Source organism: Thermosinus carboxydivorans Nor1 (assembly GCF_000169155.1).
In the GTDB taxonomy this organism is placed as follows: Bacteria; Bacillota; Negativicutes; order Sporomusales; family Thermosinaceae; genus Thermosinus; species Thermosinus carboxydivorans.
The window spans coordinates 172,682-222,500 of sequence record NZ_AAWL01000002.1 but is presented as its reverse complement, the minus strand read 5'-3'; the positions used below and the strand labels follow the sequence as shown (position 1 = coordinate 222,500).

The window sequence follows — 49,819 nt, the reverse complement described above, 5'->3', positions numbered from 1 at the left end:
TCCGACCCGCACGAAAGGTGTAACGACTTGGGCACTGTCTCAACGAGGGACCCGGTGAAATTGAAATACCTGTGAAGATGCAGGTTACCCGCGACTGGACAGAAAGACCCCATGGAGCTTTACTGCAACCTGACATTGGATTTTGGTAAAGCATGTACAGGATAGGTGGGAGACTAAGAAGCATGGGCGCAAGCTCGTGTGGAGTCGACGTTGGGATACCACCCTTGGTTTACTGGAGTTCTAACTGGAGGAGTAACGAACCTCAGGACAGTGTCAGGCGGGCAGTTTGACTGGGGCGGTCGCCTCCGAAAGAGTAACGGAGGCGCCCAAAGGTTCCCTCAGCGCGGATGGAAATCGCGCGGAGAGTGTAAAGGCAGAAGGGAGCTTGACTGCGAGACGGACAGGTCGAGCAGGGACGAAAGTCGGGCTTAGTGATCCGGTGGTACCGAGTGGAAGGGCCATCGCTCAACGGATAAAAGCTACCCTGGGGATAACAGGCTAATCTCCCCCAAGAGTCCATATCGACGGGGAGGTTTGGCACCTCGATGTCGGCTCATCACATCCTGGGGCTGAAGTAGGTCCCAAGGGTTGGGCTGTTCGCCCATTAAAGTGGTACGTGAGCTGGGTTCAGAACGTCGTGAGACAGTTCGGTCCCTATCCATCGCGGGCGTAAGAGACTTGAGAGGAGCTGCTCCTAGTACGAGAGGACCGGAGTGGACGGACCAATGGTGTACCAGTTATACCGCCAGGTGTACAGCTGGGTAGCTACGTCCGGAACGGATAAACGCTGAAAGCATCTAAGCGTGAAACCGGCCTTAAGATGAGGTCTCTCACAACGGAAGTTTGGTAAGGCCCCTTGCAGAAGACAAGGTAGATAGGCCAGGAGTGTAAGGCGGGCAACCGCTTGAGCGGACTGGTACTAATCGGCCGAGGGCTTGACCTAAACAAGGCAAAATACGAAAATGCGTGAAAATCTTCTGTGCAGTTTTGAGGGAAAGTGGAAAACGGAAAGTGGAAAGTGGAAAGTGGAAAGTGGTACTTAGAAAGTGGAGAACGCCAGTTACCGCTTACCACGTCCTGTTACTTTCCACTTACCACTTATTACTTTCCCCAAATAAAATATCCGGTGTCGATAGCTACGGGGATCCACCTGTTCCCATACCGAACACAGAAGTTAAGCCCGTAAACGCCGAAAGTACTTGGCTGGAGACGGCCTGGGAGGATAGGTAGACGCCGGTTACACCAAAAGAGCACCTTGCACGAGGTGCTCTTTACTTTTTGCAATTTTGTCTATACTTATTCCGACAAAGTACATTCTTTACGTCCGGACACAACGATAGACTTTTTAAATACATAAAGTTTTATCGACATACTGTATGCCTGCTGTCGAAAGGGTAATTCGACCGGATGTCAAGTTGGTTATCGTCTGACATAAAGAAGTTTCCCTATTTTTTTCAACTAACACATGAAGCGTTACCTGTTCGGCGAAATCTTTCTTTTTTATGATATAGTTATTACTATGCAGATAGTTTTCAACTATCCCAAATAAATCGTAGTTAGTTTTAAGTATGATATGAGTATGGGGAATTCTTTCCAAGATTCCCGCTGCCTGCAGTCCTAATGCGGCTACTTTTCCGTAAGCCCTGATTAGTCCACCTGCGCCTAACTTTATTCCGCCGTAATAGCGGGTAACGACAATTACAGCATCTGTTATTTTATTTTTCTTTAGAGTTTCGAGAATGGGGATACCTGCCGTTCCTGCAGGTTCACCATCATCGTCGGCCTTTTGGTGTTCTCCGCGTGGACCTATGATGAAAGCAGAACAGTTATGGGTAGCATCCCGATGTTTCTTTTTGACAATTTCAATGAAATCAATGGCATCTTTGGCGGAGATTGCCCGGTTGACTTGGACAATAAATTTGGACTTACTTATTTCTAACCCTGTTTCTCCATAACCTATCACTGTCCGATAACTTTCCATGTATTCCTCCCGTGCTAATATTTCTTGGAAATAAATGTAAGTCAATGCTGGCATACTGAACAAAAAAAGCATTTCTTCCGCCTACACGTTTAGTTTGAATGGGAGTGCCGCAGACATAGCAGGGTTCGCCTGTCCGGTAAGCTACTTGCAGATGAGGTGTATACCACCGGTAATGGTATCGTCACTCGAAAATTTTTCTTCATAGACGCCGCCGTAACTAATAGCTTCCCTTAGAATTCTACGCATGCACTGGTAGAGATTTTGCTTTTCTTCTCTGAAAGGGTACTACTTTTACGCGTAGGAAGGATACGGCTGCAAAAAAGAACTTCATTAGAGTATACATTCCCAATGCCGGCAATAAACTTTTGGTCTATCCGCAAGGGCTTTATCATTCCTTTGCGCTGTTGCAGAAAGCTGTTAAAGATATCATAAGTGAAGTCGGGTGATGAGGGCTTGTTGAAATAATTCGGGAGATGTATTAAGGGTTTGCGGATGGAAAACTTCTACTTCTGTGATTTTTTTACCTTTTACGCTTTGAGCCAAATGTCTGCGCATAGTCTCAATTTCAGGAATTTCCGACATTAAGATCAGTCCTTTCACGAACTATCGGTCTAGGCTTTTGCAGTTTGGAAAGCAGTCTGGAAAATAGTGTACTAAATAACTAGGGCGTTTACCCGAGTATCGGGAAAGATTAACCGCCAGGCCAAAAGGGTCGGTCTGGCGGTGTTCGTTAATTACCGTTGGGAGCGATGACAGCTTTTATTACACGGCAGTACTCGACGTCATCTAAAGCTTGATTAATATCGGCAAGACTATAGTGGCGGCTGATAAGGCGTTCCCAGGCAAAGCGTTGATGGTATTTAGCCATGATTTGGATAGAACGGTAAAAATGACTTAAATCAATTCCCCAAACGCCCTTTAGTGTCATGTGTTTTTTATTAAGGTCGAGGTGAGGATTAAAGTTAACTTCACCATTATCAGTATATTGGCCGACGATAACATAAGTACCAGCATCTCGTACCATAGCCATGCCTTCTTTTATAGCAGCCGGAACACCTGTTGCCTCAATTACTACGTCAGCGCCGCGACCGCCAGTAAGTTCCTTTACTGCTGAAATTCTATCCGCTGCGTCCATATTTTCAATGTTAATGACGGCGTCAACTCCAAAATCTTTGGCTAAATTGAGCCGTAGAGCAGGACCGCCAACAACGATGACTTGTAGTGCACCGGCAAGTTGTGCTAGGATAGCAGCGTTAAGGCCTACAGGGCCACAACCTTGGATTACAACGTTGTCCCCTAACTTTATCCCTGCTTGTTCTACAGCATGAAAAGCGGTAGGAAGGCCACAGCCGCCGCCAATAAAGGCTTCCGGTTTTACCTGCTCTGGTAATTTAACAATCTTTACGCCGGGTTTCAAGTATATTTTTTCACTCCAACCACCTAAAATTCCATCCTGCACGCCATAGGTAATTCCATAAACTTTACGGTGGGGACAGCGGGTCGATGCTTTTGCAACCAGGCAATACCAGCAATTATGGCAGGTTTCATGAACATCCAAAAAAGTTACCACATCGCCAGAATGAAGCAGGTTACCGTCCACATCATAGACAGGCCCGTTGGTTTGCATGATGCGCCCGACATTTATGTGTCCAGGAATAATTGGATAGGGGACACCGGCAAGGCGTCCATGGAACAAGTGAACGTCAGTACCACATACTTCACTATAAATTGTTTCAAGTAAAGCAGCTCCGGTTTCCAGTTTAGGCTCCGGTAAATCAACAATACGCACCTTAGCAAGTGGTTTTTCCATGAGTGCTGCTCTAACCATAGCCGTACTCCTTTCGTGGGCTTGATTATTTAAAATATTTTGCAGGAGGTATAAATTTCCTGCTAAATTAGAATATTGGTAAGTAAATAGCAAATAAGACAAAAAAATTCAAAGGCAACAGGAAATCCATATTTTTTACAGAATTAATACATAATAACAAACTAATGTTCCGCAAAATGAAACATCTTTGCATAAATAAACTAAACCAAGGTTATTTTAAACCAAATTCAAAAAGGTGGGACATATGACCGAGAGCAGTTTACTCCAGTCATTTGTAATGGTAGCAAAATATATTCCACAACTAATAACCAGTAAAGTTGGTATGGTCGTTAGTGACCGGGAAAAGTGGCTTGTATCTTATTCAATTCCTGAACTGGCAAAACAAGTAGTGGTTGGCGAGCGTATCAAACCCGGCTCGGCCGTATACCAGGCCATGCAGAAACGGCAGCGAGTAGTTGTGGAGGTAGCTAAGGAGGTTTACGGCATCCCTTATATTGCCGTAAGTATGCCGATCATTGAGAACGGTGAAGTTGTAGGAGCTGTCGCCATCCATGAATCGTTGGAGAGAAAAGAAACGTTATTAATGGCTGCGCAGCAGCTTTCCAATTCTGCTACTGAGTTAGCTTCTTCCATCCAATCTATCCTGGCTCAAGCGGAAGAGTTGGCCGCAAGTGGAAAATTCTTAAAAGATCTCGCGCTTCAGGCTAATCAGCAGGTAAGCGAAACCGACACCGTTGTCCGGTTCATTCATGATGTGGCTAGTCAGACAAACTTATTAGGCCTAAACGCTGCCATTGAAGCTGCCCGGGTCGGGGAACACGGACGCGGATTTGGTGTAGTAGCCGACGAGGTTCGCAAGCTGGCTATCAACAGCGCTAGTTCGGCCAGCCAAATTAATGCTATTCTTAGTCGTATCAATCAATCTATCCAAAAGATTGCGGCAGAGATTACGCAAATCGATGCCGTAACCGAACATCAGGCAAATACGATCCAAAAACTAACGGCCCATAGTCAGGAATTAATGGCTATGTCGGAACAGCTGACGAAGCTGGCCTCTCATCTTAATACAGATAATAAACAATGATCTTTAAATTAAATCCCTCGCCGGTTTTGCCTGCGGGGGATTTCTTCAGGTTTTATATATTCAGTGTGTTATTCTACTAATTCGAGTCGGGGATTGGGGCGGTAGTTGCGGCCAACTTTAGCGCAAGGGCGCCCATCAACCATGACAACATCAGCTGTAAAATTAATATTATTGTTAAAAAGACTGCTACCTACGGCATAGATGTCGACTGGTACCTTTTCTGCCTCGAACTGGGCAATCCGTTCGGCCGTAAAACCACCCGATACCATAATGCGAACATGACCAAACCCGGCTTCGTCCAGTGCTTTACGCACATTGAATACTAACTGGGGGCAAACTCCGGTTGGCTTAAAAGTTCCCATATAGGGGATAACAGACTGATCAACTAGGTTATCAGCCGTATCTAGGCGGACCGCCCAAAGTTTTTCGCCCAGTTCTCTGGCTACTGCTAATGCTGTACCGACACAGTCGTTGTTGAAATCAACTAGTGCCACGCGATGAACAGCAGGGTCGATGTGCCGGTCAAACGCACAAGTGGCTTTTACGGTGTCTCCACCATACGCGGCAATTAAGGCATGCGGAATAGTACCTAGCGCTTGGGCATGCCAATAAATTCCGTTGGCGGGAGTCGAAACACCGTGTATGCCGCCAATGTGGGCGGCATAGCCGTCGCTTAGCTGAGTAGAATAGTGGTCGAAACGGGATGGAAAGAAAAGAACGGGTTTACCGTTTGCGGCTTTGACAGCTTGGTGGACGTTGGTGGCAATCTTGGTTTGTCGGGAAAGAACGCCGAGATAAACTGTTTCGAGATGTGCGAAATCGGCCAAGTCTCCTTCAATTGTCATCACTGTTTCCCAGGGTTCGATCATGTCCCCGTCATGGAGGGCGTGAATAGTAAGCTTTTCAGGATTAAAGGCACATTTTTTTATAATGGCAATTGCTTCGTCAATACCGCATAACATGGCATGCTGCCGTTGAAACACCTGCATCAGAACGCGGGGGTGTTGATTATCTTTTGTCAATATTTCTTGGGTACGGAGAAAATAGCTGTCACTATAAAAGCCGCTTTTGATTTCGTCGATAGGTATCCGAAAAACGTCTGGCGCCAAACGTTTTTTCATTCTAAATCCTCCTACGTACTTCGTCTTTGGTGCTAATTTTTACATTATTAGTTATTATTCTACATATTATCTATGATACAATAAGATATATTTCACTGCAATATAGGAGGCTGCCTTATGAGTTTCAATCCCCGCATTATACAAATAGATAACGAACAGCAAGCCCGGGAAATCCTAGCCCGCCTAGGCTGTGATCCGGCAGGTATCAAGATAATGGCGGGAAAGGCGGTTTTTAAAACTGTTATGTTGGAGAATGTTCCGAGCAAAGCAGCCAATCTCCTCAAACAGACTTTTCTTGCCAAAGGTGCTGAAGTGGCGGTGGCGCGCGGGACGGCTGACCTCAGTGTGGAGACGACCGATGTTGTTGTTTGTGCAACTTTAAAGCAATACAGGCTCGCACTATCCCAACTGAAAGCTCAGCCTTGGGGACTGCCGAAAGTAGCTGAGGAACTGGAAATGGTTTTGGCCGCAAGCGAAAACTTTCCTGTCCGTCATTTTTCCTGGACTGACCGGCAGCTCAGCCTAAGTCCGGAGCGGACGATTATCATGGGAATTTTAAATGTAACACCTGATTCCTTTTCTGATGGCGGAAGGTATAATAATCTGGACGCTGCTCTGAAACAAGCGGAAAAAATGGTTAGAGACGGTGCCGATATTATCGATATCGGCGCTGAGTCAACCCGACCTTACGGAGCTACTAAAATTTCGGCCGAAGAGGAAATGGAACGGCTGCTTCCTATCTTAGAAAAATTAGTGTCCACCGTCCCGGTGCCAATCTCAGTAGATACTTATAAAGCCGTCGTTGCTGAAGAAGCCCTGAAACTTGGCGTACATATTATCAACGACGTCTGGGGCCTGCAAGGCGATCCTCGTATGGCTAAAGTGGTAGCTAAATATCAGGTGCCAGTAGTAGTAATGCATAATAAGACAGAGGCCGTTTACGAGCGTGATATTATGGCAGAAATATGTGCCTTCCTGCGACATAGTCTGGAAATCGGCATGGCCGCCGGCATTCATCCTGGGCATTTTATTGTGGATCCGGGCATTGGCTTTGGTAAAACGCCTGACCAGAATCTAACCGTTATGGCGCGCCTCGACGAACTTAGGTCCTTAGGATGTCCCATATTGCTCGGTACGTCGCGCAAGCGGTTTATTGGCGAAGTGCTTAACTTGCCTGTTGACGACCGGATAGAAGGCACAGGCGCAACGGTAGCCTTGGGAATTGTCAAAGGGGTCAGCATTGTGCGCGTACACGACGTAAAGCAAATCACACGTATTGCCCGTATGAGTGATGCCATGGTAAGGAGGCGGGGATGATGAGCGACCGGATTTTATTGCAAAACATGGTATTTTATGGCTATCATGGCGTGCATGAACATGAACAGGAACATGGCCAGCGGTTTTATATAGACTTGGAAATGGAGGCCGACCTCGGTTTAGCGGGTAAGACGGATAACCTGGTAGATACCGTGGATTATACCTTGATTTACCGCATTGTCAAAGATATTGTGGAAACGCGCCGTTTCCGGTTATTGGAGACCTTGGCCGACCACATTGCTACCGCTGTCCTTAATGCAGGTTCTTTGGTTAGTGCCGTTACCGTCAGGGTGCGAAAACCGGCTGTACCTATTCCGGGTTCGCTTGACTATGTGCAAATTGAGGTTACTCGGAGGCTAGGGACATGATAATTCTAGGGTTCGGTTCAAATATAGGCGACCGGGAAGAAAATATCCGCTTGGCTATACAGTTTCTGGGTGAAGACCCATTGATTGAGGTGCTACGTGTTTCGTCCTTATATGAAACGGAACCTGTTGGCAAGAAGGATCAGCCGGCTTTTCTTAACGCGGTTGCAAGTATCGTGACGGCTTATGGCCCTGAGCAGCTCTTGGCAACCTGCCTGAGAGTGGAAAGGACATTGGGCAGGGTTCGTACCTTGCGGTGGGGACCAAGGACCATTGATATTGATATCTTAGTTTATAACGATGTCTGTATGAAAACGGATACACTCACCTTGCCTCATCCCCGAATTTTAGAACGAAGATTTGTATTGGTTCCTTTGCAGGAAATCGCTGGCGACCTGCCCGTTTATGGCGATCTAACCGCCGCTGAATTACTGGCACGCACTGCCGATAACAGCAAGGTGGAATGGTACGGAACCCTTTGAGAAGAGGAGTTTACCATGAATCATAAGGTTCGCGTTCTTTTTATCACTGCCCCGATTGGAGCGGGTCATGTTCGCGCGGCGCAGGCCGTAAGCAAGGCGCTTCAGGACTTTCAACCCGGCGTGGAAACAGCCATTGCCAATGTTTTTGATTTTTTTCCCGCTGTCATCGGCAAATCGATACTGAAGATATATCTTGCCATTTTGGATTTGATTCCTGGTGCGTATGGCGCCATGTATGGCTGGGGGAATAAAAGTCCGTTGGCCGTAACAGGGCGGGAATTAATAAGCAAATACCTTGCTCGTCAGATGAGACATTATATTTTCCAGTATCAGCCTTCTGCCGTCGTTTGTACTCATGCCACTCCGGCCGGACTTATCGCCCACTTAGCTAAAACGACTGACTTTGATATTCCTACCTTTGCTGTTATTACTGATTTTGTCGTGCATCGCTTATGGGTGTATCCGGAAATTGGTCATTATTTTGTTGCCAATGAAACCATGCGTAACTATCTCATCGAACATGGCTTAGACTCAGCACGTATTTCTGTTATCGGCATACCAATAGATAGTGCCTTCGCTGTACCCAGCTTCCCCAGCATATTGTCAAAGCTAGGCCTTGATCCAGAGCGGCGGACGGTCCTGGTCATGGGGGGCGGAGCAGGCGTATTGCCTATGGACAAAATTATTGATATATGCGATGAGCTTGACGTTTCGCTACAGCTCATAGTTGTTACCGGCAACAATAACAAAATGTATGATAAAGTACTTCGCCGGGCCAAGGACGCTAGGCATCCGGTGCGGGTGTTTGGCTTCGTCCACAATGTGCATGAACTAATGACTGTCGCCAGCCTGCTTATATCCAAACCCGGCGGCATGACGTCAGCAGAAGCTCTGGCGAAAGGCCTACCGCTTTTAATTTATCGTCCCATACCCGGTCAAGAAGAAGTCAATACTCAATATCTATTAACTCAAGGAGTCGCTGTTCAGGCCAATCAGTTGCAAGAACTGAAAACACAGTTGACGCGCCTGCTTATTGACCAACCGGCAGAGCTTGGTGTAATGCGGCGAAAAGCTTTCGCTTTGGGACGGCCACTCGCCGCTTATGATGCTGCTCGGATCATAACTGATAAAATATCTCAATTTATGCCTTGACCAGAATTTTCATACCAGCTATAATAATCCCCAGCAGTTGCCTTTATAGGCAACTTTTTTCAAGGCGGTGCACTGATAAATGGAGAGAATATATGCGGCAGCTTTGCAAATGGCGCCGGGAATCGGCCCTTCGCGGCTCAGGAGCTTAATTGCTTTTTTTGGTAGCGCCCAGCAAGCCTGGCAGGCTAATAGGGGCGATTTATTTTTGTGTCGTTGTCTTGATGAGACCAGTTGTAATAATTTACTTGTATACCGGGAAAAGATAGATATACATCGTTTAGCGGAACGGTGGCGGCAAGCTGGGATTTGCATTTGTATGTTTACCGACCATGAATACCCGCCGCTGCTACGTGAAATTTTTAATCCGCCTTACGTTTTATTTTACCGAGGCAGGCTTCCTCGACCAAAGGAACTTCTAATTGCGATTGTTGGCGCTAGGCGGGCATCGTCATACGGACGGAATGTTGCCCAAATGCTAGGCGCCGGGTTGGCAGCCGCCGGTATCGGTGTGGTCAGCGGCGCAGCAAGGGGCATTGATACGGCGGCGCATAAGGGGGCGCTGCAAAAAGGCCAAACCTATGCTGTATTAGGATGTGGCGTGGATGTCTGTTATCCCCCGGAAAACGCCAAAATACTGGCCGAAATTGCCGAGACAGGTGGCATTATATCGGAATACGCTCCGGGCACGCCGCCACACGCCGGTCATTTTCCGGCGCGTAACCGTATTATAAATGGGATGTGCCGTGGCGTTGTCGTTGTGGAGGCAGGGGAAAGAAGCGGCGCTTTGATTACAGCCGACTATGCTTTGGAAGAGGGTAGGGATGTATTTGCCGTTCCCGGAAGCATATTTTCCGAAGGCAGTAAAGGCGTTCACCGTCTGCTTAAACAGGGCGCAAAGCTCGTTACCGAAGTTCAGGACATACTAGAAGAATATGATGTGCGGCCAGTGTCTCATTATGCGGCTCCGGAACTATTGCCTGATGAAGCTGCCGTTTATGGAAGTCTTGATTATGAACATCCTCTCAGCGTTGACGAAATTGTCATAAAAACGAATCTTTCCGCATCTAAAGTAACATATGCACTCCTACAGCTTGAATTACGCGGCCTGATAGGCGAAGACGGCGCCAAGCGTTATATTCGCACGGCTAGGGAGGGAGACAGGTGAGTAAAGCGCTCGTTGTCGTGGAGTCGCCAGCTAAGGCTAAGACAATTGAAAAGTTTTTGGGTAGAAATTATATCGTCCGTGCTTCGATGGGGCATTTGCGCGACCTGCCGAAAAGTCAATTTGGCGTTGATATCGAACAGGACTTTACTCCCAAATATATCAATATCCGCGGCAAGGGAGAAATTATAAAAAGCCTGAAAGAAGAGGCCAAAAAAGCTGATACAGTATATCTTGCCACCGACCCGGACCGGGAAGGTGAAGCCATCGCTTGGCATTTGGCTCATATTCTGAATATACCGGCCGATAAAGCATGTAGGATTGAATTTAATGAGATTACTAAGACTGCCATTCAGCAGGCAATTAAAAGGCCGCGGCCGATTAACAAATACAGGGTAGATGCTCAACAGGCCCGACGCATTTTGGACCGCATTGTCGGCTACAAGCTTAGTCCGCTGCTGTGGCGTAAAGTGCGCAAAGGACTCAGTGCCGGGCGGGTGCAATCGGTGGCAGTGCGGCTGATTTGCGACCGCGAAAAAGAAATTCAGGCATTTGTTCCGACAGAATATTGGACGCTTACGGCCAAACTACGGGAGAAAGTCCGGGCGGCTTTATTTGAAGCGGAAGTAATCACCGTAGATGGCGAAAAAATCGAAATTGCCAATGAAACGCAGGCGGAAGCTTTTAAAAGCGAGCTTGAACAGGCAGAGTTTACTGTTGCCGAAATTAAACGCAAGGAACGGCGTCGCAATCCAGCGCCGCCTTTTACTACCAGCAGTCTCCAGCAGGAGGCGGCGCGCAAGCTCGGATTTACATCTCGCAAAACCATGATGCTGGCTCAGCAACTTTATGAAGGATTGGATATCGGCAGCAAAGGCCCGGTAGGTCTTGTCACCTATATTCGTACCGATTCAACGCGTGTTGCGGAGACTGCTCAACAAGAAGCGCGAAAATACATTGCGGACAAGTACGGCAGTGCTTATTTACCAGAACGTCCACCTGTCTATGCTAATAAAAAAGCCCAAGATGCGCATGAGGCGATAAGGCCGACCAGTATTGAACTGGAGCCGCAAAGTTTGGTTAATTTTCTTACCCGTGATCAACTTAAACTGTATACACTTATTTGGGAACGGTTTCTTGCCAGTCAAATGGCAGCCGCTATTTATGACACTCTATCGGTAGACATTACGGCTGGTCGTTTTGGCCTTAAGGCTACAGGATCTCAGCTTAAGTTCCAGGGTTTCATGGCAGTGTACACCGAAGCAAAAGATGAGGAAGAAAAAGAAAAGGATATTCAACTGCCTGAGCTTATGGCCGGTCAGACGCTGAAATTGGCCAAAATTGTTCCCAAGCAGCATTTCACACAGCCACCGCCCCGCTATACCGAGGCTTCACTGGTAAAAACACTGGAAGAAAAAGGGATTGGCCGCCCCAGTACCTATGCTCCCATAATTCAGACGATTATTGAGCGTGGGTATGTGCAGCGTGTAGACAAAAAGTTTCAACCAACTGAATTAGGTTTTGTAGTTGTCGATCTACTAAAGCGCCATTTTCCCGATATCGTGGACGTAGAGTTTACCGCGAGCATGGAAGATCGTCTTGATGATATCGCCGAAGGTGAAATTTCCCATGTTGAGGTGCTCAGGAATTTTTACCAGCCTTTTGCTGAAACGTTAAGCAAAGCTGAGAAAGAAATTCTCCAGGTAGAGCTTCCCGTTGAAGTATCGGACGTGAAGTGCGAAAACTGCGGTCGTTTGATGGTAGTTAAACACGGACGTTACGGCAATTTTTTAGCCTGCCCGGGTTTTCCGGAATGTCGCAATACCAAGCCAATTTTAAAAACAACAGGGGTACGGTGTCCCAAGTGCCAGGGCGAAATTGTAGAACGGCGGACGAAACGAGGTAAAGTTTTTTATGGTTGTGAGAACTATCCGGCATGTGACTTTGTAACTTGGGATCGGCCTTTGCAGGAAACGTGCAAAACTTGTGGTTCGTTTATGGTTCGCCATAGCTTCAAAAAAGGGAGTTCGAAAGTAGTTTGCGCTAATCCCGCCTGTCCTACAAATGAGCAAATAACGACGGCTAAGTCTGAGAATTCCAAGACTAGCAGTAAGCGGAGGGAAAAAAGTGGGTAGAGTAACAGTAATCGGGGCCGGTCTCGCCGGTAGCGAGGCTGCTTGGCAAATCGCTGAGGCCGGTGTGGACGTAGATTTATTTGAAATGCGTCCTAAGGTAATGACGCCGGCGCATCATACCGGTTTTTTTGCTGAACTTGTCTGTAGCAATTCCCTCCGTGCCGCGGCGATTGAAAATGCGGTTGGCTTATTAAAAGAAGAGATGCGGCGGCTTAACTCCGTTATTATGCGGGCCGCCGATGTTAACCGCGTTCCTGCGGGAGGGGCGTTAGCCGTAGACCGGGAAAAGTTTAGTCGGATGGTAACCGAGCTCATCTCAGCACACCCTCGTATTCGCGTTATAGCTGAAGAAGTAAAAGACATTCCCAACGTTCAGCCGCTGGTTATTGCCAGCGGTCCTTTGACGTCTCCTGCTTTATCCGAGGCCATAGCACGTTTGACCGGGCATGATTACCTGTATTTTTACGACGCTGCTGCGCCGCTTGTAACCGCCGATTCGCTGAACATGGATAAAATCTATCGGGCTTCCCGCTATGGCAAAGGGGACGACGACTACCTTAACTGTCCAATGACCAAGGAAGAATATGAAAGATTTTGGCACGAACTGATTACTGCCGAAACGGCTCCGATAAAAGAATTTGAAAAAGAGATATTTTTTGAAGGTTGTATGCCTGTTGAAGTAATGGCCAAGCGCGGCATTGACACCTTGCGGTTTGGACCAATGAAGCCGGTTGGGCTAAGACATCCAGTAACAGGAGAAATCCCGTACGCCGTAGTACAGCTTCGCCAGGACAATGGGGCAGCAACTCTATATAATATCGTTGGTTTTCAAACGCACTTGAAATGGCCGGAACAAAAGCGGGTTTTTAGGCTAATTCCAGGACTGGAAAATGCAGAGTTTGTACGGTATGGTGTAATGCATCGCAATACTTTTATTAATTCCCCAAAAGTCCTGAAACCCACTCTCCAGATGCAAAACAATCCTGCCATTCTGTTTGCCGGACAGATCACCGGTGTTGAGGGATATGTAGAATCAGCAGCCTGCGGCATAGTCGCCGGCATTAATGCCGCTCGGCTGGCCCGCGGGCAGGAACCATTAGTTTTTCCTGAGGATACGGCCCATGGCGCGCTTTGTCGGTACATTACTAATGCTGATCCCCGTCACTTTCAACCTATGAATGTAAATTTCGGGTTGCTTCCTTCCTTGGATCAGCCGGTCCGGGATAAAAAACGGAAAAATACAATTATTGCCCAAAGGGCTTTAGCGAGTCTGAGGAATTTTATAGAAAAATTAGACAACGGCCTTGCATAAAATTACCGCTTATGCTAGTATAAATTAATGAATTTGGTCTAACAGGATTTTCGACAAAAAACGAGGTATTATGCGCTTCTGCCGACAGGAAATAGAACAATTTTTCCGATATCTACGCTTAGAGAAAAATGCTTCGCCGCACACGGTAAAGAGTTACCGTGAAGACATTGAACATTTCTGGGAATTTGCCCTGCAACATAATGGAAGCGAGGTACTGTTCGCCGCCATTACGCCCATGCTTATTCGTGCTTATTTGGCAAGGCTGAAGGCTGATGATTACGCACGGACGACCATTGCTCGGCGGATTGCAGCTTTACGCTCTTTTTACCGTTTTTTATGCCGGGAAGGTTTGGTTGATACTAATCCGTTTAAACTAGTTCACACGCCTAAAATCGAAAAAAAACTGCCTGTTTTTTTAGATGAGAGGGAAGTTGCCGAGTTATTGGAATTGCCGGCTGATGATGTGCTGGGACGGCGTGATGCCGCAATACTTGAACTGCTATATGCGACAGGCATTCGCGTGGCCGAACTGACAGGTCTGAAAACTAGTGATGTGGATTTGGTCAGTCGTTTTGTCATTGTCTGTGGTAAGGGAGCCAAAGAGCGCATTGTGCCTATAGGACGGACAGCAGCAGCAGCGCTGGAACGCTATCTAGCTGATGCCCGTCCCCGACTATATAGCAAATGGCGTAAAGAACAACATCAGTTTTTGTTTATCAACAGCAAAGGTGGACCGCTTACTGATCGCAGTGTCAGAAGAATTATTGACAAATACATAGCCAATCTTGCGGTTGCTAAAAAAGTTAGTCCTCACACCATTCGGCATACCTTTGCTACGCATATGCTAAATAATGGTGCGGACTTACGCTCTGTACAAGAAATGCTTGGGCATGTCAATCTTTCGACCACGCAACTTTATACTCATGTTACCAAGGAAAGGCTCAAGGCAGTTTACCGGGAGACACATCCCCGGGCATAGGAGGTGGAAGGGTCATGTTTCATGCAACCACAATTGTTGCCGTGCGGCACAAAGGGAAAACGGCCATTGCCGGAGACGGCCAAGTTACTTTTGGCGGCAATACCGTAATGAAACACAATGCCAAAAAAGTGCGCCGGTTATACCATGGCAAAATTTTGGCCGGCTTTGCCGGTTCGGTTGCCGATGCCTTTACGCTGTTTGGCAAATTCGAAAGTAAACTGGAAGAATTTAACGGCAACCTTATGCGTGCCGCCGTTGAATTGGCCAAAGAATGGCGAATGGACAAGGTTCTTCGGCGCCTGGAAGCGCTTTTAATTGTTTGCGACGCTCAATCAATGCTAATTATATCGGGCAACGGCGAGGTTATTGAACCGGATGATGGTATCACCGCTATTGGTTCCGGCGGTCCTTACGCCCTGGCGGCAGCGCGAGCGCTGGCGAAGTATTCCGGCTTATCTGCGGCAGAGATTGCCAGGGAAGCGCTCCAAATTGCCGCTTCAATATGTGTTTATACCAATAACCAGATCACGGTAGAGGAACTTTAAGGGGGGAGTACTGGGGATGGAATTGACCCCAAAACAAATCGTTGCCCAATTAAATAAATATATTGTTGGTCAACATGAGGCGAAAAAATCGGTAGCCGTAGCCTTGCGCAATCGTTGGCGCAGCAAACAGCTTCCGGCGGAACTCAAGGAAGAAATCATCCCTAAAAATATTCTTATGATCGGCCCTACTGGTGTAGGTAAAACGGAAATTGCCCGTCGCCTGGCCAAGCTGGTTAATGCTCCTTTTGTAAAAGTGGAAGCAACGAAATTTACGGAAATTGGTTATGTAGGGCGCGATGTGGAATCCATGGTGCGCGACTTGGTGGAGACGGCTATTCGCATGGTCAAGCAAGAAAAAATGCTGGAAGTTAATGACCGGGCACGAGAGTTGGCGGATGAGCGCATCATAGACTATTTTTATCCTACCGTTAAAAAAGAACCACCGCGGAATCCTTTTGAAATACTGTTTACTGGGGGGATAAGCCAGCAAAAAGAACAGCAACCGGTTTCCGAAACAACTGGGCATGATGTTGGCAGAGAATGGTGGCGTAAGCGGCTGAAGCAAGGCGAGTTAGAGGATGAGCTAATTGAAATTACGGTGGAAGACAATTCCCATCCCATGGTTGGTATGTTTGCCGGTGCTGGTATTGAAGAGATGGGAATTAATATTCAGGATATGCTTGGAAGTTTGTTGCCCAAAAAACAAAAAAAGCGTAAAGTGACAGTTGCGAATGCCCGCAAGATTTTTACGCAGGAAGAAGCGCAAAAGTTAATTGATATGGATGAAGTAATCGCCGAAGCGATTTATCAGGCAGAAAACTATGGGATTATCTTTTTAGATGAAATTGATAAAATTGCCGGGCGCGGACATTCCACCGGTCCCGATGTTTCGCGGGAAGGCGTGCAACGCGATATTCTGCCGATTGTTGAAGGTTCGACGGTAATGACTAAATACGGACCAGTGAAAACGGATCATATTTTGTTTATTGCCGCCGGCGCCTTCCATATTTCCAAGCCATCCGATCTTATTCCCGAATTGCAGGGGCGGTTTCCTATCCGTGTAGAGCTTACCAGCTTATCAAAAGAAGATTTTCGGCAAATTCTCACCGAGCCGGCTAATGCCCTCATTAAACAGTATACCGGCTTATTAGCAACAGAAGGTATAAAAATTGAGTTTACCGAAGATGCTATTGATGAATTAGCAGAAATTGCCTGCAAAGTGAATGCGCAAACAGAAAACATTGGAGCTCGCCGCCTTCATACTATTTTGGAAAAATTATTGGAGGATCTTGCTTTTGAAGCTCCTGATTTGACCGAAAAGCATATTGTCATTGATCGGCAGTATGTGCAGTCTAAGTTAGGACACATCATTGTTGACCAGGATCTGTCTCATTATATTTTATAATTAATATTTTATAATTATGGTTTTTCATTTATTTTAATTATTTTAATTTTAATTATGAAAGGTAGGAGAATGAACTGTGCTGTCATTGCTGGATCGTACGCGAAAAATTAATAAATTGCTGCAAAAAGCCGAAAAAGTCCAATATGATGACATTTCTTCTGTGTTAAGCAACGTAATGAGCGCTAATGTCTACATTGTTAGCAAAGAAGGCGCCGTTTTAGGATATGCTCTCATCGACGACTTTGAGTGCGACCTGATGCGCGACAAAGTCCTCAAACAGGGCTATTTCCCAGAACGCTATGTCGAATGGCTGCTCAAAATCAGCGAAACTTCGCCCAACCTTCGCTTGGAAAGTGGTATGTGCGCTTTTAGTGAAGGTACGGTGTGCATGTTTAACGATAAGTTTACGACTATCGTCCCTATTCACGGCGGCGGCGAAAGGATCGGTACGCTGATTGTCGCTAAATTCCACGTAGAGTTTACGGACGATGACCTTATCTTAGCGGAATACGGTGCTACCGTCGTTGGAATGGAAATTTTGCGGGACCGCAGTGATAAAATTGAAGAAGAAGCTCGGAAAAAAGCGACTGTGCAGGTTGCGCTTGGAACGCTTTCTTACTCCGAACTGGAGGCGGTAATGCACATCCTGGGTGAGTTGGAAGGCAATGAAGGATTGCTCGTAGCGAGCAAAATTGCCGACCGGGTTGGCATCACCCGTTCTGTTATTGTCAACGCGCTTCGTAAATTCGAAAGCGCAGGGGTCATTGAGTCCAAGTCGCTGGGCATGAAGGGAACTTATATCAAGGTGCTTAACGATCGGCTATTGGACGAACTGAAAAAAATGAAAAAGTAGTAATAATTTAATTTTTTGAAGCAACCACTTAGCGAAGGGTGGTTGCTTTTTTTTTGGTAGTTTAGTTTAAAGAAACACCGTCTCTTATTATAGTTAAAGGATTTTGCCGTTTCTTGTAGAAATAAAAGGAAAACTGGAACTGAAAACACATAATATAGGTAAGATGGAGTTTACAGAAAGTGAGATGATCTGGGTGTTTGACGCCTTAGTCTCTTCCCCGCAGGTGAAAGTTTTAGAAAAGGCTTTAGCAGCTGCCGCTTTGCGGCACAAAGTCATTAGTAATAATATTGCCAATGTAAACACGCCAGGGTTTAAACGCAGTGAGGTTCACTTTGAAGAGCAGTTAAAGCAGGCTCTTAACGCCAAATCAGGTCTTTCCCGAACACATCAGCGGCACATAGCGGCAAAGGGTGACGATTTTTCTGTTGAAGTAATAACCGTCAACAATACGGCCTACCGCGCTGACGGTAATAATGTTGATATTGATTTTGAAATGGCCGAGATGGCGAAGAACAATATTTATTATGATGCTGTTGCCCAGCAGCTTAATCGTTATTTTAGCAACCTAAAATCCGTTATCAATGAGGGGAGGCGTTAAGTATGGGTTTGTTCACCGCAATTGATGCGGCCGCATCCGGCATGACAGCGGAACGCCTCAGAATGGACGTTATTTCTAATAATATTGCCAACGCCAACACTACCCGTACACCGGAAGGCGGACCTTACCGGCGCCAGATGGTTATTTTCCAACCCCGGGCAGGGCAAAACTCTTTCGCTGATTTGTTGTCCGGCAAGGTGGAAAACGTTGGTGTAAGAGTAGTTGGTATTGTTAAGGATGAAGCACCTTTTCGCCAGGTATTTGATCCTAATCATCCCGATGCCAATGCCGCCGGTTATGTGGCCATGCCCAATGTGAATATCATTGCTGAGATGGTTGATATGATGACTGCGGCTAGGGCTTATGAGGCCAATGTAACCGCTATAAACGCAGCTAAGAGTATGGCTTTGAAAGCGTTGGAAATCGGACGATAGGGAGGAAAAAACTGATGCAGATTGCAAAATTGGGCCTTTCGCCTGTGGGAAGCCGCATTAATGCAGAAGGCGCTACTTCTTCACAGAACAGTCATAAAGATTTTGCACAATTTTTGACAGACGCACTGCGGGACGTAAACCGGCTACAGCAAGAAGCGCAGCAGGCTTCTTTGAATTTAGCGGCCGGCAAAGTGCAAGATATTTCCGAGGTTGTCATCGCTGCGGAAAAAGCTACGATTGCCTTACAACTTACCATGCAGGTGCGCAATAAGGTAGTTGACGCCTACCAGGAAGTTATGCGCATGCAAGTATAGTCGCAGAATGAATATTTGCCACTGAAAGGTTGGGGACTATGGCTGACTGGAAGGAGCAGTCCCTGCAGATCTGGCGGAGTCTGGGCAAGAAACAACGTTATTTAATTGCTGCTTCAGCTTTTTTCGTTTTTGCGGCAATTTTGTTGTGGAGCTACTGGTGGGGCGGGCGGATTGACTATGTTCCGTTGTATACTGGCCTTGATCTTAAAGATGCCGGTGAAGTGGTCGGGAAACTGAAGGAAATGAAGGTTCCGCACCAGATTGAAGCCAATGGATCTGCTATTCTCGTTCCCGCAAAGGATGTGCACCGTGTCAGACTGGAATTAGCTAGTCAGGGACTGCCGCGAGGATATAAGGGATTTGAAATTTTTGATCAAACCAAATTCGGCATTACCGATTTTCAACAGAAAGTTTACCTTTTACAAGCTTTACAGGGGGAGTTAACGCGCACGATCGAACAAATGGCCGAAGTGGAAAAGGCCCGAGTGCATATTGTGCTCGCGGAAGACAGTTTATACAAAAAGAATGAAAAACCGGCAACGGCTTCCGTTATGTTGAAGCTTCGGCCTGGCGTTCAGTTATCGCGCGAACAAGTCCGCGGCATTGTCAATCTTGTTGCTCATAGTATTCAAGGGCTTAAACCGGAAAATGTTACGGTGGTTGACAACTATGCCCGCGTACTTAATGACCAAGTGGATACACCTTTTACTGCTGGCACAATTCCGGTGACACAGCTTGAACTGACCAAAAAAATTCAGGAAGACTTGCAGAAAAATGTCCATACTCTTTTGGAGCAGGTTTTGGGTCCAGGCAAAGCGGCAGCACGAGTGAGTGTGGAACTCAATTTTGATCAGCGTACGATTGATCGTCAGATTTTTGAGCCTATTGTTGACGATAAGGGAATTATTCGGAGCATGCAAGAGATGTCTGAAACGTACCGTGGTTCTGCACCTGTGGCTGGGGGCGTACCTGGCACTACGGCTAACATTCCCGGTTATGTGACAGGCGCTAATAATCAGTCTAATTACGAGAAAAAGGAAGTAACCCGTAATTATGAGATTAATGAAACTAAGGAAAAGGTTGTTACGGCGCCTGGAGCGATAAAGCGGTTAACCGTGGCAGTACTAGTAGATGCCAGTATCGATCGGGCGAAGCAGGAAAGCATCGCTAAAACGGTCGCATCAGCTGTAGGATTGAACCCGTCGCGCGGCGATACAATTTCGGTGGAAAGTATTCCCTTCAGCACCGAACTGCAGGAAAGGCAGCGTCGGGAAGAACAGGCTTTTGAACAGCAACAGCGACAGGAGTTATGGTTAAAGATTGGAGCTGCGGCAATTGGTCTTATTGCACTTTTATATATCATGCGTTTGTTTGTGCGGCGTCAGCAGCAAAAAGAAGAATCCGAAGTTGTGACCATTGTTCCGCCGCAACCGCAGTCTGTGCCAATTAAGAGCAAGGAACTTACGCCGCAGGAAAAAGAACGGCTACAGCAACGGGAGACCGTCGAGAAACTGGCAAAATCCAAACCCGAAGAAGTAGCTCATTTAATCAGAACATGGTTGGCCGAAGAGTAGTTAAAGCGTGGGGTGGGTATATTGTATCAGTCTGGTGAACTTACAGGTAAACAGAAAGCTGCAATTTTACTGATTGCCCTTGGCCCCGATATTTCCGCCCAGGTGTTTAAACATCTGCGCGAAGACGAAATTGAAAAGCTCACCCTCGAAATCGCTAATCAGCGTAAAGTTCCGCAGGAATATAAGGACCGCGTGCTGGCTGAATTCCATCAGATATGTCTTGCCAAAGAATACATTTCCACTGGCGGATTAGATTACGCCAGGGAAATTTTAGAAAAAGCACTGGGCGCCGAAAAAGCCATGGCAATTATTAACCGTTTAACATCAAGTCTGCAAATTCGTCCTTTTGACTTTGCCCGTAAAACAGATCCAGGGCAACTGCTTAATTTTATTCAAAATGAACATCCGCAAACAATTGCCTTGATAATGGCCTATCTTCAACCTGATCAGGCAGCAGCCATCCTTTCGGCGCTGCCGCCGGACCGCCAAGTTGACGTGGCGCGGCGTATTGCGACTATGGATCGTACTTCGCCTGATGTTATCAGGGACGTAGAGCGCATCTTGGAACGAAAACTTTCTTCCCTTGTTACTCAGGATTTCACCGCCGCCGGAGGCGTGGATTCTATCGTGGAAGTCCTCAACCGCGTTGATCGGACTACGGAACGAACTATTATCGAGAATTTAGAAATCCACCATCCTGAACTGGCCGAGGAAATCAAAAAGCGGATGTTTGTCTTTGAGGACATTGTGCTGCTTGACGACCGCGCTCTGCAATTGGTGTTGCGTGAAATCGATTCTAAAGATTTGGCCCTGGCCCTCAAAGCTGCGTCTAGTGAAGTTGCGGAAAAAATCTATAAGAATATGTCAAAACGCGCTTCGGAAATGTTGCGTGAGGAAATTGAGTATATGGGACCGGTTCGTATCCGTGATGTAGAAGAGGCACAACAAAAGATTGTCAATGTGATCCGCCGTCTGGAGGAAGCAGGTGAAATCATCGTTTCCCGCGGCAAGGGGGACGAGATTATTGTCTAAGATCATCAAATATGTCCGTGTACAAGGTACGCCCGTAGTTATTGAACCCGTTTATACGACTGAACAAACGGAAATAACCAATGCCCCTGCAGTAAGGGCACATGACGAAATAATTGCTAATGCGGAAAAAGAAGCGGCCAGGTTGATAAGTGAGGCGAAGCAGAATGCTGCTGCTTTACTTAACGAGGCCCGGCAGCAGTATGAGAATTTAAAAAAAGAAGCCTTTGATCAGGGCTATCAAGAAGGGTACCGTCATGGCGTGCAGCAAGGAAGACAGGAGATCGAGGCCGAGATGCAAGGTGCATTGCGCCAGGCAGCCGACCAAGCCGGACAATTATTGGCTGCTGCAGAGCGGGAATATCGGCAAACATTGCTTGATGCGGAACGACATATCATTGATTTGGCATTGGCGGTGGCGCGAAAGATTTTAGCTCGCGAAATAGAGGAGAATCCAATGGTAGTTCTGCCGATTGTACGGGCTGCACTTGAGAAAGTACGTGACCAAGAGCAAATAACTATTCTGGTAAATCCCGAGGATTTTGGGGTAGTATTGGAAGCCAAACGTGATCTAGAGCTGGTGATTGGCCGCGAGAGAGCCTTGCAAATTGTTGCCGACAATACCGTAGGTCGAGGCGGTTGTTTGCTCGATACTCCCTTTGGAATGGTCGATGCCCGTATTGATACACAATTCGAAATGATAAAAAGAGTGCTAGAGGACCTATTGCCATGAAACTAGTCGGGTTTGAGCGATACCTTGGTGCGGTTAAGAGTGCGGAAACAATGCGACTAAATGGGAAAATTACCCAAATTATCGGGTTGGTAATTGAGTCCCGTGGACCCAGCGTTAACTTGGGCGAGTTGTGTTATATTCATCCGCGTAGCGGTGGAAAACCTATTCCGGCAGAGGTGGTTGGTTTTCGCCCCAACCATGTGCTGCTTATGCCAATTGGTGAGCTCGAAGGAATTGGGCCAGGGTGTAGCGTTATAGCGGCTAACCGGACGCTGAAAGTAGGAGTAGGACCTGACTTGCTTGGGCGAGTGCTAGATGGCCTTGGTAATCCTATTGACGGTAAAGGCCCGGTCGCTACCGCTGCCGAGTATCCGCTTCATGCATTACCGCCGCCACCGCTTAGCCGGCGGCGGATTACGGAACCACTTTCGGTAGGCGTGCGGGCCATTGACGGATTTTTAACTCTGGGGCGCGGGCAGCGAGTTGGTATTATGGCCGGCAGCGGTGTTGGCAAGAGTACTTTGCTGGGTATGATTGCCCGCAATACCGAAGCTGATATCAGCGTTATCGCTTTAATCGGCGAACGGGGACGGGAAGTCCGGGAGTTTATCGAACGTGATCTCGGTGAGGATGGCCTGAAACGTTCCGTTGTTGTCGTCGCAACTTCGGATCAACCTGCGCTCGTCAGAATTAAAGGTGCAATGACGGCTACGGCTATTGCCGAGTTTTTCCGTGACCAAGGAAAAGATGTAACACTGATGATGGACTCGGTTACCCGCTTTGCAATGGCCCAGCGCGAGGTAGGTTTGACAGTGGGCGAACCTCCTGCTACCCGTGGCTATACGCCGTCGGTTTTTGCAATGCTGCCAAAGCTTTTGGAGCGGTCGGGAACTGGGGATAAAGGGTCAATAACAGGTATTTACACCGTGCTGGCTGACGGCGATGATATGAATGAACCAATTGCTGACGCTGTTCGCAGCATTCTTGACGGTCATATTGTTCTGTCGCGCGATCTGGCTGCGCAAAATCATTATCCAGCTATTGATGTTTTAGCCAGCGTCAGCCGTGTCATGCTGGATATAGTCGATAAAGAGCATTGGCAGGCAGCGCAGAAACTTCGCTCTGTCTTGGCAACATACCACGAAGCTGAAGACCTGATCAATATTGGTGCGTATGCTGCCGGCAGCAATCCCCGGATTGACCAGGCAGTACGGCTGATTGACGGTGTGCGACGATTTCTTCGGCAGGATGTTCATGAAATGGTCGATCTTACCAATACGCTTGCTTGGCTACATGACTTGGCGCGGCAGACTTAAAGGGTGAATAAGAAATGCAGAAGTTTCGTTTTCGCCTGGCAACCATCCTAAAAATTCGTCATAAGGAAGAAGAACGCGCGCAAATGAAACTGGCGGAAGCGATGAAACATAGTTTTAATGAACAAGAAAAACTCCGCCGGTTGACAGATCAATTTGCCGAGAATATGAATATTATCCAATCAAGACAACTAGCTAAACCGACAATTGATCAGCTTAAGATTGCTTATAATTATCTCGATAAACTTAAGGAGGAAATCGCGCAACAAAAAACCAAAGTTAGCCTTGCCGAACACCGCTGTCGCCAGTGTCAGTTGGCTCTTGAGCAGGCTGTTCAAGCCCGCAAGGTAGTGGAAAAGCTATACGAAAAACGGCGGCGGGAGTACCTTGGCAAACTTTGCCGGGAAGAACAAAAACTATTGGACGAAATGGGCACTTTGTTAGTTGTCCGTAAACAATGAGGTTTGACATGGAAAGTATTAGCAGAGTTACCCAACGTATTGCGGCAATCCAACAGCGGTTTACTTCTCCTGCGCATTTTACCAAAGGCGATTTTGCGGCAACGTTCGCATCTGTCCGAACTCAATCGCTCAAACCGGCTGAAGGTGCTAAAACATCAAGTGAAATTGCCAACATGGTTCATGCGGCTGCTCGCCGCCACGGAGTGGATCCCCAATTGGCCTTAGCCATAGCGCAGGCCGAATCGGGCTTATCTCCGCTCGCTGTGTCTGACGCCGGGGCAGTTGGTGTGATGCAGCTTATGCCAGAGACGGCAAACCAGTTAGGGGTGCGGAACATTTACGATCCCTGGGATAACATTGATGGCGGCGTACGCTATTTAAAGAGCATGTTGAATATGTTCAATGGCGATGTTATTAAGGCGGTTGCTGCCTATAACGCCGGACCGGCGGCAGTTGCCCGGTATGATGGTATTCCACCTTACGCCGAAACTAAGGGGTATGTGGCGAGAGTAATGAGTTTCTATGGTCAGAGTATTTGAGTGAGGAGTAGAAGCGGTAATGGCAGGGAAAATCAAGGACAATGTTGCTGCTACTCCGCCGAAAACGGCTTGGGGCGGTTTCTTTAAATTATTGCTGGCACTGTTGCTAATGCTTATGTTGGCCGGAGGGGCTTTTTGGCTAGGTGTTTACTTGAACTTTATAGATCTGGATAAGCTGGCGGACGACTGGAAACTGTACGATAAGCCGGTAATCGGCCGTTTTTTCTCGAAACCGCAACCAGTGCTACCGCCTGCAGAGGACACGGAAGCAAGCGCAGCGTTGCCAGTTCAGTCAGCGCCTTTGACACCACCTGTTAAGGCGCCAATTGAGACTAACCCATCTGCGGCTACTGAAGAAGTGACGGAAAAAAGCGTGAAAGGGCGGCAAATGGAAGAGGCTAAACGCGCCAGCAAACTCGCTCGCCTTTATACTAATATGAAACCAGAAGAAGCAGCTAATATTCTTAATCAATTGGACGATAGCATTGTTCTCGCCATATTAAATAAAATGGAAGAAGACCAAGCAGCAAAGATTCTTGCAACGTTTGATGCCGGGCGGGCGGCCCGTCTTACCGAGGCAATGCTGAAAAAGAAACAAGATATGTAGTTTCTATAAACGCTATGAAAGGAGGTGAAATACAATGAATATGGTAATAGCTTTATTAAACATGAACACCGAAGCGCCAGTGGTAGGAATTCAGCCACGAGAAATTAAAACTGCAGCCGGTCAATTAGGAAAGTCGCTCAATTTCGCAGAAATATTTGGTCAAATAGTGAATGTTCAGCCAGTTTCTGCAGGCAGCGGGATGGAAAAACAGGAGCAAAAGGAAGGCGATTTAATGCCTCCTACGCCGGCAATGGTGCAAGGGACGTCGTCACTAGTAACGCCATGGGTATTTTTAACACCGCAGTCGGTGTTGGCGGAAGAACAACAGATTAACAGGACAATTGGATGTTCTTCTGCTATTGCCACCGGCTTGGGGGGTTCTGGGCTAGAACAGAAGGTACCTTTTAATATAAGGACGGCAAGCAGCCTATTTTTGCCGCTAATCAGTACAGATGCTCCGACTTCGTCGCAGGCAACGGCAGCAATCGAGGCAGTTGGCGTTCTTCCTTCGGCATATGTGCTACAAGCTGAAAAGGTAATGAACCAATACGCAGCACAGCCAACAGTTGCACAGCTAACAGTTGCCAGTACTATTGCCTTAAACAATGTGGCAGCTATGCTAGGTTGCGGAATAAGCCAGTATCCCCAACTTCAGACCGCAAGTGGGAAAACGACATCGCAGGTATGGCCTGATAACGGTAAGGGGAGTGGGAGACCTGGCGCGCCTATGCCGGTTTTGGGAGAAAATGTAATGTCTGGGTTGGATATAATGCCAGACGATTTTACGAAACCCATGCAAGTTGTTCAACCGCTATTTATTGCAAGCAGCGAGGCAGGGGAAACAGCTTGGCGAGAATTTACCGGCGAGCCGGCAGGGCAAAAACAGGAACGATTATTGCCGACAACAAAGCCGGAACATGTTGATAATTCTACCAGCTTTTTTACCGGCGTAATTGAACAGTTAAACCCTTCTTCCTTTGCTCACGTTACGACGCCAGTTAATCCAGCTTCGTCGACCCAAACCATTCATGATCCTTATAAAGTAGTGGAACAAGTAGTGGCCCAAGCGCGACTACGTTTGCGGGCAGACAACTCCGAAATGGTTATTCATTTGAAACCCGAACATCTTGGGGAGCTAACTTTGAAGGTTGCGGTAGAAAACGGTGGAACGGTTACAGCTAGTTTCCATAGTACCAATCCCGAAGTTCGCAGTATTATCGAGGCTTCGTTGCCTGAGCTAAAACAAGAATTAATCAATCAAGGGTTTAAAGTTGAATATGTGGGCGTATACGCCGGGCTTAATCACTCTTTTATGAGTGATCAACGCGACCAGCGTCAGCATATTTTTGCAAAAGCCGGTTTACGGAAAAATATGCATCAGCTTGCGGCGGTTGCCGCTATGGAAACTCACGAAGCATCTTATATTGCCCCTGCCGCTTCCGGCATTGACTATCGGGTATAGGAGGGAAAAACAGAGATGGCATCTGTTAGTAGTGTGACTGTGACCAGTAGTGCTACAGGAGAAAGCAGCTCGTCAGTTAAGAAAAACGACCAACTGGGCAAAGACGATTTTTTAAAGCTGCTGGTAGCGCAACTTAGGTATCAAGATCCTATGAAGCCCATGGAAGATAAGGAGTTTATCGCCCAAATGGCACAGTTTTCCAGCTTGGAGCAAATACAGAATCTCAACTCTACTATGGTTACTATGCAGGCTATGGGCTTGATAGGCAAGACAGTCCGGTGGCAGAATGAAAATGGCGCCGAACAGGCCGGAAATGTTCGCGCCGTAAAAATTAGCGACAGACAGCCGTATATAGTTGTGGGCGATACTACCGTTGAATTGAGTAAAATTCAAGTGGTAGAGGAGAGCACAAAAGGAGGTTCATGATGGCGGATAACCGCATTTATTACCCGCAGCGACCGATCGGGCTACCCAATTCGTCAGCGCCAACACCGGGAAAACAGTCGACGGCGCCTGTTCAGGGCGGTTCAAGTTTTGGCCAGGTGTTGGAGCAATATTTAACAGATATCAAATTTTCTCAACATGCTCTTCAACGGTTGCAGAGCCGCAATATCCAGCTAAACCAGACCGAGTTGGTAAAATTAAATAGTGCGGTGGAAAAAGCGGCGCGGAAAGGGGCTAAAGAGTCGCTCATATTAATGGATAACCTTGCTTTGGTTGTAAGTATCAGGAATAAAACGGTTATTACCGCAATTGATGGCGCAAGTATAAAAGAAAACGTTTTTACCAATATTGACAGCGCCGTCATTGTATAGGGCTGGACCTCCATGAGGAAGCCCTCAGGCTGGCGAATGACTGAGACAGCCGTTAATAATTATTGCTCTAAAAATTTATTGTGGGAGGTCATAACACAATGATGCGTTCATTATTTGCCGGCGTTTCCGGTTTAAGAAATCACCAGACAAGGATGGATGTTATCGGTAACAATATTGCCAATGTCAACACCATTGGTTTTAAGGCTAGCCGCGTAAACTTTCAGGATATTTTAAGCCAGACCATGCAAGGAGCTTCGTCGGGAATAGGCAACCAAGGTGGTACTAACCCCATCCAAATTGGCTTAGGGGTGAGTATTGCCAGCATTGATACCATTTTTACCGACGGCAGCTTCCAGCCGACGGGCAAGCAGACTGACCTATCGATTCAAGGGAAAGGCTTTTTTGTTTTATCTCCTGATGGCGGCAAGACGGAAGTATTTACCCGGGCAGGTAATTTTGACTTCGACAGATTAGGTAATTTTATCGTGCCGGGAACAGGTTATAAGGTTGTCGGCTGGAAAGCTGACAGCAACGGTAATATCGATACCGATCCGTCCAAACGGACGACCATCGATATACCGGTCGGAACCCAAATGCCGGCTCAGGCAACGAAGGCAATCACTTTTGCCAATAATTTGAGTGCGGACGCGGCAAACGGTACAACCGTGAAGGTCAGTTATGATATTTATGACAATCTAGGCAAACGCTATACGTTGCCAGTTGTGTTTACAAAAACTGGTGATACCACTTGGGATTATACTATTTCTAACACCAGTGAATATACTGTTGCAACCTTACCGGCTACTAGCGTTACAGGCAGGCTTACTTTTGATGCTGCTACTGGTAAACTGTCATCAACAACGCCTCCTACCGTTACTACCATCGATATTAGTTATACGACCCCGGCTCAAAAAGTGAGCGGTATCCAATTAAAGTTTGACCAGGTTACCCAATATGGCGGCGATACTACGCTACAAATTGTTGACCAAGACGGGTATCCTCCCGGTAGTCTCGAAGGTGTTACCATTGACCCCAATGGGGTAATCGTTGGCCGTTTTAGTAATGGCAAAACAAGAAATCTGGCGCAGGTTGCTCTGGCGACGTTCAATAACCCAGCCGGTTTAACCAAAATAGGCGATAGCCTGTACGCCGTTTCCAGCAACTCCGGAACGCCAGAGATCGGCGTGACAGGCAGCGGCGGCCGCGGCAAGCTTAACCCTGGTACTCTGGAAATGTCCAATGTTGATTTAGCTCAAGAATTTAGCAATATGATCATCACTCAGCGCGGTTTTCAGGCCAATTCGAAGATTATTTCCGTTACGGACGAAATGCTGCAAGAGCTGGCAAATCTCAAGCGCTAACATAATAAGGGGGGGTTTTTCCCCCCCCTAAGTTAGAACAACGGGGGCGGCAAATATGATTAAATTGACCAGGTTTAAGAGCGGCAATCATGAATTCGTGCTTAATGCGGATTTAATTGAAACCGTGGAAGAAACGCCGGATACGGTGATTACGCTCACTACCGGTAAAAAGCTCATTGTGGAAGAGTCGATGAATGAAGTGGTGCGCAGGGTAATGGAGTACCGTCGGGCTATTAACCGGAATTTCCGTTAACGAGGTGCAGGTATGGACTTAATGACAATTCTTGGCCTGGCATTGGGCTTGACGGCACTGCTCCTGTCCGTCGTTCTGGAGGGCGGCCATATTACCAGTCTGTTTAGTTTACCGGCATTTGTGCTGGTGTTTGGCGGTACTATCGGCGCAACGGCCGTCTGTTTTACCCTGGAGGAGTTAAAAAGTGTTCCCGCTTTGCTGCGCATCGCGTTTAAAGAAGAAAAATATGATACCGGGCAACTAATTGCTACGCTGGTAGGCTTTGCCGAAAAGGCGCGACGGGAAGGTCTGCTGGCGTTGGAAGAAGATTTGGCCGGTATTGAGGATAATTTTTTACAGAAAGGCATGCAACTAGTTATTGACGGTACAGATGCAGAATTGGTTCGCAGCATTATGGAAACTGAACTGACGTTTATCCAAGAACGTCATCATAAGGCAGCCAGTATATTTGAAACAGCGGGAGGTTATGCGCCTACTATGGGCATAATCGGGACGGTTATGGGGCTTGTTCATGTGCTGGGAAATCTTACCGATACGGAGTCGCTAGGACCGGCGATTGCCACTGCCTTCATTGCAACCCTATACGGGGTTGCCAGCGCCAATATTTTTTTCTTGCCGATCGGCGCTAAACTAAAAAACCGCAGCTCGCGCCAAGTTCTGTTTCATGAAGTGACACTGGAAGGTATACTGTCAGTACAGGCGGGTGACAATCCGCGAATTGTGGCGGAAAAACTGGCAGCCTTTTTAGCGCCCAAACAGCGGGAAATAATGAAACGGGATAAAAGCGAAGCGTAGTAGGAGAGTGTTTTGTCATGGCAGATAATGGAAGAAAAATTCCGCTGTTTATGATCATTGCCCTGATTGTTGTGGGGTTAGTATTAGCCGGTGGTGTTTCGTATTATATTGCAACTAAAGTAATAGCCAGCCAAACAACGGAAAAAAAACAAGCCCGTGAACCGGGTACATTTATTAAACTTGGCGACCCCAAAGAAGGCTTGATTTTAAACATAGGCGGCGTAAATAGCGGCCGGTACCTAAAAATTGGTATCATCCTTGAAGTCAAACCGGACAAGAAAGCGCCTCCGAAAGAAGGAAAAAACCCGTCGCCTGATGAAATAAAAATGCTGGATACTGTTATTTTTGTTTTACGTTCGCAAAAAGTGGAAGATTTTGAACCTGCTAAACAGGAAGCGCTGAAGGAACTGATCAAAAATGAGGTTAACAAAGCGCTGGGTGAGGAACGAGTACTAGACGTATATATTACTAACTTTGTTCTCCAGTAATTCGGCAGGTTTTTCATAAGGAAAGGGTGCGAAGGGAGGGGGAAAAAATGGCCGGGTCTGACGTTTTGTCCCAAGCGGAGATTGATGAACTTTTATCAGCGCTATCTACTGGGATAGTGTCCGCCGAAGAGATCAAAAGTGAACAAAAAGAGCGCAAGATAAAAGTATATGACTTTAAACGTCCCGATAAATTTTCTAAGGATCAGATCCGTACTCTTTATATGCTTCATGAAAACTTTGCCCGGCTTATCAATACTTATCTCTCCGCTCATCTTCGGACGCTTGTTCATATAAATGTTGCTTCGGTTGACCAGTTAACATATGAGGAGTTTATCAGATCGTTACCCAATCCGAGTGTTATTAGCATTTTTCAAATGCCACCGCTTAAGGGCAATGTTATTTTGGAATTAAATCCTAATATTGTGTTTGCTGTTATTGATCGGCTTTTTGGCGGCACTGGTGTTGCGCCAGTTAAACCGCGGCCGCTGACAGATATTGAGGAAGCTATTATCCGCCGGGTTCTGGCCAAAATGCTGGAAGGTTTTCAGGAAGCGTGGAAACAGGTGGTAGCCGTCGAGCCACGTATTGGAGCGATCGAGACTAATCCACAATTTGCCCAAATTGTACCGCCCAGTGATATGGTTGTTATCATTACCTTGCAGGCTAAAATTGGTCAGGCCGAAGGACTTATCAATGTTTGTATTCCATATTTGGTTCTTGAACCAATCATGTCAAAATTGACGACGACCTTCTGGGTAGCTTTGGGGACGACCAAGCAAGTTACTCAAGAAAATATAACGACTCTGCAGAGGAAGCTGCAGCGCACGTCTGTCCCGGTTATTGTTGAATTAGGACGAGCTACAGTAACGGTGCAGGACCTTTTAGACCTTGCCGTTGGTGATGTGCTGCAGCTCGAAAGCCGGTTCGACGGCGAGCTTAGTGTTATCATTGGGCAACGCGAAAAATTCAAGTGTAAGCCTGGCCTTGTTGGCGGAAAGGTTGCCGTGCAAATTACCGAAGTTATGTTGAAAGGAGATGAAAATGATGAGTGACGGTTTTCTGTCCCAAGAAGAAATTGACGCTCTGCTACGCGGCGAGCAACTTGCATCTCCTGTCGTGCCTGAACTTGACGATATGGCAAAGGACGCTCTTGGAGAAATCGGTAACATTTGCATGGGCAGCGCGGCTACAACCTTGTCTATTTTGCTTGGAAGGCGTGTTTCGATTACGACCCCGCAGGTTTCTGTTACGACTTTAAACGAGATCAAGCGGCAGTATCCGCTGCCATACCTGGTAATTGAGGTTTATTATTCCCATGGGATTTTAGGTACTAACTTGTTAGCTATCCGACAACAAGATGCGTTAATTATTGCCGATCTTATGATGGGTGGCGATGGCTCAAACCCACCTACCGAGCTGAACGATTTATATATGAGCGCCGTTTCCGAAGCAATGAATCAAATGATGGGCTCTACCGCTACATCTATGTCCACCGTCTTTAAAAAGAAAGTTGATATCTCGCCGCCGCAAGTAAATGTTTTCGACTTTGGCGTAGATGGGAATATTAGCGCAATGGCGGCTGGTGATGAACCAATCGTAAGCGTGTCTTTTCGGATGGAAGTAGAAGATTTGATCGACAGCGAAATTATGCAAATTATTCCGATTAATGTTGCCAAGGAAATGGTAGAAAGTCTGATGGCTGCCATCCAGCCTACACCAAAAACCACGACGTCGGCAGCGCCCAATGCTGCAACCTCTACGCCTCAACCGGTAATGGCGCCGGCAAGGGAAACTAATTTTGCCCAGGCGCAACAAGCGGCAGCTCTGCCCAAAACGCATCAACCGCTTACTAATGTTACCGTCCAACCAGTGCAGTTTGCTCCCTTGAAACCGACTACCCCTACTACTAGCGATACAAATATTAATCTTATTATGGATGTACCTTTGCAGGTTACCGTTGAACTCGGACGCACGCGCAAACTTATCCGGGAAATTTTAGAGCTGGGTCCCGGTTCCGTGGTGGAACTTGATAAACTCGCTGGAGAACCGGTTGACATTTTGGTAAACGGTAAGCTTATTGCCAAGGGAGAAGTAGTAGTAATTGATGAGAATTTTGGCGTACGGATTACGGAAATTGTCAGTCCGCTTGAACGGGCGAACAATTTACAGTAGCCGACAAATATATTATTTATGAGATAGGAGAGGGTTATTGATGGCTGCCAAAATTTTAATTGTTGATGATGCTGCTTTTATGCGAATGATGATTAAAGACATCTTAACCAAAAACGGTTACGAAGTAGTCGGCGAAGCAGAGAACGGTCTTAAAGCCATTGAGAAATATCAGGAACTGCGTCCAGATCTTACCACTATGGACATAACCATGCCTGAGATGGACGGCATTACTGCTGTTAAACAAATCAAAAAGATTGACCCTGCTGCTAAGATTATTATGTGCAGTGCCATGGGACAACAAGCCATGGTCATTGAAGCCATTCAATCGGGTGCCCGAGATTTTATTGTTAAACCTTTTCAACCTGACCGGGTACTGGAAGCTGTGCGCAAAGCAGTTGGTTGATATATGTTTAGGCTAAAAAAAATTAGTGGAGTTATTATTATCCTAATCCTGGTTGTTTTGTTCGTTGGCGGTCAAGCATGGGCCCAGGAACCCGGTGGGGAGTTTCTTAAATACAAAGATCCTGAGCCGCCGTCCACGTCCGTTCTTTCGACTTTGGCCTATATATTCTCACTAATTGTTGTTTTTTTAGTGGTAATTGTTTTGGCGTATTTGGCTTCGCGAGTTTTGGGGCAAAAAATCGGCGGTTTTACGGCAGCAGGGAATCAAAAAATTCTTACTACATTATTGCTTGGGCCAGGCAAGGCGGTCTATGTAGTAGACATTGCCGGAAAAGTCCTGGTGCTGGGAGTAACCGATCATTCCGTTAACTTGCTTCAAGAAATTACTTCCGCCGAAGAAATTGATAAACTTCGCTCGCTTGGCAGCGCTGCTGGCTCGGATGGATTTAAGCTAGTGCTGCAGCGGCAAATGGCAACACTACAACAGATGTCGGATAAATTTCCCTTGGTTTTTGGTAATGACCGGCTAAGCTCGCCCAACGAAAAAGCAAGCGAGAACAGGAAGAGGTAATCAAGTGGTAAAAAAAGGAACAACCATGCTTTTCGCGGTGATGGCGGCGTGGCTGTCGGTAATTGCGACGGCACAGGCAGCACCACTTGTTCCGGTACCCAATTTGAATATTGGCGTAACTTCCGCCGAAAATCCCAAGGATGTTGCCCTTAGTCTGCAGGTTCTGTTTACTCTGACAGTTCTGTCGTTGGCACCATCCATTTTAATTATGATGACATCTTTCACCAGGATTATCATTGTGCTGTCTTTTTTGCGGAGCGCTCTCGCCACTCAACAGACACCGCCCAATCAGGTTTTAATTGGTTTGGCATTATTTTTGACTTTTTATACAATGTCTCCTTACTGGGATCAAATCAACCAGAACGCCCTTCAACCATATCTGGCGGGGACAATTTCCCAAGATACGGCTATGAGCGAAGCAATGAAGCCGTTGCGCCAATTTATGTTAAAACAGACACGGGAAAACGATTTGGCGTTATTCGTTAATCTTTCCGAAGGGCCGCGGCCTAATTCGCCGGAAGACATTACAACTTCTACCCTCATTCCTGCGTTTATTATCAGCGAATTGAAAACAGCTTTTCAAATTGGATTTTTAATTTATATCCCGTTTATCGTTATTGACATGGTAGTTGCCAGCACACTGATGTCCATGGGGATGATGATGGTGCCGCCTGTTATGATTTCACTGCCGTTTAAACTTTTGCTGTTTATACTGGTAGACGGGTGGCATTTAATTATTCGCTCCTTAATTACGAGCTTCAATTAGGAGGAAGGGGCTAATGTCTGGTGACTTGGCTATCCAGATCGGGCGTGACGCCTTAATGATGGTAATGCTGGTATCGGCTCCCATGCTGGGATTAGGCCTTTTGGTTGGTATTATTATTAGTATATTTCAGGCTACAACTCAAATTCAGGAACAGACACTCAGTTTTGTTCCCAAGATAATTGCTGTATTTGTAGCCATTCTTCTATTTGGTCCTTGGATGTTAAGCTTAATGGTTGATTATACGCGACAAATTTTTATAAGCTTGCCGAACTTAATTCGGTAGCAAGGTGGGCTGTAGTTGGACGTTATTACAATAATGCAATCACAACTAGGTTTTTTTTTATTAATTTTTACCAGGGTGACCGGTATTTTGACAACTGCCCCCATTTTGGGCAGTCGTAATATTCCCGTTTATACTAAAGCCGGTTTTGCCCTTATTCTTAGTTATATTTTGACCCCAATTGTTGTGCAGCGCAGCCATATTATTGTCCCTGACCAATTTGGGGCTTATGTCTTTCTGGTTATAGGTGAATTACTTATTGGGCTTATTCTCGGTTATATCAGTTCAATGATCTTTTATGCGGTCCAAATGGCAGGCCAATTACTGGATATGCAAATCGGTTTTGGCATAGTAAATATCATTGATCCGCAATCAGGCCAACAGTTGCCGCTGATTGGCAACTTTAAATATATTTTTTCCCTTCTGGTCTTTTTTGCCACAAATGGGCATCATATCCTGCTTTCTGCGTTATTTACCAGCTTTAAAACAGTTCCCGTCGGTGCGGCGGTTTTTCGCCCACAATTGGCTGATTTGGTCATTGATATCACTTTTAGTGTTTTAATTATTGCGTTAAAAATTAGCTTACCTATACTGGTAGCTATATTTTTAACCGATATAGCTATGGGTATTTTAGCCCGGATTATGCCACAAATGAATATTTTTATCGTAGGCATACCTGGCAAAATTATTGTTGGTATTTTTATGCTTGCTTTGACTTTGCCTTTTTATATTACGTTACTGGAGGTAGGGTTTAGTGCAATGTATAAGGACATTTACCGCCTCCTACTCACTTTTTCCTAACGGCACGGATTTTATATTCAATTTACAGCGGTTTAACCAAGAAAAAACTGAAGAAGCAACGCCGAAGCGCCGGGAGGAAGCCCGTAAAAAGGGGCAAGTGGCTAAAAGCGTTGAGCTTGGTTCAGCCCTGTGCCTATTGGCTGCTTTTTTCACCATTAAGCTGACTGGTACCTATATTTACGAACAGTTAGCCAGTTACATGCAATTTCTTTTTTCGCGCTTTACGAAAGAGGATATGACTATCGCGTCGTCTTATCGTTTTTTCCTCGATTTGGCGCTTATCTTTCTTAAAATAGTTTTACCAATAATGCTAGTAATTCTCGCCGTATCTTTATTAGTTAATTTTATGCAAGTCGGTTTTACATTTTCAGTCGAGCCGCTAAAACCACAGCTTAGCCGGATAAACCCATTGGCAGGAATGCAGCGGCTTTTTTCCAAGCGATCGCTAGTTGAACTTGTTAAATCTTTATTCAAAGTGGCCATTATTAGTTATTTTATTTATCAGTTTATTATTGAAGAGACGCTGAATATCGCGCTCTTATCGCGACTTGCTCTACGCGATTCTCTTGCGGTAATTGCTGCATTAACGTTTGACTTGGCTTTTCGAATAGGCGTCGTTATTCTTGTTTTGGCCATTTTAGATTACTATTATCAGTGGTGGGAACATAATCAAAATCTGAAAATGACTAAGCAGGAAGTGAAGGAAGAATTTAAGCAAACAGAAGGTAATCCTCAGATTAAGAGCAAGATCAAAGAACGACAGCGTGCCTTGGCTATGCGGCGAATGATGCAGGAGGTTCCTAAGGCCGATGTAGTGGTAACCAACCCAACCCACTTTGCCATTGCTTTGCTTTATGAAAAAACTATGACTGCACCGATGGTAATAGCCAAGGGGCAAGATTTTATGGCCGAGAGAATTAAACTTGTCGCTAAGGAAAATGGCGTAGCCATCGTAGAAAATAAGGCGTTAGCGCGCGCGTTGTATGATACTGTTGAAATCGGTGAAACTGTGCCACCCGAACTATATAAAGCAGTTGCTGAAGTGCTTGCCTATGTTTATCGTCTGAAAAAACGCCTGTCCTAAGTTAGGAGGAGCGGAAGAGGTTGATTACACAGAACCCCTTGACTAATTTCCTTAAATATAGTGATATACTGGTAGCTGTTGGCATTGTAACAATTGTCGTAATGATGATTATTCCTTTACCTGCCTTTTTATTAGATATACTGTTGGCCTTTAACATCACTTTCGCCTTGATCATTGTCATGGTAGCTGTTTATAATGTCGAGGCTTTGCAGTTTTCCGTCTTTCCATCATTATTATTGATTACAACCTTATTCCGTTTGGCCCTCAATGTTTCTTCAACCAGATTGATTTTGCTTGACGGTTATGCTGGTGAAGTAATAACGGCGTTTGGCAATTTTGTAGTAGGCGGCAATCCAGTCGTTGGTTTCATTGTTTTCGTCATTTTAATTATCATTCAATTTATTGTTATTACTAAAGGGGCGGAACGAGTAGCAGAAGTAGCTGCCCGTTTTACCTTGGATGCTATGCCGGGCAAGCAAATGAGTATTGACGCCGACCTTAATGCCGGACTTATCACTGATGCCGAAGCTAGGCAACGCCGAAAGAATATTCAGCGGGAAGCCGATTTTTATGGTGCGATGGATGGCGCTAGCAAATTCGTAAAGGGCGATGCTATTGCCGCTATTATCATTATTATCATTAATATTGTGGGCGGTTTTGTAATTGGTATGGTGCAACGCAATTTAAACGCTGTACAGGCGCTGGAAACGTATACGTTGCTTACAGTAGGCGAAGGCTTAGTCAACCAAATCCCAGCACTGTTAATTTCTACCGCGACAGGTATTGTTGTTACCCGGGCTGCCTCGGAAGCAAATCTTGGCCAGGACATTGCCAGCCAGATTTTGACCAATCCGCGGGTTTTTTTCCTGGCGAGTTGTGTCTTGGCTTTATTAGGGATTGTTCCTGGATTGCCTGGTGTGCCTTTCTTTCTGCTCAGTGTTTTTGCTGCAGGAATTGCTTATGCTTTACATAAAACGGAAAAAACGGCAGCACAGCTTGAAGTGTCACGGCAAGAACAAAAGGAGATGGAGGAAGTCCGTAAGCCGGAGAACATTGTTTCTTTGCTTCAGGTTGATCCCATGGAATTAGAGATTGGCTATAGCCTGATTCCGATAGTTGACGTCAGTCAGGGTGGTGACCTGCTTGATCGTGTCGTGATGATACGCCGCCAATGCGCTCTGGAGTTAGGACTTATTGTGCCGACGATTCGCATTCGCGACAATATTCAGTTAAAACCCAATGCCTATGTCATAAAATTGAGAGGGATTGAAATAGCCAAGGGCGAATTGTTACTTGATCACTATTTGGCTATGAATCCTGGTACGGTATATGAAGAGGTGCCTGGGCTCGAAACAGTGGAACCGGCTTTCGGGCTCCCAGCCTTATGGATTCAGGAAGCGGTGCGGGAACGGGCTGAACTTGCCGGCTATACCGTTGTTGATCCCATATCGGTTTTGGCCACGCATCTTACCGAAGTAATTAAAACTCATGCTGCCGAAATTCTTGGTCGCCAGGAAGTACAGACCCTAATTGATGCTGTAAAACAAACTAATCCGGTACTAGTAGAAGAGATTGTACCTAATTTACTGTCCTTGGGCGAAATTCAGAAAGTGCTGGCTAATTTATTGCGAGAGCGTCTGTCCATCCGTGATATGGTTACCATTTTGGAAACCCTGGCCAATTACGCGCCGCTAACCAAGGATACAGAAATTCTTACCGAGTATGTGCGACACGCTTTGGCAAGGCAAATAACCCGTCAGTACACTCACAACAATACATTGACTTGCCTTACCGTTGATCCGCAACTTGAAAACATGATTACGGGTGCGGTGCAGCGGACAGAGCAGGGTACTTATGTAGCCCTTGAACCGCATATTGTACAGGCGGTAATTAACAGCTTGACTAATGAACTGCCTAAACTTACCGGACTTGGTTTCCTTCCCATTGTTCTGACTAGTCCTTCTGCCAGACTTTATTTTCGAAAACTGACGGAACGTGTGGCGCCCAATCTTATCGTGTTATCATATGCTGAATTAGAGCCAAAGATTGAGGTGCAAGCACTTGGGGTGGTGAAGGTATAATTGAGAGTTAAACTTTACACAGCTAGCACGATAAATGACGCCATGGCACAGGTTAAAAGCGAGCTGGGACGCGACGCCGTTATTTTGCACACGCGTAAATTTCGTAAGGGCGGTTTCTTTGGCTTTTTTGGCAAAGAGATGGTTGAAGTAATGGCCGCAGTAGATACGCCGCCTGTAGGGGCCACCGCTCTAACCAAAGCCGTTCCTGTGCGGCCTTCAGGCGAGGATGAGGCTAAGACCGTTTCACTGCAACTTGAGTTGGCAAATATGCGCAGGTTGTTGGAACAGCTTGTTAGTAAGATGCCGCAGCAGGAGCAACGGCTTTCCCCTTTGTACCAGCTCCTTGTAAAAAACGATGTCGAACCAGATATAGCCCGCAATCTTGTTCAAGGGCTGCCTGACGATAATTCTATTATTGGTGCTTCGCAACCAATTGTGCGTCAGCTTTTATTTGACCGCCTATGCAATTATTTTCAAAAGATTGAGGGCATTACCATCCCGCAAAACGGAACAAAAGTAGTAGCTCTTATTGGTCCGACCGGAGTAGGCAAGACGACGACAATAGCCAAACTGGCTGCTAATTTTGCACTACGTGACGGTTATAAAGTTGCCTTGATTACCGCCGATACCTACCGGATTGCTGCTGTGGAACAGTTAAAGACTTATGCCGATATCATCGGTATTCCCATAGAGATTGTTTATACTCCCGACGAGATGAAAGCCGCTTTATACCGTCACCGGGACAAACATTTGGTATTGATTGATACAGCCGGACGCAGTCCCAACAACCAGTATCAGTTGGCGGAACTTCAGGCTCTCCTTTCCGTAGATCCCTATATTGATACGCATCTAGTTCTGAGTACCACCACGAAATATAAGGATGCGCTGGAACTAGTGAAGAAGTTTAGTGTATGTTCGCCGCAAAAATTTCTTTTTACTAAAATTGACGAGGCTAGTAATCTGGGTACGGTTCTCAATTTGCTTTATCAGTTTCCAACAAAACTGTCTTATGTGACTAATGGCCAAAACGTACCAGATGATATCGAGCTCGCTAACCCTAGTAAATTAGTAAATTTGATTTTGAGGGATTAGTATGTACGACCAAGCCGAAAAGTTGCGACAAATGGTGCAAAGCGCCCATAGTTCAACAAAAAGGTCGATTTTAAAGCAGCTTGACCGGCCAGCGCGGGTTATTACTGTTACCAGTGGTAAAGGCGGGGTTGGGAAGACTAATTTTACGGTAAACTTAGCGCTGGCGTTTGCAGATCTTGGGCAAAAGGTCGTCATAATCGATGCTGATCTTGGCATGGCCAACGTTGATGTTGTATTGGGTAGCTCATCCCCTTACAATATATTGCATTTGCTCAACGAGGGACTTAATATCCATGACATTGTTGCTGAAGGACCACGGGGCATTAAATTTTTGTCCGGCGGCTCAGGGCTTTATCAGCTTGCTAATTTAAGCGGCGATCAACTTAGCCGTATTGTCAGTCAAATTACTTTATTTGACAGTTGGGCGGACATGATCTTAATTGATACGGGCGCCGGCTTAAGTCGTAACGTTCTCAATTTTGTTATGGCCGCGGACGAAGTAATTATTATCACTACGCCCGAGCCGACAGCGATTACCGACGCCTATGCCATGATGAAAGCTTATGCTAGCCACCAAGGGACGGCGCCGCTTAAATTGGTTATAAATCGCGTCGCCAATAGGCAAGAAGGAGACATGGTTATTGATAAACTTGCTAAGGTGACGCAACGTTTTCTCGGAGTTTCTATTACCAGTCTAGGCTTGGTCTATGAAGACCGCAATATGATTAACGCGGTCAAATTGCAAAAACCGCTTATGCTTTCTTATCCTGACAGCATATCGGCCCGGTGTATTGAACATATTGCTCAGCGGCTCCTTTATGGGGAAAATATTCCTCGGCCGCGGGGCATCAAAGCTTTCTTCAATAAGTTTTTAGAGTTGATGTGGTAACAGTATCCGGTAAGGGAGGTAATCTTTATACAGCACAGTATTTTGAAGATTAACCAACGTTTGGAAATTATGCTCACTAATGGCGACCAAGCCGAGCACTATTCCAGCCGGATTGAGGAAATGACGGATGAACATTTGCTCATTGCCATGCCCATGAGCAAGGGCTACCCGGTCTTTTTGCCCCTTGACGAAAATATTAACATTAGAATTGTTGATAACGGCACAGCTTACCAATTTACTTGCACCCTGGTTAGTAAACGATTGCATCCTTTGCCGGTGTGGGTTGTGACCCGACCCCGCGAAATAATAAAAGTTCAACAGCGCTCTTTTGTGCGGGTACGCACGTCGTTACCGGTGGAAATCAGTATATTCGACGATGAAACCGCGCAGTTCTCAAATCCGTTCCAAGCGCGCAGCCGTGATCTTAGCGGCGGCGGAATCCAGCTCGTAAGTAAAGAAGCTTTAGATTTAGCAATGAAGGTACAGCTTGCTTTTGAACTTCCGGAAGCCGGCCCAATTGTTGTTAACGGGGAAGTTGTGCGTATTGAAAAGCCACATCACGACCGCGACATTTTTTGGATTGGCATAAAATTCTTGGATTTAGCGGAACGGGAACGCAGCAAAATAATCCGCTACATATTTAAAAAACAGCTCGAAGAGCGCCGTAAAGGACTATAACGCTTGAACTGGTGGGATATTTCGTGATCAAAGTTTTAATTGTAGACGATTCAGCCTTTATGCGTAAATTATTATCCGATCTTTTTGCTGGCGAAAGAGACTTTACGGTTATAGATACGGCCCGTAATGGTAAAGACGCTGTCGATAAGGTAAAAAAACTACGGCCTGATGTTATTACACTTGACGTCGAAATGCCAGTAATGGACGGACTTAAGGCTTTAGAAGCCATTATGCGCGAGACGCCTACCCCTGTTGTCATGGTCAGCAGCCTGACGCGGGCAGGGGCAGAAGCTACCCTGCGTGCACTGGAACTCGGGGCCGTTGATTTCATTGCTAAAACAGCCGGACCGATTGCCAGTATCGACGCGATTAAACAGGAACTATTAGCAAAGTGCCGGGCGGCGGCCCGGGCTAATTTTAACCAATTATTGCTCAAGCAGGTGCACCCTGCGGCTGCTACTCCCATCCAACCTCTCGCAGTAACGCTACCGCCTGCGGCGGGGAAAGAAAAAGTGGTTGCCATTGGCGCTTCAACGGGCGGACCGCGCGCTTTACAAGAAATTGTTACGAAACTACCGGCTAATTTTCCCTGTGGCGTCGTTATCGTTCAGCATATGCCTCCCGGATTTACCCGGTCGCTTGCGGAACGGCTTAACTCTATGTCGTCGATCAGAGTGAAAGAGGCGGAACATAACGACGTTATTCAGCCAGGGACGGCGTTTATTGCTCCAGGCGATTATCACATGACGCTGGAACGTGAAGGCGGCCGGACACTTGTTAAATTAAACCAGACTCCGCCTCTTTCCGGCCATCGTCCTTCGGTCGACCCTTTGTTCGAAACAGTAGCCCGGATATACAAGGCTCAAGCCGTCGGTGTTCTCCTAACCGGGATGGGACACGACGGGGCAAAAGGGATGCAAGCTATTAAAAACAGCAATGGATACACAATTGCCGAAGACCAATCTACGGCTGTGGTCTTCGGCATGCCAAAATCGGCGATCGAGCTTGGCGTAGTCGATAAGGTACTGCCGCTCCACGCCATTGCCGCAGAAGTTATCAAAGCGGTGACCAAATAAAACGGAGGTGCGGACTGTGGACATTAGCCAGTATCTGGGCATATTCTTAGAAGAAACGCGCGAACATTTGCAAACTCTGAACCGGTGTCTTCTTGAACTTGAGCATGACCCTGGTAATTTAGCCGTTCTTGATGAAATATTTCGCAGCGCCCATACCATCAAGGGCATGTCTGCGACCATGGGTTTTACAGCTATTGCCGAGTTAACCCATGAAATGGAAAATATTCTGGATTTGCTGCGCAAATCTGTACTAAAGGCAAATAGTGAGATTATTGATGCCTTGTTCAAGTGTGTGGACACTCTAGAACAGTCAGTAGAGCAAGTGGCGGCGAACGGTGAAACTAGTCTGGATATTAAGCCGTTGGTTACAACACTTACCGCACTCGCCAAGGGAGAAATGTTTACCGACAGTAAAGCGCCATCTTCGGTCGCCGCAAGACCCGTGTCGGCAATTGATTTAAATGATACAGAGGTCAAAATAATTCAAGCTGCAAATAGCCAAGGGCTGCGCGCTTATGAGGTGCAAGTCCGGCTGCGAGAAGGATGCCTGCTGAAGTCAGCCCGCGCCTATATGGTTATGAGCACCCTTGATACATTGGGCGATGTAATAAAAAGTATTCCTCCGGCCGAGGAACTGGAAAAAGAAAATTTCGATTTGAGCTTCCAGACGGTAGTAATTACTGATGCCGAACCTGATAAAATAAAACAAGCTTTGCTTTCCATTGCCGAAATCGAGAGTGTCAATGTTATCCTTTGCGAAGCGACGCCTAGACTAGAGAAGGCCGCGGCGGTTGCTGGACAGAGTGATGCCGAGTCTCGGCGGATAGGCGGCAAACACGATGAAGAAACGGAAAAAACTGTAAATCCTGGGCTTAATACTACTGCCGATAAGAAAGTCAAAGGTGGGCAGTCCGTTCGGGTTGATATTGAAAAGCTTGATACCCTTTTAAATTTAGTAGGCGAACTTGTTATAAACAAAACCCGCTTGGAACAAATCGGCATTACCCATCGTCTACCAGATCTGGTTGAAACAATTGAGCAGATGGATCGTGTTACTACCGACCTCCAAGCGGTTGTCATGAAGGTAAGAATGGTACCCGTCGGACAGGTCTTTAATCGGTTTCCGCGCATGATCCGCGATTTATCGCGGGAACTAAATAAAGAAGTAAACTTAATTATTCAAGGCGAAGAAACTGAATTGGATCGCACCGTGATTGATGAGATTGGCGATCCGCTCGTTCACCTCCTGCGCAACGCAATCGACCATGGCATAGAAAGCCCCGAGGAACGGGAGGCGAAAGGCAAGAATCCAGTTGGGGAGATTCGCCTTATCGCCCGTCACGAAGGCAACAACGTCATTATTGTAGTTGAAGACGATGGCAGGGGAATCAACCCCGAGACAGTTAAGCAGAAAGCGGTGCAAAAGGGGCTAATCACTCAAGCCGAAGCAGATAAAATGGATGTTGCCGAAGCCATTCGCTTAATTTTTCTACCTGGTTTTTCAACGGCGGACAACATTACCGACGTATCCGGACGGGGCGTTGGCATGGATGCCGTGAAGACAAAGATTGAGTCGCTTGGCGGAATGGTAGATGTAGAAACTAAGGTCAATGAAGGAAGTAAGTTTAAAATCCGCTTGCCATTGACGTTAGCCATTATTCAGGCGCTATTAGTTAAGGTCGGGGAAGAGATTTACGCGATTCCGCTAAGTTCTATCGACAGTACCATCAAGGTGGGGCTACCGGACATCAAAACAATCCAAAACCACGAAGTTATTCTGCTACGTGGCCAGATTATACCCATAGTGCGGCTTGCTAAAGTGCTGAATGTGCCGGAAACCGGGCAGAAAAATCAGGAAGAACTGTTCGTGGTCATTATCCACATGGGAGAACAGCGCGCAGGTGTTGTCGTCGATACCTTAATCGGTCAGCAGGAGATTGTCATTAAGTCGCTAGGTAAGCTACTGGCAGGTATTAAAGTTATCGCCGGCGCAACTATTCTTGGCAACGGACAGGTAGCCCTCATCCTGGACGTGGGCTCATTAATGTAGCAGAGGAGAGAGAAGAATGCGCGAGAATGGTTTCGACAATGATGTTCAATTGGTAGTTTTTAGACTCGGACAAGAAGAATACGGCGTTAGTATCCTCCAGGTCCAGGAGATCAAACGAATGACCGATATTACCCGTGTTCCGCACACCCCTGATTATATTACCGGCGTCATTAATTTGCGGGGCAGCGTATTGCCGGTCATTGACCTAAAGAAACGGCTAGGTCTTCAACCTCAGCCGTTTACGGACGATACTCGTATCATTATTGTCAAAGTTGAAGAGCTTTCAGCCGGGATGATTGTAGACGCCGTTTCCGAAGTTTTAACAATCGGCAGGGATAACATCGAGCCTCCTCAGACTGCTATTGGCGCGGTTGACGCGAGTTATTTAAGCGGAGTAGGTAAGCTCGATAACCGGCTGTTAATACTATTAAATCTGGATGCTATTATCGGGCTGGGACAAGAACCGGCACGGCAAGGCCGAGAATAGGGGTGGAAGTTTTGTCGGAAGAGATTTTAAAATTATCAGCGCTGCAGCTAGATGCTTTACGCGAAATTGGCAACGTCGGGGCTGGTAACGCTGCTACCGCGTTATCACAGATAATTAATCGCAAAATTGATATGACTGTTCCACAGGTGGCTATATTACCTTTAGGTGAAGTCCCTGAGGTTGTTGGCGGGCCTGATGCTATGGTTGCCGGCGTATATCTCCGCGTTTTTGGTCCGGCCCCGGGCAGCATACTTTTTCTTCTACCGCGTGATAGCGCCTTTAGTCTTGTCGATATGGTCATGGGGCGTAGTCCCGGGACAACAACGGCTCTCACGTCCATGGACGAATCGGCCCTTATGGAAATTGGCAATATTCTTGCCGGCGCCTATTTAAACGCTCTGTCCTATTTTACTCGTCTTACGCTACTGCCGTCCATTCCGGCCTTGGCGATGGATATGGCCGGTGCTATTCTTAGCGTTATTTTAATTCAGCTCGGCCAGATGGGCGATCATGCCTTGGTGATCGAAACAGAGTTTGCCACAGAAGCCGATGAAGTTAAGGGCCACTTTTTCCTCATCCCTGATCCTGGTTCGCTTGCTACGATTTTGGCAGCAATAGGGGTGAAGGAATGATGGGCGAACTCATTAAGGTCGGCATGGCGGACTACAAAGTCGGAAAAAGCCCAGCCAGCCTAATTAGTTACGGCTTGGGATCTTGCGTTGGGGTCGCTCTCTATGACCCAGTTATAAAAGTAGGTGGTCTAGCTCATATTATGCTGCCTGATAGCAAACAGGCTCGTTCGGCGGAAAACCCGGCCAAATTTGCCGATACGGCATTGCCGCTTATGCTGGAGGAAATGCTGAAGCTTGGTGTAGCAAAAACCCGCGTTGTGGCTAAGATTGCCGGCGGTGCTCAGATGTTCACTTTTACCAATACCACTGACATTATGCGGGTAGGCGAGCGAAACAGCGAGGCGGTCAGGGCAGTTCTCAGGAAGCTGGATATTCCCATTGTCGCAGAGGATACGGGCGGTAATTACGGACGAACAGTGGAACTGAAGCTTGATACGGGTGTATTCCGGGTTAGAACAATTGATAAAGGCGAGAAGGAACTCTAGAACGGGGGAGACAGGGTGCTGAAAGTGCGGCTAAGTTTAATAATGGCTGGCATTGCTGGCGCACTGACATTGCTGTTCAGCTTTTTAAATGATGCTCGCCCCTTGACCCTTTTTTATCGATCTGCCATATCGGCTTTTATATTTGGTCTTATTGGTTTTGTCCTAGGGCAAGCCAGCGAGAAGATCCTAAACCGTTTCAAGCAAGAGACTAAGACCAAAGGCCAAAATGTCGATATTATTAGTGAGGAACCATCTGTTGTGCCATTCAGTCCTTTGACCCCCGACATGGTCGAACGGATTGTTCGCCCTGATTAATGTTTCATGTATATGGGGGTTTTAGGCGAAATGACGGACAATGCTCTTACCCAAGCGAATGAAGTTGCCTGGCTTTGGGCGGAGTATCAGGCTAGCAAAAAGCCGGAGCTCCGGGAAAAACTAATCGAAAAATATCTGCCATTGGTAAAAATGGTAGCTGGTAGAGTAGCCATTGGTCTCCCGCAGCATATAGACAAAGAGGACCTTATCAGTTACGGCTTCTTTGGCCTGTTGGACGCTATTGAAAGGTTTGATCCAAGCCGTAATATTAAATTTGAGACCTATGCCGTAGCGCGTATCCGCGGCTCAATTTTCGATGCAATACGGGTGCAGGACTGGTTACCCGCCAGTTTACGCCAGAAAGGACGGCTTTTGGAGAGGACGGTTGCCGAACTAGAAAATAGCTTGGGTCGATCGGCCACCGACGCGGAAATCGCTCAGGCAATGAATTTTACGGTCGAGCAGCTTCACCAGCTTATTAATCAACTTAACGCAAGTACACTTATTCCCCTTGAAGAATTTGTACAGAACGAAACAGTGAATCAGGCAAGTCCTAATCTAGCCCAGGAGATTGAACAGGAAGAAGTAAAAAAAACTCTAGCGAAAGCAATTGACAGGCTCCCGGAGAAAGAGCGTCTGGTCATTTCTCTTTATTACTACGAAGGACTGACGTTAAAAGAGATAAGTCTAATCTTAAAGCTATCGGAAGCGCGTATTTCCCAGCTCCACACCAAAGCCATTTTCCGGTTGCGTGGCGCTCTATCCCGCCTTAAAGCCAGTCTATTATAACGCGGGAGGGATCCGCATGAACATCGAGGAAAGGCTACTTGAACGGGCCATTGAAAACACCGAGGTATTAGACGGTTATTATCAAATTACCTCAAGTGATAGTGGCGTTTTTCTCACTGTCTTTCCGCCGCACGGTAATGGTCGTCCCGTCAGCGAGTCCGTAATTCTCGAAGATTTGCGGCGACGGGACATCAAGGAATTTGACCTTCCTATCATCCTGCGTACTGTGCGTGAGGCTTCCGGGCTGCCGGTGCGGATTGTCCCGCCATCGCCGCTTTTGGCCGAACCGGAGATTCAGGTCCTGGTAGGGCGGGATCGGATGGAAGCAACGTTGCAGATTATTGCTCCTAAAGGGAGTCGTCCTGTCACTATAGACGAAGTTTTGGAAAAAATTAAGCAGGTCGGTGTAACTTATGGCCTCGATCATTCCGCCATTCAAAAAGCTTGCGCTCGTCCTGGTCTAAAGGTGGTATGTGCTCGCGGGCTTCGACCAACGGACGGACAAAACGCATACATCCGGTATCATGTTGATCTGGAAAACAAAGGGAAACCGGCTGAACTCGAAGATGGACGGGTCGATTTTAAAAGTTTAAATATGTTTACCATTGTGCGCAAGGGCGATTTATTAGCCGAAAAAGTGCCGCCAACTCCTGGTACTCCGGGTATCGATGTTTTAGGCCAGCCAGTACCGCCAAAACCTGGCAAAGATATTTCGCCGCCAATAGGCAAGAACGTACAAATGATAGATAACGGTAAAATCGTCGCTACAATGTCCGGGCACCTAATCATTGCCAACAATAAGCTTAATGTGGTTCCGGTTATAGAGATAAATGGCGATGTGGATTTGTCCACAGGCAATATTGATTTTGTCGGTAATATAATTGTGCGTGGTTCGGTGCAGGCCGGATTTACGGTTAAAGCCGAAGGTGATGTGGAAATTGCCGGGACGGTCAGTGGCGGGAATGTAGAAGGGAAAAATATTTGTATACGAATGGGTATTCAGGGCATGAACCGTGGCTATATTAAGGCAACCGAAAATGTCGTGGCAAAATTTATCGAAAACGCCACAGTTTATGCCGGCTCAGACGTGTTGGTTAGCGACGTTATTCTCCATAGTCGGATCAGCGCCGGTAAACGAGTAGTTGTGGAGGGGCGAAGAGGACTGATTGCAGGTGGGCGAGTGTTCGCTGGCGAAGAAATTAGAGCGAAAGTTACCGGTACCCATTTGGCGTCTAATACCGACTTAGGAGTGGGGATTAACCCGTTACTGCGGGAAGAATATCAAAAACTACGCATGGAAATTAAAAAATTGGAGTTTACTCTCGAACAAACCCAAAAAGCTTTAGGGCTTCTCCGCGCTATGGATCAGACTACCATGCCGAAAGATAAGCACGAAATGCTGCTGCGGCTGACGAAAGCTCAATTTCATCTTGTCGGGCAAGTAGAAACGATGCGAAATCGCATAAACGAGATCGAATTTGCTTTTGAGGAAATGCGGCATGGCAAGATACGAGTGCGTGATACCGTCTATCCTGGAGTCAAAATCATCATAGGGTCATTAGTAAAACCCATTCGGGAAACACTAAGTTTCGTCACGTTTTATGCTGAGGATGGCGAAATAAAGGTCGGCCCTTACAAGTAGGGTTAATAAAGGTGGTGGGAACGTGAATATCAGACCGATGGATCTACAGGTACTGATTACCCGTGCAACAGAAGTGAGCAAGGCCCAGGAAATCACCGACCATCAACCTACATTGCAGCAGCAAATATTCGGTCAACAATGGCAACAGGTTACGGCTAACCGTCAGCAACAAGTTCAGGGAGCCGCCAAAAATGAAGGCGGTAAAATACAACGGGAAAAAGAGTATAAGGAAAAACAAGACAGGGGAAGTAACCGGAAAGGTCAGGCGGAAAAAGAAATACACAGTAAGCCTGTTCATAGCGCAAGCGCTGAAGACCCGATCCGGGGGCATAACGTGGATTTAAAAACATAGTCGAGGTGGAAATTTTGCTTACCGGAATTACCGTTACGCTTGTTGTTCTCCTCTTTTTTGTTTTTTTTGTTGTAACAAAAAAGGACATGCTGCAAAAGCTGTTTTCCCTTAATACGGCGGCGCCGGCGCAGGAATTTCAGCAACAGCTTGAACAAACCGCTGACCATATCATCAGGCGGTTAGAGACACAAATTGCTCATCTTGAATATTTATTAGAAGAAGCAGACGCCAAGATGACTGCTTTAGATCAAAAAATTCAAGCAGCAGCAGCGGTTTTTGAACAATTAGGTATATCAGGGACTTCTCTTGCGGAGCAAGCCACACCGAACGAGCAGAATATAGGCATAGTCCAAGATACTGGCAATAAGCCTGAAAATATCCCGTACTCCCAAGAAACGGGGAATGACAAGCGGCGGCTAATTTTTGCCATGGCGGAACAAGGTTACAATATAACTGAAATCGCTAAAGCCACCGGGATTGGTAAAGGTGAAGTAATGTTAATACTACAGTTGAATAAAAGATGAAAATTTTTGTATTCTAACAAAACGGATTATTTTACTTGTTACAATTAGGAAGATATGGTATACTAACTTTTGGTGTAAATCACACACGCATTCTAATTTTGTCACTGTGCCGTAAGCGGTGAAGGCAAAAAATGAGGAATGCGGCGGTATATTA

At 46.5% G+C, this 49,819-nt stretch carries 57 protein-coding genes and 2 rRNA genes (1 of these 59 only partly in view); 53 read left to right on the top strand and 6 right to left on the bottom strand.

Translation table 11 applies throughout. The features are described 5' to 3' along the window. Together TCARDRAFT_RS02670 and rrf are read left to right on the top strand one after the other, a co-directional pair. Positions 1-943, top strand: a 23S ribosomal RNA gene (locus TCARDRAFT_RS02670); it begins 1,998 nt to the left of the window's first position. 179 nt (positions 944-1,122) lie between these two features. Further along, positions 1,123-1,239 (top strand): 5S ribosomal RNA (rrf, locus tag TCARDRAFT_RS02665). A gap of 106 nt (positions 1,240-1,345) precedes the next feature. On the opposite strand, the gene TCARDRAFT_RS02660 is transcribed toward rrf, so the two are convergent. From TCARDRAFT_RS02660 to TCARDRAFT_RS02655, 5 genes are all read right to left on the bottom strand, one after another. Then, the gene (locus TCARDRAFT_RS02660) at positions 1,346-1,981 is read right to left on the bottom strand and encodes a YigZ family protein (protein ID WP_007288458.1); all 636 of its coding nucleotides are present in this window, start codon (positions 1,979-1,981) and stop codon (positions 1,346-1,348) included. After that, positions 1,926-2,132 (bottom strand): zinc finger domain-containing protein, encoded by a 207-nt coding sequence (locus TCARDRAFT_RS16325; RefSeq protein WP_156784629.1) that lies wholly within the window; start codon positions 2,130-2,132, stop codon positions 1,926-1,928. Before TCARDRAFT_RS16325 ends, TCARDRAFT_RS02660 begins: the two co-directional genes overlap by 56 nt. A gap of 79 nt (positions 2,133-2,211) precedes the next feature. Continuing rightward, positions 2,212-2,460: a hypothetical protein gene (locus tag TCARDRAFT_RS16320; protein ID WP_408643040.1), complete on the bottom strand. Its 249-nt coding sequence runs from the start codon at positions 2,458-2,460 to the stop codon at positions 2,212-2,214. Further along, positions 2,408-2,563 carry a DNA-formamidopyrimidine glycosylase family protein gene (locus TCARDRAFT_RS16315; protein ID WP_083795369.1) on the bottom strand — a complete coding sequence of 52 codons (156 nt, stop codon included), beginning with the start codon at positions 2,561-2,563 and terminating at the stop codon, positions 2,408-2,410. The genes TCARDRAFT_RS16320 and TCARDRAFT_RS16315 overlap by 53 nt, the downstream gene beginning before the upstream one ends. Positions 2,564-2,711: 148 nt before the next feature. Then, the gene (locus TCARDRAFT_RS02655) at positions 2,712-3,809 is read right to left on the bottom strand and encodes a zinc-binding dehydrogenase (protein WP_007288457.1); all 1,098 of its coding nucleotides are present in this window, start codon (positions 3,807-3,809) and stop codon (positions 2,712-2,714) included. A 244-nt stretch (positions 3,810-4,053) separates the two neighbouring features. Between TCARDRAFT_RS02655 and TCARDRAFT_RS16160 the strand changes: the two genes are divergently transcribed. Then, positions 4,054-4,893, top strand: a complete 840-nt coding sequence (locus TCARDRAFT_RS16160; protein ID WP_007288456.1) for a methyl-accepting chemotaxis protein — start codon at positions 4,054-4,056, stop codon at positions 4,891-4,893. A 68-nt stretch (positions 4,894-4,961) separates the two neighbouring features. Here the strand turns inward: TCARDRAFT_RS16160 and TCARDRAFT_RS02645 are convergent, their stop codons facing one another. Continuing rightward, positions 4,962-6,014 carry a nicotinate phosphoribosyltransferase gene (locus TCARDRAFT_RS02645; RefSeq protein WP_007288455.1) on the bottom strand — a complete coding sequence of 351 codons (1,053 nt, stop codon included), beginning with the start codon at positions 6,012-6,014 and terminating at the stop codon, positions 4,962-4,964. 117 nt (positions 6,015-6,131) lie between these two features. Here TCARDRAFT_RS02645 and folP point away from each other — a divergent pair, with 117 nt between their 5' ends. From folP to TCARDRAFT_RS02395, 50 genes are all read left to right on the top strand, one after another. Beyond that, positions 6,132-7,331, top strand: a complete 1,200-nt coding sequence (gene folP / locus TCARDRAFT_RS02640) for a dihydropteroate synthase (protein WP_007288454.1) — start codon at positions 6,132-6,134, stop codon at positions 7,329-7,331. Then, positions 7,331-7,699 (top strand): dihydroneopterin aldolase, encoded by a 369-nt coding sequence (gene folB, locus TCARDRAFT_RS02635; protein WP_232199072.1) that lies wholly within the window; start codon positions 7,331-7,333, stop codon positions 7,697-7,699. The genes folP and folB overlap by 1 nt, the downstream gene beginning before the upstream one ends. Beyond that, complete coding sequence (gene folK, locus TCARDRAFT_RS02630; protein ID WP_007288452.1) at positions 7,696-8,178, top strand: 2-amino-4-hydroxy-6-hydroxymethyldihydropteridine diphosphokinase; 483 nt, start codon at positions 7,696-7,698, stop codon at positions 8,176-8,178. Before folB ends, folK begins: the two co-directional genes overlap by 4 nt. A gap of 15 nt (positions 8,179-8,193) precedes the next feature. Then, positions 8,194-9,330 carry an MGDG synthase family glycosyltransferase gene (locus tag TCARDRAFT_RS02625; protein WP_007288451.1) on the top strand — a complete coding sequence of 379 codons (1,137 nt, stop codon included), beginning with the start codon at positions 8,194-8,196 and terminating at the stop codon, positions 9,328-9,330. A gap of 79 nt (positions 9,331-9,409) precedes the next feature. Further along, on the top strand, positions 9,410-10,495 hold the full coding sequence (gene dprA / locus TCARDRAFT_RS02620) for a DNA-processing protein DprA (RefSeq protein WP_040682956.1): 1,086 nt from the start codon (positions 9,410-9,412) through the stop codon (positions 10,493-10,495). Beyond that, complete coding sequence (gene topA / locus TCARDRAFT_RS02615; protein WP_007288449.1) at positions 10,492-12,627, top strand: type I DNA topoisomerase; 2,136 nt, start codon at positions 10,492-10,494, stop codon at positions 12,625-12,627. The genes dprA and topA overlap by 4 nt, the downstream gene beginning before the upstream one ends. Further along, entirely contained in the window at positions 12,620-13,939 is a 1,320-nt protein-coding gene (trmFO, locus tag TCARDRAFT_RS02610; protein ID WP_007288448.1) for an FADH(2)-oxidizing methylenetetrahydrofolate--tRNA-(uracil(54)-C(5))-methyltransferase TrmFO, read from the top strand. Before topA ends, trmFO begins: the two co-directional genes overlap by 8 nt. A 70-nt stretch (positions 13,940-14,009) precedes the next feature. Then, on the top strand, positions 14,010-14,918 hold the full coding sequence (xerC, locus tag TCARDRAFT_RS02605; protein ID WP_007288447.1) for a tyrosine recombinase XerC: 909 nt from the start codon (positions 14,010-14,012) through the stop codon (positions 14,916-14,918). Between the two features lie 14 nt (positions 14,919-14,932). Beyond that, the gene (gene hslV / locus TCARDRAFT_RS02600) at positions 14,933-15,463 is read left to right on the top strand and encodes an ATP-dependent protease subunit HslV (RefSeq protein ID WP_007288446.1); all 531 of its coding nucleotides are present in this window, start codon (positions 14,933-14,935) and stop codon (positions 15,461-15,463) included. A gap of 16 nt (positions 15,464-15,479) precedes the next feature. Further along, a complete protein-coding gene (gene hslU / locus TCARDRAFT_RS02595) occupies positions 15,480-16,868 on the top strand; it encodes an ATP-dependent protease ATPase subunit HslU (protein ID WP_007288445.1) in 1,389 nt (462 codons plus the stop codon). Between the two features lie 76 nt (positions 16,869-16,944). Continuing rightward, positions 16,945-17,721 carry a GTP-sensing pleiotropic transcriptional regulator CodY gene (gene codY, locus TCARDRAFT_RS02590; RefSeq protein ID WP_007288444.1) on the top strand — a complete coding sequence of 259 codons (777 nt, stop codon included), beginning with the start codon at positions 16,945-16,947 and terminating at the stop codon, positions 17,719-17,721. A gap of 184 nt (positions 17,722-17,905) precedes the next feature. Continuing rightward, positions 17,906-18,319 (top strand): flagellar basal body rod protein FlgB, encoded by a 414-nt coding sequence (flgB, locus tag TCARDRAFT_RS02585; RefSeq protein WP_156784622.1) that lies wholly within the window; start codon positions 17,906-17,908, stop codon positions 18,317-18,319. Positions 18,320-18,321: 2 nt separating this feature from the next. Further along, entirely contained in the window at positions 18,322-18,753 is a 432-nt protein-coding gene (gene flgC / locus TCARDRAFT_RS02580; protein WP_007288442.1) for a flagellar basal body rod protein FlgC, read from the top strand. 14 nt (positions 18,754-18,767) lie between these two features. Beyond that, on the top strand, positions 18,768-19,067 hold the full coding sequence (gene fliE / locus TCARDRAFT_RS02575) for a flagellar hook-basal body complex protein FliE (RefSeq protein ID WP_007288441.1): 300 nt from the start codon (positions 18,768-18,770) through the stop codon (positions 19,065-19,067). Positions 19,068-19,105: 38 nt separating this feature from the next. After that, positions 19,106-20,641: a flagellar basal-body MS-ring/collar protein FliF gene (gene fliF, locus TCARDRAFT_RS02570; protein WP_007288440.1), complete on the top strand. Its 1,536-nt coding sequence runs from the start codon at positions 19,106-19,108 to the stop codon at positions 20,639-20,641. Between the two features lie 21 nt (positions 20,642-20,662). Beyond that, the gene (gene fliG / locus TCARDRAFT_RS02565; RefSeq protein WP_007288439.1) at positions 20,663-21,673 is read left to right on the top strand and encodes a flagellar motor switch protein FliG; all 1,011 of its coding nucleotides are present in this window, start codon (positions 20,663-20,665) and stop codon (positions 21,671-21,673) included. Further along, positions 21,666-22,403: a FliH/SctL family protein gene (locus TCARDRAFT_RS02560; protein ID WP_050769564.1), complete on the top strand. Its 738-nt coding sequence runs from the start codon at positions 21,666-21,668 to the stop codon at positions 22,401-22,403. The genes fliG and TCARDRAFT_RS02560 overlap by 8 nt, the downstream gene beginning before the upstream one ends. After that, on the top strand, positions 22,400-23,719 hold the full coding sequence (gene fliI, locus TCARDRAFT_RS02555; RefSeq protein ID WP_007288437.1) for a flagellar protein export ATPase FliI: 1,320 nt from the start codon (positions 22,400-22,402) through the stop codon (positions 23,717-23,719). The genes TCARDRAFT_RS02560 and fliI overlap by 4 nt, the downstream gene beginning before the upstream one ends. A gap of 14 nt (positions 23,720-23,733) precedes the next feature. Continuing rightward, positions 23,734-24,177, top strand: a complete 444-nt coding sequence (fliJ, locus tag TCARDRAFT_RS02550; protein WP_007288436.1) for a flagellar export protein FliJ — start codon at positions 23,734-23,736, stop codon at positions 24,175-24,177. A gap of 8 nt (positions 24,178-24,185) precedes the next feature. Beyond that, positions 24,186-24,716 carry a lytic transglycosylase domain-containing protein gene (locus TCARDRAFT_RS02545; protein WP_007288435.1) on the top strand — a complete coding sequence of 177 codons (531 nt, stop codon included), beginning with the start codon at positions 24,186-24,188 and terminating at the stop codon, positions 24,714-24,716. 19 nt (positions 24,717-24,735) lie between these two features. Continuing rightward, positions 24,736-25,323, top strand: coding sequence for a MotE family protein (locus TCARDRAFT_RS02540; RefSeq protein WP_007288434.1), 588 nt, complete (start codon positions 24,736-24,738; stop codon positions 25,321-25,323). Between the two features lie 34 nt (positions 25,324-25,357). Continuing rightward, a complete protein-coding gene (locus TCARDRAFT_RS14495) occupies positions 25,358-26,785 on the top strand; it encodes a flagellar hook-length control protein FliK (protein ID WP_007288433.1) in 1,428 nt (475 codons plus the stop codon). Between the two features lie 15 nt (positions 26,786-26,800). Next, the gene (gene flgD / locus TCARDRAFT_RS02530; protein WP_007288432.1) at positions 26,801-27,211 is read left to right on the top strand and encodes a flagellar hook assembly protein FlgD; all 411 of its coding nucleotides are present in this window, start codon (positions 26,801-26,803) and stop codon (positions 27,209-27,211) included. After that, positions 27,211-27,600, top strand: a complete 390-nt coding sequence (locus TCARDRAFT_RS02525) for a TIGR02530 family flagellar biosynthesis protein (protein ID WP_040682955.1) — start codon at positions 27,211-27,213, stop codon at positions 27,598-27,600. The genes flgD and TCARDRAFT_RS02525 overlap by 1 nt, the downstream gene beginning before the upstream one ends. A 98-nt stretch (positions 27,601-27,698) precedes the next feature. Beyond that, on the top strand, positions 27,699-28,961 hold the full coding sequence (locus TCARDRAFT_RS02520; protein ID WP_007288431.1) for a flagellar hook protein FlgE: 1,263 nt from the start codon (positions 27,699-27,701) through the stop codon (positions 28,959-28,961). Between the two features lie 55 nt (positions 28,962-29,016). Next, the gene (locus tag TCARDRAFT_RS02515) at positions 29,017-29,214 is read left to right on the top strand and encodes a flagellar FlbD family protein (protein ID WP_007288430.1); all 198 of its coding nucleotides are present in this window, start codon (positions 29,017-29,019) and stop codon (positions 29,212-29,214) included. A 12-nt stretch (positions 29,215-29,226) separates the two neighbouring features. Next, complete coding sequence (locus TCARDRAFT_RS02510; protein WP_007288429.1) at positions 29,227-30,009, top strand: flagellar motor protein; 783 nt, start codon at positions 29,227-29,229, stop codon at positions 30,007-30,009. A gap of 17 nt (positions 30,010-30,026) precedes the next feature. Then, positions 30,027-30,497: a flagellar basal body-associated FliL family protein gene (locus TCARDRAFT_RS02505; RefSeq protein ID WP_007288428.1), complete on the top strand. Its 471-nt coding sequence runs from the start codon at positions 30,027-30,029 to the stop codon at positions 30,495-30,497. A 47-nt stretch (positions 30,498-30,544) separates the two neighbouring features. Further along, positions 30,545-31,549, top strand: a complete 1,005-nt coding sequence (fliM, locus tag TCARDRAFT_RS02500; protein WP_007288427.1) for a flagellar motor switch protein FliM — start codon at positions 30,545-30,547, stop codon at positions 31,547-31,549. After that, complete coding sequence (gene fliY / locus TCARDRAFT_RS02495; RefSeq protein WP_040682954.1) at positions 31,542-32,669, top strand: flagellar motor switch phosphatase FliY; 1,128 nt, start codon at positions 31,542-31,544, stop codon at positions 32,667-32,669. The genes fliM and fliY overlap by 8 nt, the downstream gene beginning before the upstream one ends. Before the next feature lie 40 nt (positions 32,670-32,709). Next, entirely contained in the window at positions 32,710-33,072 is a 363-nt protein-coding gene (locus tag TCARDRAFT_RS02490; RefSeq protein WP_007288425.1) for a response regulator, read from the top strand. Between the two features lie 3 nt (positions 33,073-33,075). After that, complete coding sequence (fliO, locus tag TCARDRAFT_RS02485; protein ID WP_007288424.1) at positions 33,076-33,642, top strand: flagellar biosynthetic protein FliO; 567 nt, start codon at positions 33,076-33,078, stop codon at positions 33,640-33,642. A 25-nt stretch (positions 33,643-33,667) separates the two neighbouring features. Then, positions 33,668-34,408 (top strand): flagellar type III secretion system pore protein FliP, encoded by a 741-nt coding sequence (fliP, locus tag TCARDRAFT_RS02480; RefSeq protein ID WP_040682982.1) that lies wholly within the window; start codon positions 33,668-33,670, stop codon positions 34,406-34,408. A 13-nt stretch (positions 34,409-34,421) separates the two neighbouring features. Next, positions 34,422-34,691 (top strand): flagellar biosynthesis protein FliQ, encoded by a 270-nt coding sequence (gene fliQ / locus TCARDRAFT_RS02475; RefSeq protein ID WP_007288422.1) that lies wholly within the window; start codon positions 34,422-34,424, stop codon positions 34,689-34,691. 15 nt (positions 34,692-34,706) lie between these two features. Continuing rightward, positions 34,707-35,489, top strand: coding sequence for a flagellar biosynthetic protein FliR (gene fliR / locus TCARDRAFT_RS02470; RefSeq protein ID WP_007288421.1), 783 nt, complete (start codon positions 34,707-34,709; stop codon positions 35,487-35,489). Next, positions 35,443-36,573, top strand: coding sequence for a flagellar biosynthesis protein FlhB (flhB, locus tag TCARDRAFT_RS02465; protein ID WP_007288420.1), 1,131 nt, complete (start codon positions 35,443-35,445; stop codon positions 36,571-36,573). Before fliR ends, flhB begins: the two co-directional genes overlap by 47 nt. 20 nt (positions 36,574-36,593) lie before the next feature. Continuing rightward, on the top strand, positions 36,594-38,654 hold the full coding sequence (gene flhA / locus TCARDRAFT_RS02460; RefSeq protein WP_007288419.1) for a flagellar biosynthesis protein FlhA: 2,061 nt from the start codon (positions 36,594-36,596) through the stop codon (positions 38,652-38,654). Continuing rightward, complete coding sequence (flhF, locus tag TCARDRAFT_RS02455; RefSeq protein WP_007288418.1) at positions 38,655-39,746, top strand: flagellar biosynthesis protein FlhF; 1,092 nt, start codon at positions 38,655-38,657, stop codon at positions 39,744-39,746. It begins immediately after the preceding gene. A gap of 1 nt (position 39,747) precedes the next feature. Continuing rightward, complete coding sequence (locus TCARDRAFT_RS02450; RefSeq protein ID WP_007288417.1) at positions 39,748-40,635, top strand: MinD/ParA family protein; 888 nt, start codon at positions 39,748-39,750, stop codon at positions 40,633-40,635. 42 nt (positions 40,636-40,677) lie between these two features. Further along, positions 40,678-41,313 carry a flagellar brake protein gene (locus TCARDRAFT_RS02445; RefSeq protein ID WP_007288416.1) on the top strand — a complete coding sequence of 212 codons (636 nt, stop codon included), beginning with the start codon at positions 40,678-40,680 and terminating at the stop codon, positions 41,311-41,313. A gap of 23 nt (positions 41,314-41,336) precedes the next feature. Further along, positions 41,337-42,389: a protein-glutamate methylesterase/protein-glutamine glutaminase gene (locus TCARDRAFT_RS02440; protein ID WP_007288415.1), complete on the top strand. Its 1,053-nt coding sequence runs from the start codon at positions 41,337-41,339 to the stop codon at positions 42,387-42,389. Positions 42,390-42,405: 16 nt separating this feature from the next. After that, positions 42,406-44,439, top strand: a complete 2,034-nt coding sequence (locus tag TCARDRAFT_RS02435; protein WP_007288414.1) for a chemotaxis protein CheA — start codon at positions 42,406-42,408, stop codon at positions 44,437-44,439. 16 nt (positions 44,440-44,455) lie between these two features. Further along, a complete protein-coding gene (locus tag TCARDRAFT_RS02430; RefSeq protein WP_007288413.1) occupies positions 44,456-44,926 on the top strand; it encodes a chemotaxis protein CheW in 471 nt (156 codons plus the stop codon). An 11-nt stretch (positions 44,927-44,937) separates the two neighbouring features. Then, positions 44,938-45,558, top strand: a complete 621-nt coding sequence (locus TCARDRAFT_RS02425; protein ID WP_007288412.1) for a chemotaxis protein CheC — start codon at positions 44,938-44,940, stop codon at positions 45,556-45,558. Next, the gene (locus TCARDRAFT_RS02420) at positions 45,558-46,043 is read left to right on the top strand and encodes a chemotaxis protein CheD (protein ID WP_040682981.1); all 486 of its coding nucleotides are present in this window, start codon (positions 45,558-45,560) and stop codon (positions 46,041-46,043) included. Before TCARDRAFT_RS02425 ends, TCARDRAFT_RS02420 begins: the two co-directional genes overlap by 1 nt. Before the next feature lie 15 nt (positions 46,044-46,058). Then, complete coding sequence (locus TCARDRAFT_RS02415; RefSeq protein WP_007288518.1) at positions 46,059-46,358, top strand: hypothetical protein; 300 nt, start codon at positions 46,059-46,061, stop codon at positions 46,356-46,358. 30 nt (positions 46,359-46,388) lie between these two features. Continuing rightward, on the top strand, positions 46,389-47,147 hold the full coding sequence (locus TCARDRAFT_RS02410) for a FliA/WhiG family RNA polymerase sigma factor (RefSeq protein WP_007288410.1): 759 nt from the start codon (positions 46,389-46,391) through the stop codon (positions 47,145-47,147). A 16-nt stretch (positions 47,148-47,163) separates the two neighbouring features. Further along, on the top strand, positions 47,164-48,789 hold the full coding sequence (locus TCARDRAFT_RS02405; protein WP_007288409.1) for a DUF342 domain-containing protein: 1,626 nt from the start codon (positions 47,164-47,166) through the stop codon (positions 48,787-48,789). Between the two features lie 22 nt (positions 48,790-48,811). After that, positions 48,812-49,141, top strand: a complete 330-nt coding sequence (locus tag TCARDRAFT_RS02400; protein ID WP_007288517.1) for a hypothetical protein — start codon at positions 48,812-48,814, stop codon at positions 49,139-49,141. Between the two features lie 14 nt (positions 49,142-49,155). Then, a complete protein-coding gene (locus tag TCARDRAFT_RS02395) occupies positions 49,156-49,665 on the top strand; it encodes a DUF6115 domain-containing protein (protein ID WP_007288408.1) in 510 nt (169 codons plus the stop codon). Positions 49,666-49,819: the final 154 nt, after the last annotated feature.

Coding starts and splice junctions, on each gene's coding strand:
- flgD (WP_007288432.1), top strand. CDS start 26,801: ATGGCATCTGTTAGTAGTGTGACTGTGACCAGTAGTGCTACAGGAGAA.
- folB (WP_232199072.1), top strand. CDS start 7,331: ATGAGCGACCGGATTTTATTGCAAAACATGGTATTTTATGGCTATCAT.
- TCARDRAFT_RS02490 (WP_007288425.1), top strand. CDS start 32,710: ATGGCTGCCAAAATTTTAATTGTTGATGATGCTGCTTTTATGCGAATG.
- fliP (WP_040682982.1), top strand. CDS start 33,668: ATGCTTTTCGCGGTGATGGCGGCGTGGCTGTCGGTAATTGCGACGGCA.
- xerC (WP_007288447.1), top strand. CDS start 14,010: ATGCGCTTCTGCCGACAGGAAATAGAACAATTTTTCCGATATCTACGC.
- TCARDRAFT_RS02660 (WP_007288458.1), bottom strand. CDS start 1,981: ATGGAAAGTTATCGGACAGTGATAGGTTATGGAGAAACAGGGTTAGAA.
- TCARDRAFT_RS16315 (WP_083795369.1), bottom strand. CDS start 2,563: ATGTCGGAAATTCCTGAAATTGAGACTATGCGCAGACATTTGGCTCAA.
- dprA (WP_040682956.1), top strand. CDS start 9,410: ATGGAGAGAATATATGCGGCAGCTTTGCAAATGGCGCCGGGAATCGGC.
- TCARDRAFT_RS02515 (WP_007288430.1), top strand. CDS start 29,017: ATGATTAAATTGACCAGGTTTAAGAGCGGCAATCATGAATTCGTGCTT.
- TCARDRAFT_RS02625 (WP_007288451.1), top strand. CDS start 8,194: ATGAATCATAAGGTTCGCGTTCTTTTTATCACTGCCCCGATTGGAGCG.
- TCARDRAFT_RS02505 (WP_007288428.1), top strand. CDS start 30,027: ATGGCAGATAATGGAAGAAAAATTCCGCTGTTTATGATCATTGCCCTG.
- TCARDRAFT_RS02420 (WP_040682981.1), top strand. CDS start 45,558: ATGGGCGAACTCATTAAGGTCGGCATGGCGGACTACAAAGTCGGAAAA.
- fliF (WP_007288440.1), top strand. CDS start 19,106: ATGGCTGACTGGAAGGAGCAGTCCCTGCAGATCTGGCGGAGTCTGGGC.
- TCARDRAFT_RS02520 (WP_007288431.1), top strand. CDS start 27,699: ATGATGCGTTCATTATTTGCCGGCGTTTCCGGTTTAAGAAATCACCAG.
- TCARDRAFT_RS02655 (WP_007288457.1), bottom strand. CDS start 3,809: ATGGTTAGAGCAGCACTCATGGAAAAACCACTTGCTAAGGTGCGTATT.
- fliO (WP_007288424.1), top strand. CDS start 33,076: ATGTTTAGGCTAAAAAAAATTAGTGGAGTTATTATTATCCTAATCCTG.
- TCARDRAFT_RS14495 (WP_007288433.1), top strand. CDS start 25,358: ATGAATATGGTAATAGCTTTATTAAACATGAACACCGAAGCGCCAGTG.
- TCARDRAFT_RS02525 (WP_040682955.1), top strand. CDS start 27,211: ATGGCGGATAACCGCATTTATTACCCGCAGCGACCGATCGGGCTACCC.
- fliI (WP_007288437.1), top strand. CDS start 22,400: ATGAAACTAGTCGGGTTTGAGCGATACCTTGGTGCGGTTAAGAGTGCG.
- fliQ (WP_007288422.1), top strand. CDS start 34,422: ATGTCTGGTGACTTGGCTATCCAGATCGGGCGTGACGCCTTAATGATG.
- TCARDRAFT_RS02545 (WP_007288435.1), top strand. CDS start 24,186: ATGGAAAGTATTAGCAGAGTTACCCAACGTATTGCGGCAATCCAACAG.
- TCARDRAFT_RS02510 (WP_007288429.1), top strand. CDS start 29,227: ATGGACTTAATGACAATTCTTGGCCTGGCATTGGGCTTGACGGCACTG.
- TCARDRAFT_RS02450 (WP_007288417.1), top strand. CDS start 39,748: ATGTACGACCAAGCCGAAAAGTTGCGACAAATGGTGCAAAGCGCCCAT.
- flgB (WP_156784622.1), top strand. CDS start 17,906: ATGATCTGGGTGTTTGACGCCTTAGTCTCTTCCCCGCAGGTGAAAGTT.
- TCARDRAFT_RS02645 (WP_007288455.1), bottom strand. CDS start 6,014: ATGAAAAAACGTTTGGCGCCAGACGTTTTTCGGATACCTATCGACGAA.
- TCARDRAFT_RS02540 (WP_007288434.1), top strand. CDS start 24,736: ATGGCAGGGAAAATCAAGGACAATGTTGCTGCTACTCCGCCGAAAACG.
- folP (WP_007288454.1), top strand. CDS start 6,132: ATGAGTTTCAATCCCCGCATTATACAAATAGATAACGAACAGCAAGCC.
- hslV (WP_007288446.1), top strand. CDS start 14,933: ATGTTTCATGCAACCACAATTGTTGCCGTGCGGCACAAAGGGAAAACG.
- fliE (WP_007288441.1), top strand. CDS start 18,768: ATGCAGATTGCAAAATTGGGCCTTTCGCCTGTGGGAAGCCGCATTAAT.
- TCARDRAFT_RS02410 (WP_007288410.1), top strand. CDS start 46,389: ATGACGGACAATGCTCTTACCCAAGCGAATGAAGTTGCCTGGCTTTGG.
- fliM (WP_007288427.1), top strand. CDS start 30,545: ATGGCCGGGTCTGACGTTTTGTCCCAAGCGGAGATTGATGAACTTTTA.
- folK (WP_007288452.1), top strand. CDS start 7,696: ATGATAATTCTAGGGTTCGGTTCAAATATAGGCGACCGGGAAGAAAAT.
- hslU (WP_007288445.1), top strand. CDS start 15,480: ATGGAATTGACCCCAAAACAAATCGTTGCCCAATTAAATAAATATATT.
- fliJ (WP_007288436.1), top strand. CDS start 23,734: ATGCAGAAGTTTCGTTTTCGCCTGGCAACCATCCTAAAAATTCGTCAT.
- TCARDRAFT_RS02430 (WP_007288413.1), top strand. CDS start 44,456: ATGCGCGAGAATGGTTTCGACAATGATGTTCAATTGGTAGTTTTTAGA.
- TCARDRAFT_RS02405 (WP_007288409.1), top strand. CDS start 47,164: ATGAACATCGAGGAAAGGCTACTTGAACGGGCCATTGAAAACACCGAG.
- flgC (WP_007288442.1), top strand. CDS start 18,322: ATGGGTTTGTTCACCGCAATTGATGCGGCCGCATCCGGCATGACAGCG.
- TCARDRAFT_RS16160 (WP_007288456.1), top strand. CDS start 4,054: ATGACCGAGAGCAGTTTACTCCAGTCATTTGTAATGGTAGCAAAATAT.
- fliY (WP_040682954.1), top strand. CDS start 31,542: ATGAGTGACGGTTTTCTGTCCCAAGAAGAAATTGACGCTCTGCTACGC.